A 57,671-nucleotide genomic window follows, 5' to 3' on the forward strand; every position below is an offset into this window, starting at 1 on the left:
TCATCGAAACAAGGGCAAGGCCACCACTGAAGCGCTGGTGATTTTGTCACGTAAACTCGCGCGTATTGCATACGCGCTGCTGAAGAGCGAGAAAGCATACGTCAGCAAAACTGCCTAAAAAACGTTGTTCGCAACCATAGAATCTCCCACACTATGATCTCCACCCGACACAAATCCTGCATCCAACACACCTCCCCTGTGGGAGCGGGCTTGCTCGCGAAAGCGGTATGTCAGCCAACAAAGATGTTGAATGAACTGACGCCTTCGCGAGCAAGCCCGCTCCCACACTTTGATCTCCACCCGACACAAATCCTGCATCCGGAACACCTCCCCCTGTGGGAGCGGGCTTGCTCGCGAAGGCGGTATGTCAGCCAACAAAGATGTTGAATGGACTGACGCCTTCGCGAGCAAGCCCGCTTCCACACTTTGATCTCCACCCGAAACAAATCCTGCACCCAACACACCTCTCCTGTGGGAGCGGGCTTGCTCGCGAAAGCGGTATGTCAGCCAACAAAGATGTTGAATGAACTGACGCCTTCGCGAGCAAGCCCGCTCCCACATTTTGATCTCCACCCGACACAAATCCTGCATCCGGAACACCTCCCCCTGTGGGAGCGGGCTTGCTCGCGAAAGCGGTATGTCAGCCAACAAAGATGTTGAATGAACTGACGCCTTCGCGAGCAAGCCCGCTCCCACATTTTGATCTCCACCCGACACAAATCCTGCATCCAACACACCTCCCTGTGGGAGCGGGCTTGCTCGCGAAGTCGCTGGGTCAGGCAAAGCAGATATTGATGGGTGTTCAAAGGAACTGCCGCCCCCACGCATCAGTCGCATGAATAGGCAGTCAGGATTCAGAGGAGTGAACGTGTCCAGCGATCTCAAGCGTCATGTGGTCGACGCGCCAGTCATTCATCGCTTGCGCGTGCTGACGGTGAATACGCACAAGGGTTTTACCGCGCTGAATCGGCGCTTCATTCTGCCGGAACTGCGTGAAGCGGTGCGCAGCACCTCGGCGGATCTGGTGTTTTTGCAGGAAGTGGTCGGCGAACACGAGCGGCATTCCAGTCGCTACAACGAATGGCCGCAGACCTCGCAGTATGAATTTCTCGCCGACAGCATGTGGAGTGACTTTGCCTACGGGCGCAACGCGGTTTATCCCGATGGCCACCACGGCAATGCGTTGCTGTCGAAATATCCGATCCGCGAATACCGCAATCTCGACGTCTCGATTACCGGCCCCGAACGCCGAGGCCTTTTGCACTGTGTGCTCGATGTCCCGGGCCATGCGGAAGTACACGCGATCTGCGTGCATTTGAGCCTGCTCGAAAGCCATCGCCAATTACAGCTGCAACTCCTCTGTCAGTTGCTTGAATCGTTGCCCGAAGATGCACCGGTGATTATCGCCGGCGATTTCAATGACTGGCAGCTCCAGGGCAACGCCGCCCTCGCCCGCCGCGATTACCTGCACGAGGCCTTCGAACGTCATCACGGGCGCCCGGCCAAGACGTATCCGGCGCGATTCCCGTTGCTGCGCCTCGACCGGATCTACCTGCGTAATGCCAGCAGCCATGACCCGCGAATCCTCGGCAACAAGCCGTGGACACATCTGTCCGATCACTTGCCGCTGGCCGTTGAAGTGCATTTGTAATCCTATGCCTGCGGGCTAAAACGTCTACGCCGCAGGTTTTGCGGCGTTCTTCCCAATAAACAACACCTTAGATATGTTCAGAAAAACAGACAGTTGCGTCATCTGATATCTCTCATACCACTCATCGCGCAGTTTCTTGACGCAAGCCCCTCAGTCTTCTTAGCTCAACCTTACTACCCCCGGAAACACTGTCCGGGGCGAGCCTTCGGACACTCGCGAAATCGAGCGGCCACGGTTCGCCCCGCTCCATTCGGTCGCCCCTCGTTCGGGGTAGGAGAGACGCCACGTAGAGACAGCGCATGCGATAGCAAGGTAGACCTCCATGAAAACTTCATTCACCTCAGCAGAGATCAAAGTTACTTTTTGCACAGTGTCGAGTTCTATCTTGCTGTGTTCATCCATGGAGGCGCAGGCCGGCCCTGCGGCGGATGAGACGGCGGCGTGGTATCGCCAGGATGTTCCGGTGATGACCTTGCCCGCAACGGTGATCACCCCGGATCGACAACGTTTCAGTCCACGCCCGGATGTGCAGGGCGCCAAGCTGATCACCGAAGACATTTCCCCTTCTGCCTGGGATCAGCTCTACGGCAAAAGCGCCCGTCAGGCGCAAATCGATGTGCAATCGGCAGGTTTCGCGATGCCCGGCAGCGGCGATCTGAAAGGCCCTGCGGTGCTGACCCTGCAAAGCGGCAGCGGCCATACGCAAACCATCGGACTGATCGGCGGGGTCAACCAGATTCAAGGCAACGGCACTGGTTTAATCACCAGCCGCGCCCTCGCCGACCCGGCTACTGACACCCTCAACCTGCAAGGCCAGAGCCTCGGCGCCTATTACAGCCTGACCGGGCCGCAAGGCTGGCACGTTGATCTGACGGCCAGCGGTGGCCGGGTCAACGGCTTTAGCCGTAACGAACAAGGCGCGCGGCAGTTGACCGAGGGCAGCGCGATGACCTTTTCCGTTGAGGGTGGCTACCCGATCGGTCTGAGCGAAAACTGGGTGGTCGAACCGCAGGCACAACTGATCAATCAGCGCATCACCCTCGACACGCCGTATGCCGGCAATGGCAACGCTTCGTCCAGCGACATCACTTCGTGGAGCGGCCGGGTCGGCGCACGGTTGAAAGGCAGCTACGATTTGAGCGGTCTGCCAGTCGAGCCTTATGTGCGCACCAACCTCTGGCACACGGTGTACACCGGCAACACGGTGACGCTGGATCAGGTCGACAAGATCAGCAGCAGCCGCAACTCGTCGTTTGTCGAGTTGGGCTTGGGACTGGTGGCGCGAGTGACGCCGTCGGTGAGTTTGTACGTGAGCGCGGATTACAGCAGTGATGTGGATGACAATGATCTGAACGGGATTATTGGTAGCCTCGGGGTGCGGATGCGGTGGTAGTCAGCGGGTATTGATGTTGTTTGCGCCGACGCCTTCGCGAGCAGGCTCGCTCCCACAGGAGGTATGCATTCCAAATGTGGGAGCGAGCCTGCTCGCGAAGGCCGCGACGCGGCTCCGGATCAACCCTCCGGTTTAAGGATCAACACCGCCAACGGCGGCAGGATCAGACGCGTGGGTGAGTGTTCGGGTTGAGAGTGATGGTGTTTGCGCCGACGTCTTCGCGAGCAGGCTCGCTCCCACAGGAGGTATGCATTCCAAATGTGGGAGTGAGCCTGCTCGCGAAGGCCGCGACGCGGCTCCGGATCAACCCTCCGGTTTAAGGATCAACACCGCCAACGGCGGCAGGATCAGACGCGTGGGTGAGTGTTCGGGTTGAGAGTGATGGTGTTTGCGCCGACGTCTTCGCGAGCAGGCTCGCTCCCACAGGAGGTATGCATTCCAAATGTGGGAGTGAGCCTGCTCGCGAAGGCCGCGACGCGGCTCCGGATCAACCCTCCGGTTTAAGGATCAACACCGCCAACGGCGGCAGGATCAGACGCGTGGGTGAGTGTTCGGGTTGAGAGTGATGGTGTTTGCGCCGACGTCTTCGCGAGCAGGCTCGCTCCTACAGGGGAACGCGTTCCAAATGTAGGAGTGAGCCTGCTCGCGAAGGCCGCGACGCGGTTCCGGATCAACCCTCCGGTTTAAGGATCAACACCGCCAACGGCGGCAGGTTCAATTCCAGTGACATCGACTGCCCATGGCTCGGCACTTCTTCAGTAAACGCCCCGCCACCATTGCCATAGTTGGAACCCGCATACGTGTCAGCATCACTGTTGAGCAACTCCGTCCAGCGCCCGGCGAACGGCACGCCGACCCGATACGCCTGACGCGGCACCGGGGTGAAGTTCGCCACCACCAGCACCGGTTTACCGTCCTTGCTCCAGCGCAACCAGGCATAAACGCTGTTGATCGCATCATCACCAATCAACCACTGGAAACCCTGCGGCGCATCGTCCTGATCGTGCAGCGCCGGCTCTTCGCGGTACAGCCGATTAAGGTCACCAACCAGTTTCTGCACACCTTTGTGCTCGGAATACTGCAGCAGATACCAATCCAGCTGCTGATCGTGATTCCACTCGCGCCACTGACCAAACTCGCAGCCCATGAACAGCAGCTTCTTGCCCGGGTGCGTCCACATGAAACTCAGATAAGCACGCAGATTCGCAAATTTCTGCCAGCGATCGCCGGGCATCTTGTCGATCAGAGAATGTTTGCCGTGCACCACTTCATCGTGGGAAATCGGCAGGATAAAACGTTCGGACCACGCGTAAACCAGACCGAAACTCAGCTCATTGTGATGATGGGCGCGGTACACCGGATCCTGCTGAATGTAATGCAGCGAATCGTGCATCCAGCCCATGTTCCATTTGTAGGCAAAGCCCAAACCGCCCTGCTGCGTGCTCTGGCTGACGCCCGGCCACGCGGTCGATTCTTCGGCGATCACCAGCGCGCCCGGTGCTTCCAGCTCAACCACGTCGTTCAAATGCCGGAGGAAGTCGATGGCTTCCAGATTCTCCCTACCGCCATGGCGGTTCGGCACCCATTCGCCAGCCTTGCGCGAATAGTCGCGATACAGCATCGAAGCCACGGCATCGACGCGCAGACCGTCAATGTGGAAATGCTTCAGCCAATGCAACGCCGAAGCGAGCATGTAGCCATGCACTTCAGTGCGCCCGAGGTTGTAAATCAGCGTGTCCCAATCCTGATGGAAACCTTCCAGCGGATTGCCGTATTCGTACAGTGCCGTACCGTCGAACTGCGCCAGACCGTGGGTATCGGTAGGGAAATGCGCCGGCACCCAGTCGAGGATCACGCCGATATCCGCCTGGTGGCAGGCGTTGACGAAGTCGCCGAACTGTTCCGGCGTGCCGTAGCGCGCACTCGGGGCGAATTGCGAGAGCAACTGGTAGCCCCAGGAACCGCCGAACGGGTGTTCCATGATCGGCATCAATTCGATGTGGGTGAAGCCAAGTTCTTTCACGTACGGAATCAGCCGTTCAGCCAGTTCCGGCCAGGTGTACTGGCGCGCGACCTCGCCAAGATCATCCAGCTCACATTGCCACGAACCGGCGTGCAGCTCGTAAATCGACAGTGGCGCTGAATGTTTTTGCCGATCATGACGGCTGTTCATCCAGTCCTGATCCTGCCAATTGACTTGCAGCGGCGCGGCGACTTTCGACGCGGTGTCCGGCGGCAGGCTGGTGGCCAACGCCATCGGGTCAGCCTTGAGCGGCAGAATCCCGTGAGCGCCGAGAATCTCGTATTTGTACAACTCGCCCGCTTGCAGGCGCGGAATGAACAACTCCCAGACCCCGGACGGATGGCGCAAACGCATCGGATGACGACGGCCATCCCAGACGTTGAAGTCACCGACCACCGAAACGCGTCGTGCATTCGGCGCCCACACGGCAAAGCGCACGCCGTCGACACCATCAACGCTTGTCAGTTGCGCACCGAGGCAGCTACTGAGGTCGCGGTGATTGCCCTCGGCAAACAGATACAAATCCATTTCACCGAGTAACTGGCCGAAGCTGTACGGATCCTCCGCCACTTGCTCGCCACCGGCCCAACGCGTGCGCAACTGATACGGTCGCGCCTGATCAAAATGGCCGACAAACAGCCCCGGTGTTTCGGTCTGCTCCAGCGGCCCGCGTTCTTCGCCGGAGTCCTTGTCCAGCACGACAACGCTCAACGCACCGGGTAAATACGCACGGATAAACTGCCCGCCGGCGCCATCGCCGTGGGGCCCCAGAATCGAAAACGGATCGTGATGTTCAGCACGTACCAGCGCGTCGATGTCCTTCGCCGCCGGCAACAATGCTTCTTTCTGACCCTGTTCCTTGTTCGAGAAACTCATGACTACTCTCCACCAAGATCGGAAAAGGGTTTAAGCCCTGTCAATAACCCATACAAACCGTGCAACGGCACGGGCAGCCACGTCGGGCGATTTTCGGCTTCATAGGCCACTTCATAGGCCGCCTTCTCCAGACCGAACAATGCCAGCGCAGCGTCGGCCCCTTCAGGATCTTGCCAAGCATGATCAAGACTAGCTGCCGCTCGGCGATATGCCTGAACAAATGCCGCTCGCGCTTCATTCAAATAACGTTGCGCGACACGACGACGTGCGTCTTCAGACTGCGCGCTGTGATCAACGTTCTGCACATTGATGGTCATCGCCGCGGCGTAATCAAACGAACGCAGCACGCCGCTGACATCTTTGTACGGACTGTGTTTGCCACGGCGTTCGCTCAATGGCCGCGCCGGTTCGCCTTCGAAGTCGATCAGATAGGCATCGCCCTTGATCACCAGCACTTGGCCCAAATGCAGGTCGCCGTGCACACGAATCTGCAAACCGCCCACCGCTTTTTTCGCCAGATCCTGGACGTGGGCCAGAATGGTTTTCTTCTCGTCGAGCAAGCGTTTGACCAGTTGCTGATCCGCCGCGCTGAGTTCGCCCTGATGCTGCTTGAGCAGTTTCAGCGCGTGCTCGACCTGCGCGGCGATATCTTTGCCAGTGGCCTGCGCATCCTTGGCCGTCGACACCTGCGGTGCAAAATCGGCGTTGTCAGTCGGCGCGGCGAGCACTTTGTGCATCTCGCCCAAACGCTGCCCGAGCATGCCGGCGAAGTCCTTCAACTCGCCGAGCGCGTTGTAATGCTGTTCCTGCTCGGACATGGCATCGGCGAGTTCGTCGCGCAGCGCCCGTTCGAGGTTGTTCTGCGTCCATTCCCAGGCATCGCCCTGATTGCTCAGATAGCCTTGGGCGATCATCAACAGATTGTCTTGACCCTTGGCGTCGCGGCGAATCACCGAACCAAGCAGCGGCGAGATATTTTCGAAACCGGCCTCGGTCAGGTACGCGCTCATCTCCAGTTCCGGGTGCACGCCCGAAGCGACTTTGCGGATCAGTTTCAGCACCAGGCTGTTGCCGATCACCACTGAACTGTTCGATTGCTCCGCCGACAGGTAACGCACTTCCGACTCGGCACCGAGGCCGAGTTTTTCCAGTTGCGCCGTTGGTGCGAAGCGAATTTCGCCCTCGCTCGATTCGAGCACGGTGTTGTTCTGCATGCCTTGCAGCACGGCGCGAATAAACGCTTCGAGGCTGAACGCATCGGTGATCAAGCCGACCTGACGCACGCGTCGAACGCGCGCCAACGCCAGTTGCTGCGGCAGTGCCGGGCCGACCTGATCTTCAGCTATGAAACCGAATGGCAGCTGATAACGACTGGTCTGGCCAGCGCTGGTGACCTCGATTTCGCTGAGCAACACCGGATGCTGGGCATCGCCGAAGCGCACGCCGTAAGCCATTTGCACGTTGTCGATGGCCGCGCCTTTACCGGCGAACCAGCGACGGTTTTGCAGCCAGTTCGGCAGGATGTTTTGCTCCAGCGTCGCGCGGGACGGCGCCTCGAGCAGCTCTTCCATGCGTTTTTTCAGCACCAGCGTGGTGAAGTCCGGCAGGCTCTGCGCGGGCTCGACGTGCCAGCTCGGCATCTGGTTTTCCGAGGCCAAGGCAAACCAGTAGAAGCCGTACGGCGCCAACGTCAGGAGGAAATTCAGTTGGCCAATCGGTGGGAAGGCATTACCGCCCAACATTTCTACCGGCACCATGCCGACGTAGGCCGACAAATCCAGCTCCGCCGCTTGCGCACTGCGCGAGACGTTAGCCACGCAGAGAATGATTTCGTGCTTGCCGTCGACGTCGGTGAATTCGCGGGTGTAAGCGAGAATGCGGCGGTTGCTCGGCGAGAGCATTTTCAACGTGCCGCGACCAAAGGCTTTCGACTGTTTGCGCACGGCAAGCATGCGCCGCGTCCAGTTGAGCAACGAATGCGGATCGCCCGCCTGGGTTTCGACGTTGACCGACAGATAGCCGTACTGCGGATCCATGATTGGCGGCAGCACCAGACTGGCCGGGTCGGCGCGGGAGAAACCGCCGTTACGGTCGATCGACCATTGCATCGGCGTACGCACACCGTCGCGGTCGCCCAGATAGATGTTGTCGCCCATGCCGATTTCATCGCCGTAATACAGAGTCGGCGTGCCCGGCATCGACAGCAGCAGGCTGTTGAGCAGTTCGACGCGACGACGATCGCGTTCCATCAACGGCGCCAGACGTCGACGAATACCAAGGTTGATCCGCGCGCGACGGTCAGCGGCGTAGTAATTCCACAGGTAGTCACGTTCTTTGTCGGTGACCATTTCCAGCGTCAGTTCATCGTGGTTGCGCAGGAAAATCGCCCATTGGCAGTTCGCCGGAATTTCCGGGGTCTGACGCAAAATATCGGTGATCGGGAAACGGTCTTCCTGAGCCAGCGCCATGTACATGCGCGGCATCAGCGGGAAATGGAAGGCCATGTGGCATTCGTCGCCATTCAGGCCTTTGGCGTCGGTATCGCCGAAATACAGCTGGGTGTCTTCCGGCCACTGATTGGCTTCGGCGAGCAGCATGCGGTCGGGATAGTTTGCGTCGATTTCCGCGCGAATCTGCTTGAGAACGTCGTGGGTCTCAGGGAGGTTTTCGTTGTTGGTGCCGTCGCGCTCGATCAGGTACGGAATGGCGTCGAGGCGCAGACCGTCGATACCCATGTCCAGCCAGTAACGCATCACCGAGAGCACGGCTTTCATCACTTGCGGGTTATCAAAATTCAGGTCGGGCTGGTGCGAATAGAAGCGGTGCCAGAAGTACTGGCCGGCGACCGGATCCCACGTCCAGTTGGACTTTTCGGTGTCGAGGAAAATGATCCGCGTGCCGTCGTATTTCTGATCGTCATCCGACCACACGTAAAAGTCGCGCGCCGCCGAGCCGGGTTTGGCTTTGCGGGCACGCTGGAACCACGGGTGCTGGTCGGAGGTGTGGTTGATGACCAGCTCAGTGATCACCCGCAAGCCGCGTTTGTGCGCCTCGGCGATAAAGCGCTTGGCGTCGGCCATGGTGCCGTAATCGCTGTGCACGCCACGGTATTCGGCGATGTCGTAGCCATCATCGCGACGTGGCGACGGGTAGAACGGCAGCAGCCAGATGGTGTTGACACCGAGTTCGGCAATGTAATCGAGCTTGGCGATCAGGCCGGGAAAGTCGCCGATCCCGTCGTTGTTGGAGTCGAAAAACGATTTGACGTGAACCTGGTAAATCACCGCATCCTTGTACCAGAGCGGGTCTTTGATGAAGGTGGCTGCATTGGGTTTCTTCGCCATGTGAAACTCCTGCTGAATTCTTTAGCAATGCCCCACGATGATCGTTCCCACGCTCTGCGTGGGAATGCCGCCATGGACGCTCTGCGTCCGATTTTGGGACGCGGAGCGTCCCGGGATACATTCCCACGCAGAGCGTGGGAACGATCATTACGTATCAAATAGCGGTAATCCGCCAAATCCCGAACGGCTGATATGCCGGGTCAATCCGCATGAACTGGTATTTGCCATGCCAGTCCCAGCGATGCCCGTTCATCAAATCCTCACCGTGGGTCGTCGCGTCGTCCGGCAGGCCCATTTCCCACAGCGGCAGTTCGAAATTCGCTTCCTGCACGTTATGCGGATCGAGGCTGACCGCGACCAGAATGAAATTGCTGCCATCGGCGCTGCGCTTGCCGAAATAGAGAATATTGTCGTTCCAAGCGTTGTAGACCTTCAGCCCCAAATGCGTGTGCAGCGCCGGGTTCTGCCGGCGGATGCGGTTGAGCTGGGCGATCTCGGCAATGATGTTGCCGGGCGCGGTGAAGTCGCGGACGCGGATCTCGTACTTCTCCGAATCGAGGTACTCCTCTTTACCCGGCACCGGCGCCGCTTCGCACAGTTCATAGCCCGAATACATGCCCCATAGGCCCGAGCCCATGGTCGCCAGCGCGGCGCGGATCAAGAACCCCGGACGCCCGGACTCATGCAGGAACGCCGGGTTGATGTCGGGTGTATTGACGAAGAAATTCGGCCGGTAGCACTCGCGCCACGGCGATTCATTCAGCTCGGTGAGGTACGTGGCCAATTCAGCCTTGGTATTGCGCCAGGTGAAATAGGTGTAACTCTGCGTGTACCCGACCTTGCCCAACCGCGCCATCATCGCCGGCGTGGTGAACGCCTCGGCGAGGAAGATCACTTCCGGATGCAGCGCGCGCACATCGGCAATCAGCCACTGCCAGAACGGCAACGGTTTGGTGTGCGGGTTGTCGACGCGGAAGATCTTCACGCCTTCATTGACCCAACCGACGACGATGTCACGCAACTCGACCCACAGACTCGGAATCGCATCCGGCGCGTAAAAGTCGACGTTGACGATGTCCTGATATTTCTTCGGCGGGTTTTCCGCGTATTTGATCGTGCCGTCCGGGCGCCAGTTGAACCAGCCCGGATGCTGCTTGAGCCACGGGTGATCCTGAGAACACTGAATGGCGAAATCGAGAGCGATTTCCAGACCATGGTCGGCAGCCGCCGCCACCAGTCGACGGAAGTCTTCACGAGTGCCGAGTTGCGAGTGAATCGCCTCGTGACCGCCCTCCTCGCTGCCAATCGCGTACGGACTGCCCGGATCATCCGGCCCCGCCGTCAGCGAGTTATTGCGGCCCTTGCGATGCGCGCGGCCAATCGGATGGATCGGCGTGAAGTACAACACGTCGAAACCCATGTCCTGAATCATCGGCAAGCGCGAGTGCACGTCATTAAAGGTGCCGTGACGTTTGGGGTCGTCGGTGATCGAGCGCGGAAACAACTCGTACCAACTGGCGAACTCGGCCAGTTCGCGTTCGACGTCCATCGGGAATTCAGCACTGACGCTCAGGTAGGCGCGGTGATCGGCCTCGGCCATCAGTTGCGCACTGCGCGAGTGCAGAAACAGCGCGACCTGCTCGGTTTCGAGCAGCCCGGACAATTCATGGTGCAGCGCAGCGAGCTGTTCGCTGAGCTGACCTTCGCTGCGTTCGGCAGCTTGTTGCACCATCGTCCGGCCTTCCTGCAACTCCAGCGAGACCGGTACAGCGGCGGTGTGTTTCTTTTCCAGTTCGTACTGGAAACTGGCGAAATGATCGATCCACGCTTCGATGCAATAGAGGAAACGGCCCTGATGCTCGGGGCGGAACTGACCCTTCCAGCCATTGTTGCCCTGGTCGGACATGACCTCGCTTTGCCAGGTCTCCTCGCCTTCCTCGCGCCAGCGAATGCGCACCGCCAACTTGTCGTGACCGTCGGCGAAAACTTTGCTGGTGACCACCACTTCACGGCCGGCAATCGACTTCACGGCGAACTGCCCGCCATCGAGGGTCGGCATGGTGTCTTCAATGGCGATGCGTGGCAGCAACAAAGCCTGCGACAGCGGAATGTGCGGGTTGTAGCTTAGTTCTGAGGGGTTTTCAGCAGTCATTGAGCATCTCTCCTTAACGCCCAAAGGACGCTCTTGTGCCGGTTCAGCGTTCGCAATCGAGCGCCCGTCCGGAATGAACTCACTTAGGTTCCGAGCGACCGGTGCCGGGAAAAGTTCAGATGAAATTGCCGTTACAGAAAAGCGGATCGAATTCGCCACGAGGTGGTCAATCCACTTAAGCACTTCTCACGCCATGTGCCACACGGAGGTCTACAGATGAACATCCCGATCCCGGCCGAAACACCTGATCCGAACATCGACAAACCCACTCTTCCGGAAACCGAACCGCAACCGATTCCAGAGCAAGAGCCGCCAGGTACCACGCCTCCGCCGAAAGAAGAGCCACCAACGACGATGCCGCCCGTGATCGTCTGACCCGGCCACCGATCGTTCCCACGCTCTGCGTGGGAATGCCGCCGGGGACGCTCCGCGTCCCATTGCACGCGGGAAGCGATGAATTAGAGAAGATCGTTTTTCTGCTCATCCTTTTCAAACAAACGCACGATCCGTGGCATCACGCTGAAAATCCCCAGCGCCAGCAAAGTACTCAGCAGCGCCGTCGCCTCCTTGCCCAACCCCGCCGCCACCCCAATAGCCGCCGTCATCCACAGCCCCGCTGCCGTGGTCAGGCCTTTGACGTGACCTTCATCACCTTCCTTGTTCTTCAAAATCGTGCCCGCACCAAGGAAGCCGATCCCGGCGATAACCCCCTGCAGCACCCGGCTCATCGCATCGGACTCCGCCCCTGACGTCTGTGGCACCAGCACAAACAGCGCCGCCCCCAACGCTACCAACATGTGCGTGCGCACCCCGGCCGCCTTGCCTTTATGCTCGCGTTCGAAACCGAGAATCCCGCCCAATACCGCCGCCATCACCAGCCGCACGGTGATTCGCGTCAGCTGCGACGCATCGCCGATATCGGCAAATTCCGCTTGCAGCGTCACCCACACTTCATGCCACCAGGCGTTCATCGTGCCGTCCTTTTTATGAGTCGATAGATGATGGACAGCGGCGACCATTAATCGGTTGCGCCGAACGATCGGCAAAGCATGCGCCCTAACGTTTCAGACACCCCCGGAAAAAGGACAGCCCCATGCCCCTGCGCGTCGATGAATCCAATCCCGAGCAAAAAGTGTGTTTCTTTACCGTCGAACATGGCGAAGAAATTCGCATCTGCGACACCCTGGAAGTCAAAACGGACAGTGAAAAAGCCATGTCTTTCGTTGAGATAGAAGGCAAGCGCGTGTACATCACCGAAGCAGAAGCCGACGCCTTGACCGTAGCAGGTGCCAAGGACGGTCGTAAGCACCTCAAGGCTGACGAGAGTGATTCGGTGATTTGACTGACCTTGGTCAACACCCGGCGCAGACGCCTGCGATAGGCGTTTGCGCCTTTGCCTGCGGGCTGCTTCAAGTTGTCGCAGGACATGTCCAAAAGAACATCTGATACGCTTTTTATTGAAATACCTGAGTCTGTTATGCAAACAGATCGACGCCCATAGTTCGCTGGCCTGATGGAGGCTGATGAGCGAACGACCATGAGCGAACAAATCCCCGTCCGAACCGTAGAAGCATCTCCAACCATAAAAAACATTCCCGCACGCCCAATGAAAGCGACGGCAAAATCCAGCGACAATCAAATCCACACCCGCAGCTTCACCGGCCTGTTCCGCACCTTGCGTATGAGCGGCGCGGGGTTTCTGTTTTTGCTGTTTTTCGGCACGGTGTGGCTGAACTGGGGCGGGCGTCAGGCCGTGCTCTGGGACCTGTCGGAAAGCAAATTCCACATCTTCGGCGCGACCTTCTGGCCACAGGATTTCATCTTGCTGTCGGCACTGCTGATCATCGCCGCGTTCGGCCTGTTCGCCATCACCGTGTTTGCCGGGCGGGTCTGGTGCGGTTACACCTGCCCGCAAAGCTCGTGGACGTGGATTTTCATGTGGTGCGAGAAGCTCACTGAAGGCGAACGCAACCAGCGGATCAAACTGCAAGCGGCGCCGTGGAGCCTGAACAAACTGGCGCGCCGTGCCGCCAAACACACTTTGTGGCTGGCGATCAGCGTGCTGACCGGGCTGACTTTTGTCGGCTACTTCACGCCGATTCGTCCGCTCGCTGAAGAGTTGCTGACGTTGCAAATCGGCGGGGTCAGTCTGTTCTGGGTGCTGTTCTTTACCGCCGCCACCTACATCAACGCCGGCTGGCTGCGCGAAGCGGTGTGCATGCACATGTGCCCGTATGCGCGATTCCAGAGCGTGATGTTCGACAAAGACACCCTGACGATTGCCTACGACGTGGCGCGCGGCGAAAACCGTGGCCCGCGCAAACGCGATGTGAAACCCGCCGAGGCCGGTTTGGGCGACTGCATCGACTGCCAACTGTGTGTGCAGGTATGTCCGACCGGCATCGACATCCGCGACGGCTTGCAGATGGAATGCATCGGTTGCGCGGCGTGTATCGACGCCTGTGATTCGATCATGGACAAAATGAATTACCCGCGCGGGCTGATCCGCTATAGCTCTGAACGCGAACTGCAGGGCGGTAAAACCCACCTGCTGCGACCTCGGCTGATCGGTTACACGGTGGTGTTGCTGCTGATGATCGGCGCACTCGCCCTCGCGTTGGTTGAACGGCCGATGGTCTCGCTGGACGTCACAAAGGATCGCGGGCTGTTCCGGGAGAACGCTCAAGGCCAGATCGAAAACATCTACAGTCTCAAAGTCATCAACAAAACCCAGCAACGTCAGGTTTACAATCTGAGCCTTTTGGACGGGGACGGCTTTCAGTTGCAGGGTAAGACTGAGTTGAGTCTTGCACCGGGCGAGATTGTCGATGTGCCGGTGTCGGTGGCGATGACCACGGAACGGCCCGCGAGTAGTTCGCAGACGTTGAATTTCAAAGTGAGCGATTGCGATGAGCCGGAGGTTTACAGCGTGGCGAAGAGCCGGTTTGTGGCGCCGATGAATCGCTGATCCGTCAGCCGCTCCCCCCTCACCCCAGCCCTCTCCCCCGAGGGGGCGAGGGGGAAAGGGAGCAGATCTCCATGTAATTCAAATCCTGAGTTCGACTGTAATTTCTCAGGTCGATGCAAATTGAACAATCAACTCGATCAGTCCCCTCTCCCTCCGGGAGAGGGCTAGGGTGAGGGGCTTTTCCCCTGACACCCATCAATCACCAAGCACCAAGGCTCCTCGATGAAACGCTACGAAAAATTCGCCGACGACATCGCTGAACTGATCCGCTCCGGCGTCCTCGGCCCCGGCCAGCGCGTGCCTTCGGTGCGCTACGCCAGCCAGACCTACGGCGTCAGCCCCTCCACCGTGTTCCAGGCCTACTACCTGCTCGAACGCCGAGGCCTGATCCGCGCCCGCCCCCGTTCCGGCTACTTCGTCAACGCCCACGCGCCGAGCCCGTTCTCGGAGCCGGTGATCAGCCATCAGGTCAACGAATCCACCGAAGTCGACGTCAGCGAATTGGTGTTCTCAGTACTCGATTCGATCAAAGATCCAAACACCGTGCCCTTCGGCTCAGCCTTCCCCAGCCCGACCCTGTTCCCCCTGCAACGCCTATCCCGGTCGCTGGCCAGCGCCGCGCGAGAGATGGATCCGCGCATGGTCGTCACCGACATGTCGCCAGGCAACCCGCAACTGCGCCGCCAGATCGCCCTGCGTTACATGGTCGGCGGCCTGATGCTGCCAATGGAAGAGTTGCTGATCACCAACGGCGCCCTCGAAGCGCTGAACCTGTGCCTGCAAGCGGTGACCGAACCCGGCGATCTGGTGGCCATCGAAGCGCCAGCGTTCTATGCGAGCCTGCAAGTACTTGAACGCCTGAAACTCAAAGCCGTGGAAATCCCCGTGCACCCGCGCGACGGCATCGACCTCAACGTGCTCGCGCAGACGCTCGAACGTCACCCGATCAAAGCCTGCTGGTGCATGACCAGTTTCCAGAACCCGATGGGCGCAACCATGCCCGAGGCGAAGAAACAGGAACTGGTCGAACTGCTGCGCCGTCACCAAGTGCCGCTGATCGAAGATGACGTCTACGCCGAACTCTATTACGGCCAGCAAGCACCGAAACCGGCGAAAGCCTTCGACACCGAAGGTCTGGTCATGCACTGCGGTTCGTTCGCCAAAAGCCTGGCGCCCGGCTACCGCATCGGCTGGGTCGCTGCCGGGCGCTACGCGCAGAAAATCGAGCGGCTCAAGCTGATGACCTCGCTGTGCGCCTCGATGCCCGCGCAAGCAGCGATTGCCGACTACCTGCAACACGGCGGCTACGACCGCCACCTGCGCAAGTTGCGCTATGCCCTGGAAGAGCAGCAAAGCGCCATGCTCGCCGCCATCGCCCGTTACTTCCCGGCCCAGACACGCGTCAGCCAACCCGCCGGCGGCTACTTTTTGTGGCTGGAACTGCCAGAGCAGATGGATTCGTTGAAGTTGTTTCAGATGGCGCTGGCACAAGGCATCAGCATCGCCCCAGGGCCGATTTTTTCGCCGACGCAGCGCTTCAGGAATTGCATTCGCCTGAACTATGGCAGCCCGTGGACGGAGGATTCGGAGAAAGCGATGGAGACGCTGGGGCGGATTGTGCGGTCGTTCTGACAGCTTGATGTTGCCGCCGCTACCGCCTTCGCGAGCAAGCCCGCTCCCACACTGGTTATGTGTCGTTCACACATCCAATGTGGGAGCGGTCTTGCTCCCGAAGGGGCCAGAACTGCCAACACATACTTAGTCTGTTTGAACCTATACCCCAATGCACCTCACTATTCCGGACGAATGGCTCTTAACTTCGCAAATACCTGTCAACTCTGACAGGTGACAGTAATGACTTCTGTTGGCTAACTAGTGTGAGCTGAAATTTCAGCATCTTCACTTATTTTCAATTGGTTAGGGAGAACTACGATGTCAAACAAAACCATTCTGCACCAAGTGAATTTTGATGATGGCCAAAGATATGATTGGGGCATGATTGAAACTTTTGAACGATGTGAGTTGGTTGAAGATACTGAGCGTCCTGGAAAATGCCTTGTCACTAAAATCCTCGAATATTCAGCTCTCGACTGCCCTCAAAGAACGCTCGGGCATCTCTCCGGCCAAAAACTCACGGTTTCATTTGATTTACGCGTAGAAAATGCACCCGAGGGCTTCGTGTTCGTTGGCGTAGCGAGCAATGGAGAACATTTTAATGTAAGAAGCCCAGTGCCCACTAACAAATGGCAACGCTATACGATTCCTGTAGATCTGACAGGACTGACGAAAAAATCCTTGGATTTGATAGTTTTCTATTCTGACAAAAACCCAACTACACGGGCTTTTTTCGACAACATAATTATCGAGAATTGACTCAACCCTCTGCTAAATGTCTTCGCAACCAAGTTCCCTTGCTTGCGAAGACCCCTTTCACAAAAAATTCAAATTAACGCCCACCACCCAAATCAACAAACGTCCCCGTCGCATACGAAGCCTTGTCCGACAACAACCAGACAATCGCCTCCGCCACCTCATCCGGCCGCCCCCCACGGGCCATCGGAATCGCTGACTCAAGCTTGCTGACTCGATCCGGATCGCCGCTCAGTGCGTGGAAATCGGTGTAGATGTAGCCCGGGCGCACCGCGTTAACGCGAATGCCCTCGCCCGCGACTTCCTTGGACAGGCCGATGGTGAACGTATCGAGCGCGCCTTTGGAGGCGGCGTAATCGACGTACTCATTTGGGGAGCCCAATCGCGAGGCCACCGATGAGACGTTGACGATGCTGCCGCCCTGCCCGCCGTGCTTGGGCGACATGCGCAGGATCGCGTGCTTGGCACAGAGGATCGGTGCCAAAACATTGGTTTTCATGATTTTGAGGATGCGGAATTCGGACATTTCGTCAACCCGCGATTTGTGTCCGACGGTGCCGGCGTTGTTCACCAGGGCGGTGACCCGGCCCAATTCGGTGTCGACGCGCTGAAACAACGCAACCACTTCGTCTTCAATGCTGACGTCAGCGCGAACCGCAATGGCTTGTGCGCCCAGTGCACGAACTTGCTCCAGCACGCTATGCGCGGCCTGTTCATCCGACTGGTAGTTGATGCAGATCCGATACCCTTGTTCGGCCGCCAACAACGCCGTAGCAGCGCCAATCCCGCGCCCGCCACCGGTGATCACAATGACTTTATCCATGCTGGCCCTTCCCCCGAATGCACCCATAACAGTCGGGGGAAAGAATAACCGCCATTGCCGGGTTTTGCATGGGTTGTGTTGGGGGCAGACCCTTCACCCCTGTGAACACAATTAACAGTGAACACAGTCATCCTGAAAACACACATCCCCTCACCACAAGGAATCTCAGACTTCAGCGAGTTGTTCGCCGCGCACGATGTCCTGCATAAACCGCTCCGCCGGCATCGGGTGCCCCAGCAAATACCCCTGTAACGAATCACAACCCAACTGCGTCAGAAAATCCTGCTGCACGCCGGTCTCCACGCCTTCAGCAACAATGCGCAAACCCAGCGCCTGGCCCAGCGCGACAATCGCCGAAACGATTGCCGCATCATCGCTGTCATGCTCCAGATCACGCACAAACCCACGATCAATCTTCAATTCGTTGGCCGGCAGACGCTTGAGGTACATCAGGCTCGAATAACCGGTACCAAAGTCGTCGATCGACAAATCAACACCCATGTCCGACAACTCCTGCAACACCGTCATGCTCGCATCGGCGTCGCTCATGGCGGTGGTTTCGGTGATTTCCAGGGTCAGGCTGTTGGCCGGCAGACGATGAGTCGCCAAAGCCTTGGCCACGCTCTGCACCAAACCGGCATGACAGAATTGCAACGCCGACAGGTTCACGGCGATGCGCCAGTCGGTGTAACCGAGCACGTACCACTCGCGCATCTGGCGGCAGGCTTCATTGAGCACCCACTCGCCGATCGGAATGATCAAACCGGTTTTCTCCGCCAGATCAATGAACTTGTCCGGCATAAGCATGCCGTGCAGCGGATGCTCCCAGCGCAGCAGCGCCTCGGCACCGACCGGGCGACCGTTGGCTGCGTCGAATTTAGGTTGGTAATGCAGGCTGAACTGGCTGTGTTCCAGCGCCGCACGCAAATCCTGCAGCAGTTGCAGTTGCTTGCGCGCATTGCTGTTCATCGACGCGTCGAAGAAGCTGTAACCGTTTTTACCGCCACCCTTGGCGTGGTACATCGCCGCGTCGGCGTTCATCAGCAGTTCCTGCGTGGTCTGGCCATTGCCCGGATACAGGGCGATGCCGACGCTGGCGGAGATCTGCAAATCGTGTTCAGCCACGCGGAACGAACGGGCGATCAGTCCGACCTGACGCGCCGCCAGGCTCAATGCATCGTTCGTTTCGGCGAGGCGCACCAGCAAAACGAATTCGTCGCCGCCGATGCGCGCGAGCGTGTCCTGACTGCGCAGATCTTCGCGCAGGCGTTGCGCCACTTCGCGCAGCAACTGGTCGCCCATGTGATGGCCGAACGCATCGTTGACTGGTTTGAAGCCATCCAGATCGATGAACATCAAGGCGAAACAGCCGCCCTGTTCATGCACCTTTTTCATCGCCTGATTGATGCGGTCATCGAGCAACATGCGGTTCGGCAAACCGGTCAGCGTGTCGTGCAGGGCCAGTTGCGTCAGTTCGCGGTTGGCTGCGGTCAGCGAGTGCGCCAGATCTGCGGTGCGAGCTTCGAGGCGGGCATCAAGAATCGAGGTGAGCAAGGCGATCGACAGCACCGCCAACGTGGTAATCAGCACCAGACTGTCGAGGCCATTGCCCTTCAGGCCATCGATGGTCGCGCCACAGAAGCTGCCGTCGGGAAACTTCGCAGCGGCCATGCCGGTGTAGTGCATGCCGACAATGGCGATGCCCATGATCACCGCCGCACCGCCACGGATCAGCCGTACATACGGCGAATGCTGGCGCAGGCGAAAGGCAATCCACAGCGCGGCGGCCGAGGCGCCGACCGCGATCAGCAACGATGCGCTGAACAGTGTCGGGTCGTAATCGATGCCTGGGGTCATACGCATCGCGGCCATGCCGGTGTAATGCATGGTGCTGATACCGGCGCCCATGATCAGCGCACCGAAGGCCAGTTGCCAGATTGGTAGCTTCGGCTGACTGACCAGCCATAGCGCAAAGCCGCACGACAGCACGGCGATCAGCAGCGACAGCGCGGTGATGCCAATGTCGTAACCCAGATCAATCGGCAGTTTGAAGGCGAGCATGCCAATGAAGTGCATCGACCAGACGCCGACCCCCATGGCCAATGCGCCACCCGCCGTCCAGAAATGCACGGCGCGGCCCCTGGCGGTGGCGATGCGGCCGCTGAGATCGAGCGCGGTGTAAGAGGCGAGAATCGCCACGCACAACGAGATGAGTACGAGGGTGGAGGAATAGCTACCAGTGAGCATGAAAGTTCTCGTGACCACCCAAACCGTACTGCGTCCATTCTCGGCTGGGCAAATGCGGCGATTGTACTGATTGCGCGGAAGAACGCACTGACAAAGTAAGCAAATTGCCATCAACCCGATGAAACGCTTGTTTGATCGTCCTACAAGGCTCTGGGAAGCACCTTTCCCCCTGTAGGAGCTGCCGAAGGCTGCGATCTTTTGATTTGGTTTTCAAGATCAAAAGATCGCAGCCTGCGGCAGCTCCTACAGGGGGGAGCGGGCTTATTTGCTGTCGGTTACATCCAGTTGGCCATCCCAGCCACCACCCAGCGCGGCGATCAGTTGCACGCTGGCGATCAGGCGGCTCTGCAGAATGTTCAGCACGCTGCGTTCGTTGCTCAGCGCCGTGGCTTGCACCACCACCACATCGATATAGGCAATCAGCCCGGCCTTGTACTGGTTTTCCGTCAGGCGCAGAGAGTCACGCGCTGCATCCAGCGCTTCCTGGCGTACGGCGGCTTCGTCCTGATACACCTTGAGCTGCACTAGATAGTTTTCCACTTCGCGGAAACCGTCGAGCACGGTCTGGCGGTATTTGGCGACGGTCTGATCGTAAACTGCTTCAGTGCGATCGACTTCGGCGGAACGGATGCCGCCGTCAAAAAGTGGCAGATCAAGTTTCGGCCCGACCGACCAGAAGCGGTTCGGCAAGCTGACCAGATCTTGCGAGGTACTGCTGCTGTAACCTCCGCTCAGACTCAGCGACAGATCCGGGTAATACGCCGCTTTCGCCACGCCAATATTCGCGTTGGCCGCAATCACCGAACGTTCAGCCGAGGCGATGTCCGGGCGGCGTTCCAGCAGTTGCGACGGCAAGCTCAACGGCACTTGCGGCAGGTTCGGGATGTTCTGGGTTTCGGCAATATTGAATTCGGCTGGCGCCTGCCCGGTCAGCACGGCAATGGCGTTTTCGAATTGCGCGCGTTGCCAGATCAGATCGACCAGATCGGCCTGAGTGCTTTTCAGCTGGGTTTGCGCCTGCGCTACCGCGTCACGTCCGGACACACCGGCGCGATATTGGTTCTGAGTCATTTTCAGCGAGCGCTCGTACGCCGCCACCGTGGCTTCGAGTAAACGTTTCTGCTGATCAATTACCCGTAATTGCAGGTAGTTCTGCACCAGTTCCGACTGCTGGCTCAGGCGCATCGCCGCCAGATCGGCATAACTCGCTTGAGCACTGGCCTGATCGGCCTCAAGACCACGGCGCAGTTTGCCCCAGATATCGGCTTCCCAACTGACGCCCAACTGCGCGTTATAGGTGTCGCGAATACCGCTGGAAGAACTGCTCAAACTCGAACTGCTGCTGCCGGTGCCCTGACTGGAGCGGGTTTTGCCCACGCTCAGATCAACACTCGGATAGAACGCGCCGCGCGCACTGCGTACCAAGGCCTGCGCCTGACGGAACTGCGCTTCCGATTGCGCAACCGTCTGGTTGGAGCTGTTGAGTTTTTCGATCAGGCCATTGAGCTGCTGATCGCCGTACAGCTCCCACCAGGCGCCACGGGCCAGCGAGTCACTCGGATTGGCCTGACGCCAGCCTTCGGCTTCTTTGTACTGAGCGATTTCGGCGGTCTGCGGGCGCTGGTAGTCCGGGCCGACAGCGCAGGCACTGAGCATCGCCACGCACAGCGACAGGCTTAACAGACGCGAGCCGCGCACAGTGGCCATATGGATAAGCGAACGATCAGTCATAGCGGAGTTTCCAGAGCGGCGTCGGTACGCACGCCACGCCATTTGTTGAAACGATGGCGCAGCTTGTCGAGATAGAGGTAAACCACAGGTGTGGTGTAAAGCGTCAGCACCTGGCTGAAAACCAGCCCGCCGATGATGGTCAGGCCCAGTGGCTGGCGCATTTCCGCACCTTCCGCGCGGCTGAGCAGCAACGGCAAGGCGCCGAGAATCGCTGCCAGCGTGGTCATCAGAATCGGCCGCAGACGTTGCAGGCAAGCACTGCGGATCGACTCCAGCGGAGTCATGCCTTGGTGGCGTTCAAGTTGCAGCGCCAGGTCGATCATCAGAATCGCGTTTTTCTTTACCACGCCAATCAACAGGAACAGGCCGAGCAGCGAGATCAGGCTGAACTCGCCACCCAGCGCATAGATCGACAGCAACGCGCCGACCCCGGCCGACGGCAACGTCGACAGAATCGTCAGCGGGTGAATGTAGCTTTCATACAGCACACCCAACACCAGATACACCGCGAGCAACGCGCCAAGAATCATGAACGGCTGGCTCTTCTGCGTGGCGGCGAAAGCATCGGCGGTACCGGCCATTTTTGCGATCACGTCTTCTGGCAAGCCAAGTTTGGCAATCGCCCGTTCGATGGCGGCACTGCCCTGCTCCACCGTCACGCCTTCGGCCATATCGAAGGAAATGTCCTCGGAGGCGAACTGCCCTTCGTGGCTGACGCGGTCGTCTTCCAGACTGCTTTCATAGTGAGCAAAGGTCGACAACGGCACGCGCGCACCGTCGGCGGTAATCACCTGTACTTGCTTGAGCGTCACCGGATCCTGCGCATATTTCGGATTGACCTCCATCACCACCTGATACTGGTTGAGGCTGTCGTAGATCGTCGAAATCTGCCGCTGGCTGTAGGCGTTATTCAGCACCGAAGTGACCATGTCCATGTCGATGCCCAGACGCTTGGCCTGATCACGGTCGACAATCAGTGTCACCTGCTGCGCGCCCCGGCCTTCGCGGGCATCAATGGCGGTCAACTCTGGCAGCGCACGCAACGCGGTCACCACTTTCGGGTACCACTCGCGCAGTGAACCGAGATCCGCGCTTTGCAGGATATAGCTGTACTGCGAGGTGGTCTGTTCGCGGCCACCGCCGAACTGCAGATCCTGATCCGCCATCAGCATCAATTGCGCACCCGCCACCTTGGGCATTTCCTTGCGTAGCCGCTCGATGACTTTCTGCGCCGATATTTGACGATCCTTGATCGGTTTCAAACGCACGAGCATGAAGGCGTTGTTGGTGCCGTTGGTGCCGCCGATAAACCCGGCAACGCTTTCCACCGCTTCGTCCTTGAGCACAGCACGACGGAAAATTTCCATTTTCGGCTGCATCACACTGAACGACAGACCATCGTCGCCGCGCACGAAACCGATCAACTGGCCGGTGTCCTGCTGCGGCATGAAGGTTTTCGGCACGACCACATACAAGGCAACGTTGACGCCGACCGTGATCAACAGACTGAGCAAGGTCAGGCGGCGATGACGCAGCACCCAATCGAGGCTGGTAGCGTATTTGCCAACCATCCAGTCGTTGGTGCGGCGGCTGAAACGTTGCAGACGGTTTTCCTGCCCCGGCGTGTGCGGCTTGAGCCAGCGCGCGCAGAGCATCGGCGTCAGCGTCAGGGACACCACCAGCGATACCACAATCGACGCCGCCAGGGTGATGGAGAATTCGCGGAACAGGCTCTCGATGATCCCGCCCATAAACAGGATCGACAGGAACACCGCCACCAGCGAGACGTTCATCGACAGCAAGGTAAAACCGACTTCCTTGGCCCCGAGGTAAGCAGCCTCCATCGGTTTGACGCCTTCGTCGATGTGCCGGGAAATGTTCTCCAGCACCACGATGGCGTCGTCCACCACCAGACCGGTGGCCAGAATCAGTGCCATCAGTGACAGGTTATTCAGCGAGAATCCATAGAGGTACATCACCGCAAAGGTGCCGACCAGCGACACCGGTACCGCCAACGTCGGGATCAGCGAGGCGCGGAAGTTACCGAGGAACAGGAACACCACCAGAATCACCAGCGCCACGGCGATCAGCAGGGTCATTTCCGCTTCGTGCAACGTCGCCTTGATCACCGGCGAGCGATCCATCGCCAGATTAAGCTTCACGCTGGCTGGCAATACCGCTTGCAGTGCCGGCAGTTGCGCCTTGATTTCGTTGACCGTCTCGATGATGTTGGCGCCGGCCTGACGGTTGATCACCAGCAACACCGCGGCGTCATCGTTGAAGAAACCGCTGTTGTAGCGGTCTTCGACACCGTCGCTGACTTTGGCCACGTCTTTGAGGCGCAACGCGGCGCCATCGGCGTAGTGGATGATCAGCGACTCGTAATCCTTGGCTTTCTCCAGTTGATCGTTGGCCTGGATCTGCCACAACCGCTGGCCGTCCTCGACCGAACCTTTGGGCCGGCGCACGTTGGCGTCAGCAATGGTTTTGCGTACGTCATCCAGCGCCACGCCGTACTGGTTCAGCGCCTGCGGTTCAAGTTCGATGCGCACTGCCGGCAGCGAACTGCCGCCGATCTGCACTTCGCCGACGCCCTGCACCTGCGACAGGCTCTGCGACAAAATCGTCGAGGCCAAATCGTAAAGCTGACCTTTTTCCAGCACATCCGAGGTCAGCGACAGCACCATGATCGGCGCCTGTGACGGGTTGACCTTTTTATAGGTCGGCATGCTGCGCATCCCGCTCGGCAACAGATTGCGCGAGGCGTTGATCGCCGCCTGCACTTCCCGCGCCGCACCGTTGATGTCGCGGTCGAGGTCAAATTGCAGAATGACCCGCGTCGAACCCTGGCTGGAGCGGCTGCTCATAGTGTTGACGCCGGCGATGGCGCCGAACGAGCGCTCCAGCGGCGTGGCCACGGTGGACGCCATGACCTCCGGACTGGCACCGGGCAGGCTGGCCTGCACGACAATCACCGGGAAATCCATTTGCGGCAGCGGCGCCACCGGCAGCAGGCCGAAGCTGACACCGCCCAGCAGCATGATCGCCAGGCTCAGCAGCATGGTCGCTACCGGGCGCTTGATGAAAGGACCGGACAGATTCATTGACCGCAATCCCCAGCATCACACCATTCCCCTGTGGGAGCGGGCTTGCTCGCGAATGCGATTTGACATTCAACATTGATGTCGGCTGGCAGGCCGCTTTCGCGAGCAAGCCCGCTCCCACAAGGGGAATGCGTGCAGACAGTCATACCGGCACCTCTTCAGTGTCGGCATTGGTTTTGCCAAACCGGCGACCGAGGCGGTCGAAGTACAGGTAGATCACTGGCGTGGTGAACAACGTCAGTACCTGGCTCACCAGCAACCCGCCAACCATCACCAGACCCAGCGGCTGACGCAATTCCGCGCCAGAGCCGGTGGCGAGCATCAGCGGCACCGCGCCGAACAGCGCCGCCAGCGTGGTCATCAGAATCGGCCGGAAACGCAACAGCGCGGCTTGATAGATCGCCTGCTCGGGCGCCATGCCCTGATTGCGTTCGGCATCAAGGGCGAAGTCGATCATCATGATCGCGTTTTTCTTCACGATACCGATCAGCAAGATGATACCGATGATCGCGATCATCCCCAGATCATTGCCGCTGAGCAGCAGTGCCAGCAAGGCACCGACCGCCGCCGACGGCAAGGTCGAGAGAATGGTGATCGGGTGGATGTAGCTCTCGTAGAGCACGCCGAGCACGATGTACATGGTCACCACCGCCGCCAGAATCAGCAGCAAGGTACTCGACAGCGACGCCTGGAATGCTTCGGCCGCGCCCTGGAACTGCGTCTGCACGCCGACCGGCATGCCGATGTCTTTCTGCACTTGATCAATGATGTCCACCGCATGCCCCAGCGCCACGCCCGGGGCGAGGTTGAACGACATCATCACTGCCGGGAACTGGCCGATGTGGGTGATCGCCAGTTGTGCCTGACGCTCCTCGACGTGGGCCAGACTCGACAGGCGCACCTGCGCGCCATCCGTGGTTTTCACGTGGATCTGATCCAGTGCCTGCGGTCCGATTTTCTCGCCGGACTGCGCTTGCAGCACCACGCGGTATTGGCTGGCCTGGGTGTAGATGGTCGAAATCTGCCGCTGACCGAACGCGTCGTACAGTGCATCGGTGATGTTCGCCACCGACACACCCAGGCGCGAGGCCGCATCGCGGTCAATCACTAGATACACCTGCAAGCCTTTGTCCTGCAAATCACTGGCAACGTCGGTCAGTTCCGGACGTTGCGCCAGTGCCTCGACCAGACGCCCGCTCCATTCACTGAGCAACTCCGAGTCTGGCGACGACATGCTGAACTGGTATTGCGTGCGGCTGACGCGGTCTTCGATAGTCAGATCCTGCACCGGCTGCATAAACAGACGGATGCCGACCAGTTTGTCCAGGTTCGGCTGCAGGCGGGCAATCACTTCCGTGGCGGTGAGATCCCGTTGATTGTGCGGTTTGAGGTTGATCAGCAAGCGGCCACTATTGAGTGTCGAGTTATCGCCGTCGACACCAATGTACGACGACAGGCTTTGTACCGCCGGGTCTTCAAGAATGATCTTCGCCAGTTCTTGCTGGCGCTCGCCCATGGCGGCGAAGGAAATCGACTGCGGCGCCTCGGAAATGCCCTGAATCACCCCGGTATCCTGCACCGGAAAGAAGCCCTTCGGCACGATCATGTAAAGGAACACGGTCAACGCCAACGTGCCAATGGCTACCAGCAAGGTCAGCGGCTGGTGCTTGAGCACCCAACGCAGCATCCGCCCGTACTCGGCGATCATCCAGTCGATCACTGCGCCACTGGCGCGATAGAAACGGCCCTGCTCATGTTCTTCTGGTTCACGCTTGAGCAACCGCGCGCACATCATCGGCGTCAGGGTCAGCGAGACCACCAGCGAAATCAGGATCGCCACTGCCAGGGTGATGGCGAATTCGCGGAACAAGCGTCCAACCACGTCTGCCATGAACAGCAGCGGAATCAATACGGCGATCAACGACAGGGTCAGGGAAATCAAGGTGAAGCCAATCTGCTTGGCGCCCTTGAGCGCTGCCTGCATGGGGCTGTCGCCCTCCTCGATAAATCGGGAGATGTTTTCCAGCATGACGATGGCGTCATCGACCACAAAACCGGTGGCGATGGTCAACGCCATCAGCGTCAGGTTGTTGACCGAGAACCCGGCGAGGTACATCACACCGAAGGTGCCGATCAGCGACAACGGCACCGCCACCGATGGAATGATCGTGGCGCTGGCACGACGCAAGAACAGGAACGTGACCATGACCACCAGCGCGATGGCGATCAGCAGTTCGTGCTGAACATCGGTTACCGAGGCGCGAATGGTTTGCGTACGGTCGGTCAATACCGTGACATCGAGGCCGGCCGGCAGGTTGTCGGTGATGCTTGGCAGCAGCGCCTTGATCCGGTCGACCACTTCAATGACGTTGGCGCCCGGCTGACGCTGAATGTTCAGCAACACTGCCTGATTCTGGTTGGCCCACGCGGCGAGGCGTTCGTTCTCGGCGCCATCGACGATTTCCGCAACATCCTTGAGTCGCAACGGCGCGCCGTTTTTGTAGGCGAGGATCAGATTGGCGTAATCCTTGGGCGACGTCAGTTGATCGTTGGCGTCGAGCATCGACACCCGGGTCGGGCCGTCGAAGTTACCTTTCGGCTGGTTGACGTTGGAGGCACCGATCAAGGTGCGCACGTCAGACAGATTGAGGCTGTTGGCCGCCAAGGCTTCGGGGTTGACCTTGATCCGCACCGCCTGACGCTGACCGCCGGCGATGCTGACCATGCCGACGCCGCTGATCTGGGCGATTTTCTGCGCCATGCGCGTATCGACCAGATCATTGAGTTTGGGCAGCAACATGGTTTTCGAGGTAATGGCCAGGGTCAGCACCGGGGTGTCTGCCGGGTTGACCTTGTTGTACACCGGCGGTGCCGGCAAGTCGGTCGGCAGCAGATTGGTCGCAGCGTTGATCGCGGCCTGCACCTGTTGTTCGGCAACATCCATGTTGATGTCGAGGCTGAAACGCAGGGTCAGCACCGACGCGCCGCCGGAGCTGGTCGAGGCCATTTGCGTCAGACCCGGCATCTGCCCGAACTGACGTTCAAGTGGCGCGGTCACGGCGCTGGTCATTACGTCCGGGCTGGCGCCGGGATACAGGGTCATGACACGGATGGTCGGGTAATCGACCTGCGGCAACGCCGAGACCGGCAGCAGGCGATAAGCGATCAGGCCGGCCAGAACAATGGCCAGCATGCTCAGGGTAGTGGCTACCGGACGGAGGATGAACAGCCGCGAAATGTTCATGCGCCCTTCTTGGCCTTGTCAGTCACGGCAGCGTCTGGCGTGGCGGCAGCCGATTTGCCCTGCAAGTGCTCGGTTGGGGTGGTCGGCACGGCATTGCTGTCGTTGACCACTTCCACTTCACTGCCCTCTTTCAAGCGGTCGGTGCCTTCCAGCACCACACGGTCGCCGGCGGCCAGGCCTTCGGTGATCACGGTGTTATTGCCATCGCTGGCACCGATTTTCAGTTGGCGGATGGTGACTTTCTTGTCACCGTCGAGCGCATAAACAAAGGTGCCGTTGGTGCCGAACTGGATAGCGGCAGACGGGGCCAGTACCACGCCTTTGAGGGTGTCGGCCAGCAGGTGCACATTGACGAATTGATTCGGAAACAGCGCTTGATCGCGGTTGTCGTAACGGGCCTTGAATTTCAGGGTGCCGGTGGCAACGTCGATCTGGTTGTCGAGGCTTTGCAATACGCCAGTGGCTTGCAGTTTGGTGTCGCCACGATCCCACGCTTCGGCCGGCAATTTGGCGCCGCTGCGGTAGCGGGCGAGGACGGTTTCGAGGCTGTTTTCCGGCAGCGTGAAGGCGACGCTGATCGGTTGGGTCTGGGTGATCACCGCGAGGAACGTGGTGTCGTTGGCCGCCACGAGGTTGCCGACGTCGACCTGACGCAGACCGACGCGACCGGCAATCGGTGCACGGATCTTGGTGAATTCAAGATTGAGCTTGGCGTCGTTGACCGCCGCCTGATTGGTTTTTACCGTGCCCAGATACTGGCCGACCAGCGCTTCGGCGGTGTCCAGTGTCTGCTTGGCGATACTGTCTTCCTTGAACAGACCGCGATAACGCTCGACGTCGACCTGAGCGTTCTTCAATTGCGCCTGATTCTGCAGCAAAGTGCCTTCGGCCTGCAGCAAGGCATTTTGGTAAGGACGCGGATCGATCTCTGCCAGCAGGTCGCCGGCCTTGACCATCTGCCCTTCTTCGAAATTGATCTTCACCAATTCGCCGCCCACCCGGCTGCGCACATTGATGGTGTTGAGCGCCGTTACCGTGCCCAGCGCTTTGTAATACAGCGGAAAGTCACCGGTGACCGCCGGCGCCACGCGCACCGGAATCGGCCCGGTACCGCCGCCGAAGCCTGGCCTCATCATCCCCGAACGCCCGGCATGACCGGCCGCCGCCTTATCACCGCCCTCCTTGTGGGCTGAACCGGCCGGCCAGAATTTCCAGCACAGAACAGCGATAACCAACAAGACAAGCAGGCTGATCAGCCAGCGACGGGTGTTGCGGGGGGACGATTGCATGGAGTGATTAACCATTGGGCGCGTGGGCTTCTTTTACGGGAGGCTGAACGATAAGCACTGGTGACGATTAAGCAAAGCAGCTTTACCGGCAATTTACCTTCATCTTACGTTTCAAGGTGTGAGGCAAAACACTGATACACAAATGAAAACGGCCTGGACAGAGCCAGGCCGTTAACAATTGTAAAAGCGCTGTGGCAGAGCTTACTTCAGGACGGCCAGAGCGGCATCGTAGTTCGGCTCTTCAGCGATTTCCTTGACCAGTTCGCTGTGCAGCACGTTGTCGTTCTCGTCCAGCACCACGACGGCACGGGCGGTCAGGCCTTTCAACGGGCCGTCAGCAATGGCCACGCCGTAGTTTTCGATGAACTCGGCACCGCGCAGGGTCGACAGGTTCTGAACGTTTTCCAGACCTTCGGCGCCGCAGAAGCGTGCTTGAGCGAACGGCAGGTCAGCGGAGATGCACAGCACGACAGTGTTGGCGACTTCGTTGGCCTGAGCGTTGAACTTGCGCACGGAAGTGGCGCAGGTCGGGGTGTCAACGCTTGGGAAGATGTTGAGGACTTTGCGCTTGCCGGCGAAGTCTTTCAGGGTGACGTCGGACAGATTGCCGGCAACCAGGGAAAAGGCTGGCGCCTTGGAACCGGCTTGTGGCAACTGGCCGTTGACTTGAACCGGATTGCCTTTAAGGGTGACTTGAGCCATGACTTGAGTCCTTCTAACGTTGTGGTTGGAGAGCATGCAAGAAGCGGAAGTTAACCACGAAATTGTCCGACGACCTATGCCCAAAATGAAATTGTCAGGTGCCGACGCGCGAAATTGTATACAACCCGAGATCCCGGTAGGAGCTGCCGAAGGCTGCGATCTTTTGATCCTCGAAACAAAATCAAAAGATCGCAGCGTGCCGCAGCTCCTACACGGGGATGCGGGCGATCCTGATTTTTTTCAACCATGCTGTCGATTCATGTCTGGCCCGTTCGATTAAGCAGTGAACCCCACACTTTTCGGAGTAACCGCCATGCGATTCATGATCCTCGTAAAAGCCAGCGCCGATTCGGAAGCCGGCGTCATGCCCAGTGAAGAACTGCTCACCGCGATGGGCAATTTCAACGAGGAGCTGGCCAAGGCCGGCATCCTCGTCGAGGCGGACGGTTTACACCCGAGTAGCAAAGGCGCCCGTGTGCGCTTCTCCGGCGACAGACGTACGGTGACTGATGGCCCTTTCATCGAAACCAAGGAATTGGTCGCCGGGTATTGGATCTGGGACGTTAAATCCAAGGAAGAAGCCATTGAGTGGGTCAAGCGCTGCCCGAACCCTATGCCGGGCACCGATTCCGACATCGAGATTCGCCAGATATTTTCCGCTGAAGACTTTGGCGCAGAATTCACTCCTGAGGCTCGCGCCCAAGAAGAGCGCATCCGCGACCAAGCAAAGAAAAACAACTAAACCCCTCACGCCCCCTGTAGGAGCTGCCGAAGGCTGCGATCTTTTGATCTTGTCCGTAAAAACAAAATCAAAAGATCGCAGCCTTCGGCAGCTCCTACAGGTGAGATAATTTTTTAGTACACAACCGAATGGTGAACAAGTACACAAAACCAAAGAATTAATACATTCGACTGGCAGACTTTGGATAAGCTGCTAGCGTAAACAAGACGTGTCCTAGAGGCTTGAAAAGAAAGGGATTACGCCGTACGGCCGACAAGTGCCGAGTTGTCCAGTGAGACACCAGGGAATCGGGGATGAAGTGCAATCGAGTGGGGAAGACTCTTTTTCTGGCAAGTTCGCTGGCGGCTATGCCGTTCGCGCAAGCAGACAACGCCGAAGACTCCAATAAAAGTAACAACCCGCTGAACGTGGCGCCGGGCGCCAACCTGCAGGACTACTACACCCCCAAACTCTACGACAGCAACGCTCATACCAATGACGTCCTGCTGCGCGGCACGTTGCCGATCGCCCCGAACGACTTCATCGGTGTGCCACAACTGGTACGCGCGACGCTGCCCATCAGCACCCGCCCCGATCCGCATAACGGTTACAGCACCGGCATGGGCGATCTGAACCTGTTCGACATTTTTATTCTGAAAACCGAAGGCGTGCAGTTGGGCATTGGCCCGCTGATCACCGCGCCGACCGCCGAACAGGACGAGCTCGGCACCGGCAAATGGCAAGGGGGCCTCGCGGCTGTCGCGATCGACGCCTCCCCGCGCGGATTGCTCGGCGCACTGGTGCAGTATCAAAGTTCTTTCGCTGGCGACAGCGACCGCGCCCACGTTGAAAGCGCGACCATGCAGCCGTTCATCATCCATAACCTGGAAAAAGGCTGGTACCTGCGCTCCACCGGCACCTGGACGTTCGACCTGAAAAACGACACCCACTACATCCCGCTCGGCCTGGGTGTGGGCAAAGCCTGGAAATCGGGCGGCAACATCGTCAACGCCTTTATCGAACCGCAGTGGACCGTCGACCGCAAAGGCGACGGCCTGCCGCAATTCGTTGTTTATACCGGCATTAACTTGACCTTCGGCAAGTAAGGAAGACGCTATGCAGGTTACCCTCAAGGCCGCCGGCTACAGCTTGATGACGATGTTTGTCAGCTGTGGCGTCGGCGCCCAGGAATCCATCGCCAGCCCGCAAACAGATCGGAGCGCTATCTATGCAGCGACCGAGCGCCCGGCGGCGCCTCTATTCGAATATTTATACAGCCAGAACTTTAAGCGGAGTCGTTGATGGTCAAGCCTTACGTTGTGCGCCCGTTACTGGCGCTGTGCATGATCGGCAGTCCGCTGCTGTACGCCGCCGAGGGCGGTGTTGGCCGGCCAATTACCGGTCAACAGGTGTTTTCCAACGCCGGTATCGTGCCGCCTGAGCCGGGCTGGGTCATGTCGTTGACCAACATTTGGTACGACGGCTCGCTAAAAGGCAGCAACGGTGCGCCGATTTCCGGCGCGGTCAGTGGCGGGATCGACATGAAAGTGTCGTACACCATGGCCAACTTCACCCACGTCTGGGACACCGGCAAAGGTAGCTGGAACTACGCCTCGGCCGTTGGCATTCCGGTGCAGTACACCGACATCAAAGCCAGCATCACCGGCCCGCGCGGGCGCACGCTGGGTGACAGCGACTCCGGCACCCAATTCGCCGACGCCCTGATCACGCCGATCGCCGCCGGTTACCACTTCGACGAGTTGAACCACATCTCGCTGTCCCTGCCGATCTACGTGCCGACCGGTGCTTATAACGACGATCGACTGGCCAACCCGGGGCAGAACAATTACACGTTCATGCCGACCGTGGCGTTCACCCACCTCGACGGCAAGGGTGGCGAGCTGACGCTGTCCAGCGGTCTGGAGTTCTACACCGAGAACGACGCCACCGATTATCGCAACGGCAACATCTTCACCCTCGACGCCCTGTGGACCCACGGTTTCGGCAATGGCTGGAGCGCCGGGGTTGCGGCGGGTTATATCCAGCAACTGACCGACGACAAAGGCCAGACTGCCGATACGTTCAACGGTTATCGCGGTCGTTCCGTTGGCGCCGGCCCGGTGGTGGGCTGGTCGGGTAAATTCGCCGACGCCCAAGCCAATATCAGCGCCCGCTGGGTACCGGAGTTCGACACCAAAAATCGTCCTGAAGGCAACGGCTTCAGCGTCAACATGACTCTGGCATTTTTCTAGACCCGGACACAAAGGACTGCCCCATGACTGCACTTACCGACCTCAATGCCCTGCAAGCCAGCATCGCCGAATCGGTGCTCGGTCAGGATCAAGTGATTCGGCAGATCCTGCTGGGCCTGTTGGCCAACGGCCATTTACTGTTGGAAAGTCTGCCGGGGCTGGCCAAGACGCGTACGGTCAAGGCGCTGGCCAAACACCTCGACGCGAAAATGAGCCGCATCCAGTTCACCCCGGATTTGCTGCCGTCGGACATCACCGGTGCCGAAGTGCTGCATCAGGTTGAAGGCAAAAACGAGATCCGTTTCCAACCCGGCCCGCTGTTCGGCAACCTGATTCTTGCTGACGAAATCAACCGTGCCCCGGCCAAAGTTCAGGCGGCGCTGCTGGAAGCGATGGAAGAACGCCAGATCACCGTGGCCGGCACCAGCCATCCGTTGCCGGATTTGTTCATCGTGGTCGCCACGCAAAACCCGATCGAACAGGAAGGCACTTATCCGCTGCCGGAAGCGCAGATGGATCGTTTTCTGATGAAAGTGCTGCTCGATTATCCGAGCGCCGACAACGAAAGCCAGGTGCTGCGCCTGCTGCGCGCCGAAGAATTCGCACAAGGCGCCAACACCGCGCCGAGCAAGGGTTTCAGCCTGTCGCAGGAGGTGATTTTCGCGGCACGCAAGGAAGTCAGCGCGGTGCATGTGTCACCGGCCATCGACAGTTATCTGATCGACATCATCAACGCCACCCGCCACCCCGCCGACTACGACGAAGACCTCGCGCGCTGGATTTCGATTGGTGCCAGCCCGCGTGGCGGCATTGGTCTGGATCGTTGCGCCCGTGCCGATGCGTGGCTGCAGGGGCAGGATTTTGTTTCGCCGGACAATGTGCGCGCGGTGGTGCACCCGGTGCTGCGTCATCGTTTGCAATTGAGCTATGACGCGGTGGCTGACGGCGTCAATGCCGATCAAGTGCTCGATCGGATTCTCGATAAAGTAGCGATTCCGGCCTGATGTCAAATACGAAGAGCAGCGACGGCCTGGTCTATGTTTCTCTCGCGCAGTTGATGGCGCTGGAGTTCAAGGCCCGTGACCTGAGTTTTCTCGCTCGTCAGCCGCAAGGCAGCATCCTTGCCGGCAACCATGCCTCGCGCCTGCGTGGTCGTGGCTTGAACTTCGATGAACTACGCCGTTACCAGCCGGGCGACGACCTGCGTCACCTCGACTGGCGTGCTTCGCTGCGCACCGGCAAACCGGTGGTGCGCACTTTTACTGAAGAGCGTGATCGTCCGGCGTTGATCGTGGTTGATCAGCGCATGTCGATGTTTTTCGGTTCGCAACGCAGCTTCAAATCCGCCCTCGCCGCCGAACTCGGCGCATTGGCCGCGTGGATGGTGTTCAACGCCGGCGACCGGGTTGGTGGGCTGGTGTTCAACGATCAACGTATCGACAGCATCGCGCCGTTGCGCAGCCGTAAACGCGTTGAAGCGCTGCTCAGCCGCATCGCCGAACAGAATCAGGCGCTTGACGCGGCTAACCCGGATGCCGAAGGTGAAGACCAGCTCGACAAAGTCTTGCAGCGTTGCCTGGCGCTGGCCGGTCACGACCATTTGATCTGTATCGTCAGCGACTTCGCCGGGGCCGGCGAACGTACGTTGCAACTGATGCGTCAACTGTCGGCGCACAACGACGTGATCGCCCTGCAAGTCTACGATCCGCTGGCATTGAAGCTGCCGAACAATGGCCGCCTGCTGATTACCCAAGGCCAGTTGCAGGTCGAACTGGCCATCGAAAAACGCAATGTGCATCAACCGCTGGGGGATTTTCTCGGTGGTCGCTTGAAGGACGTCGCCACCCTGCTGCGCCGCAGTCAGGTGCCGCTGATGATGTTCAGCACCGCCGAAGAAGCCCACGCGCAACTGCGTGCCGAACTGGGCAAAAGCGCCGGGGCACGGCGATGAATCCGAATATCCCGAGCATCGATCAACTCAAAGAGTTGGCCCCGCCCGCGCCGGTCAGTTATGCGCCGCAAACGTGGGGTTGGTGGGTGTTGCTTGGGCTGCTGATCGTATTGGCAATCGTGATTGGCGTGCGCCGTTACCTGCAATGGCGCCGCGATGAATACCGCCGTGAAGGCTTGGCGCGACTGGCGCAACTGCGTAGCCGCAGTGACGACCTCAATGCGTTGCGCGAATTGCCCGAGCTGCTCAAGCGAGTGGCGCTCTCCATGCCCACTCAATCGCGACATTGGAATACAACCCCTGTGGGAGCGAGCCTGCTCGCGAAGGCGTCCGTTCAGTCGACATCTAAGGTGCATGAGAGGGCCTCTTCGCGAGCAGGCTCACTCCTACAGGGGGTTGCGGCGTTGGGGAGGGAGGATTGGCAGCGCTTCTTGCAAGCGCACAGCAAGAAGCCGCTCCCGGCGGATTTCAGCGCACAACTCGCGCAACTCGCCTACGCCCCCGACGACACCCTGCGCGCCCTCCCCGCGCCGCAGCGTCAGGCGTTGTTCGACACATGTCAGGACTGGCTGGAGCATCATCATGTGGCAGCTTGATTACCCATGGTTTTTGCTTCTGCTGCCGCTGCCCTGGCTGGCTTACCGCTATCTGCCGGCCTACAACGAAGCGCGCAGCGCCGTGCGCGTACCGTTTTTTGCGGCGATGAGCCGCGCTGTCGGCGAAGCGCCCACCCATGCCGGCACCCGCCGCAACGTCTGGCAATTACTCTTGAACCTGTTGGTCTGGGCGCTGATTTTGCTCGCCGTGGCACGTCCGGTGTTCGTTGAAAAACCCATCGAACGCCAGCAACCGGTGCGCGACCTGATGCTCGCCATCGACATCTCGCAGTCGATGGAAACCGAAGACTTCACCAACGCCAACGGCGAAAAAATCAATCGCCTCGCCGCCGTCAAAGAAGTGGTGCAAGGCTTTATCGACAAGCGCAAGGACGACCGCCTCGGCCTGATCGTCTTCGGCAGCGGCGCTTATCCGCAGGCACCGCTGACCCTCGATCATGCGAGTCTGTCGCTGTTACTGGCCGACACCGGCATCGGCATGGCCGGGCCGAACACCGCGATCGGCGATGCCATCGGCCTCAGCCTGAAGCTGTTGGATAAAGCCCATGAGCAGGAAAAAGTGCTGATTCTGCTCACCGATGGCAACGACACCAGCAGCGCGATCACTCCCGATCACGCCGCCGAAATGGCCGCCAACAAAGGCGTGATCATCCACACCATCGGCATCGGCGACCCGAGTGCTTCGGGCGAGGCCAAAGTCAATCTGCCGGGTCTGGAGCAGATCGCGAAAACCACCGGCGGCCAGTTCTTCCGCGCTGAAGACCGCTCCGCGCTCGATCAGGTTTACAACACCCTCGACCGTCTCACGCCGCATCAGGTGAAAACCCTCAGTCATCAGCCGCAACGCGAGTTGTTCTATTGGCCGCTGGGGGCGGCGATGTTGTTGCTCGGCCTGTATCACCTCGGCGCGCTGCTGTGGCCTCGGCTGTCATTCGCCCGTCAGCGGCAGGAGGTCTGAGATGGACATCAACCTCAGCGACTTCCATTTCCTGCGCCCGTTCTGGCTCCTGCTCGCGCTGTTCGGCGCGTTGTTGCCGTTGATCTGGCGCCGCAGCCGTGATCTGCAGCGACGACTGCGCGGCAACATCGCCGAGCATTTGCTGCCGCACCTGTTGATCACGCCACAAGACAACCAACGCCTGCGCCCGGTGCATCTGCTCTGTGCGCTGTTGATTCTCGGCGCCATCGCGGCGGCCGGGCCGACCTGGGAGCAGGATCGCCCGGACTTTCTCGAAAACCGTGCGCCGCTGATCGTCGCTGTCGATCTGTCACCGTCGATGGACGCCAGCGATGTGCAACCGACGCGACTGGAAGCGGCCAAGCACAAACTGCATGACCTGATTCAGCGTCGCGCCGGTGCCCGTACGGCACTGATCGCCTACGCCGGCAGCGCGCACCTGGTGTTGCCGCCGACCGACGATCCCGCCCTGCTCGACTCATTTATTCAGGCGTTGGGCACCGGGTTGATCGACAAACCGGGGAAAAACGTCGCCGCTGTGGTTGAGCAGGCGAAACGCTTGCTCAGCGCAGAAAAGACGCCGGGCAGCCTGCTGCTGATCACCGATGGCGCCGAGACCGCGCAACTTGATGGCCTCGACAAGCAGTTGAGCGGCAGTCAGTTGCAAGTGTTAGTGCTGGCGGTGGGCAGCGAGGACGGCGGCATGATCCACGACGCCAGCGGGCAGCCGCGCACCGATGCCAACGGGCGCCCGGAACTGGGCAGTTTTGATCAAGCGGCAATCAAACAATTGGCTTCTGCTGTCGACGCGCCCCTCGGCAGCCTGACCCTGAATGACGATGATCTGGACTGGATCGAACTGCACGCGCAACAGCACTTCCAAAGCGCCAGCGCCGAACAGCGTGAATTGCACTGGAAAGACGCCGGTTATTGGCTGTGCTGGCCGTTGCTGTTGCTGGCATTTTTCGGCGTGCGCAAAGGCTGGAGCGTGAACTGGATGGCCGCGTTGCTGCTGGCCGTGGGGCTGGGTGGCATGCCCGCTCCGGCGCAAGCGAATGCACTGACCGACGCCTTTTTCACTCGCGATCAGCAAGGTCGCTGGGCCTTTGAGCACGGACACCTGCCTCAGGCAGCGGCGCTGTTTGTCGATCCGTACTGGAAAGGTGTCGCGGCGTATCACGCGTCTGACTATGACTTGGCGCTGGCGACTTTCGCGCGGCTGGACACGCCACAGGCGTACTTCTATCTGGGCAATATTTACGTGCGCCGTTTCAAGTTTGATGAGGCGATCGCCGCGTATACCCAAGCCTTGAAACTGCAGCCGCAATTCCCGGAGGCCACGGCCAATCTGGCGTTGGCGCAGGCGTTGCTCAAAGACACCGAAAGTGCCGAGAAAAATGCTCCGGAGACCAAACCGGATGAAGTGAAATTCGACAAGGCGAAGGGCAAGGGTCAGAGCAAGAAGGTCGAGTCGGAGCAAGCCGCATCGGATGCGCTGTGGTTGCAGAACCTGACGACATCGCCGGCGAAGTTTCTCAAGCAGAAATTCAGCTTGCAGGATCAGGCGGGGGTTAAGCCATGAATCTCCGAAACCGAGTTGCGGCCATCGCGAGCAGGCTCACTCCTACATTGATTTTGTGTACGGCAAAGATCCCCTGTAGGAGTGAGCCTGCTCGCGATGGGGCCAGAGCAATCACTTCAAAACTCCGCATTTTGTTCATGACAGGCCTGCTGAGCCTCAATGCCTTCGCAGCTGCCCCACAACTCAAAGTCCAGGCCCATCTGCAACCCGCCGAAGGCGCCATGGTCGGTGGCCTGATCGAGCTGCAAGTCGACGTCCTCACCGACACCTGGTTCACCAGCGCCGCCACCCTGCCCGATCTCAAACTCGACGGCGCTCTGGTCATGCCCCCGGACGGTCAGGCCCAGCACCTGAACCAGACCATCGACGGCCAATCCTTCAACGGTTTGCGCTACACCTACCTGATCACACCGAACGTCGCGCGATCGTTCGATATCCCGGCCCTCACCGTCAGCGCCACCCCCGGCCAGGCTGAAAGCGAAATCAGCGCACACAGCGAACCGCTGCAGTTCAGCGCCGCCCGGCCGCCCGGTTTCAACCCCGGGGAAACGCCACTGGTTGCCACCGGACTGACCTTCAGCCAGAACGTGATCAACTCGGCCACACCGCTCAAAGTCGGCGACAGCATTACCCGGCAACTCACCTTGAAGGCCGATGGCGCACTGGCCATGTCCCTGCCGATCCCGGCACTGGGCGATATCGACGGCCTCAGCCGCTATGCGAAAACCCCGCAAGTCACCAGCCTCGATGACGGCCGTGGCGACATTCTCGGCGGCCAGCGCATCGACTGCGTCACCTATCGCATCGACCGCGCCGGTTCGCACACACTGCCGGCCATCGAAGTGAAATGGTGGGACGCGAGCAGCAATCAAACGCGCACCGCGCAAGTGCCGGCAGTGACGTTCGCTGCCGCCGCCAACAGCGCCTACAAACCTGTGTTTTCCATCGCCGAAGACCTCAAGCAACTCGGCCAGAATCGCCTGCGGTTCTCCACACAATGGCTGATCTGGCTCGTGGCGCTCATCGCGATTATCGGCCTCGGCTACCTGAGCCGCCCGGCCCTGACTCGCGGCTACCGCACCCTGCAAGCGCGCAAACAAGCGCGGCACGCAGCGTGGTTGCAGTCAGCCGATTACGCGTGGCAACAAATCAATCCGCAACTTGAAGCCAAACCAGCGCAACTCAGTGCGCTGTATCTGTGGCTGCGCCGCAGTCGACTGGGCCTGAAGCTCGTCGATGCCGGCCCGCGTCTGCAAGGCCTGTTGCGTGGGCTTTACGGTCGCGAACCGGCCACCGAGCAGACACTTGTCCAACTGCGCCAATCCTTGACTACGCTTCACAGTCAGGCCGAACAGCAGCACGCGAAACCGGCCTCGGCGCTGCGCCCGCTCAACCCTGTACACGAGAAGGATTTCCCATGACGCACCCGTTGCTGCACCGCCAACGTTTTGGCCTGGCTCTGTTGTTCGGTCTGGCCCTGCCGCTGCTGGCCCAGGCCAACGAGCCGCTGCCTTCGTGGAACGACGGCCCGGCGAAGAAAAGCATCATCGAATTCGTGCAGACCGTGACCGATCAGACGAGCAAGGACTTCGTCAAACCCGCCGACCGCATCGCCGTGTTCGATAACGATGGCACGCTGTGGAGCGAGCAACCGGCGTACTTCGAATTGCTGTTCGCTTTCGACGAGGTCAAGCGCACCGCCGATCAGCACCCGGAATGGAAAACCACGCAGCCATTCAAAGCGGTGATCGAAAACGACCACAAGGCCCTCGCGGCGTCAGGCATGGAAGGCCTGCTGAAAATCGTCGGCGCCACCCACAGCGGCATGACCACCGAAGCGTTTGATGATTACGCGAAAAACTGGCTGAGCCAGGCCCGTCATCCGAAAACCGGCAAGCCGTACAGCGAGATGATCTTCCAGCCGATGCTGGAAATGCTCGACTACCTGCGCAGCCAGGACTTCAAGACCTACATCGTCTCCGGCGGCGACACCGGTTTCATGCGCGCCTTCGCAGAGAAGGTTTACGGCATTCCACCGGAACAGGTGATCGGCACCACATTTGTCACTTCTTTCGAATACAAGGATGGCAAGGCCTCGATCGTGCGCACGCCAAAACTGGCGCACAACGACGACGGCCCGGGCAAACCGGAAAGCATTGATGCGGTGATCGGCAAGCGGCCGATTCTCGCCTTCGGCAACTCCGACGGCGACCTGCAAATGCTGCAGTGGACGGCCGCCGGTACCGGCAAACGTTTCATGGGTTTGGTGCACCACACCGACGCCAAGCGCGAGTGGGCCTACGACCGCAAATCAGACATCGGCAAGCTCGACAAAGCTCTCGATGAAGCAAATTCCCGCGGCTGGACCGTGGTGGACATGGCGACCGAATGGCGCCGGATCTACCCGTTCGATCCGCCGGTAAACGAGCAGGTGCAATATAAAAAGCGTGCTGCAGGACTGCAATAAACGTTATCAGCAATAAATGACCCCCCGCGAAAAGGAGCAAGTCAGATGACTCGCATACGCAAGTGGCTACCGAAATTCGCCTTGGTTGCGACCTCGGTGATGGCGCTGTCGGCAACCGCCACAGCGGCTGAAAAACCCAACATCCTGGTGATCTTCGGCGACGACATCGGCCAGACCAACATCAGTGCCTATTCAATGGGTGTTGTCGGTTACAAAACGCCGAACATCGACCGGATTGCCAAAGAAGGCATGATGTTCACCGATTACTACGCGGAGAACAGCTGCACTGCGGGTCGATCCTCGTTCATCACCGGTCAGACGCCACTGCGTACCGGTCTGTCGAAAGTCGGCATCCCCGGCGCTCCGGTAGGCCTGCAAAAGCGTGACATCACCATTGCTCAGGCACTCAAATCTCAGGGTTATGCGACCGGTCAATTCGGCAAGAACCACTTGGGCGACAAGGATGAATACCTGCCGACCAACCACGGTTTCGACGAGTTCTTCGGCAACCTGTATCACCTCAATGCTGAAGAAGAACCCGAACGTCCGTACTGGCCAAAAGAAGATGCCGATTTCGTCAAGGCTGTTTCCCCTCGTGGTGTGATCCACAGCTTCGCCGACGGCAAGATCGAAGACACCGGCGCGCTGACCACCAAGCGCATGGAAACCATCGACGACGAAACCACCGCGGCGGCGCAAGCGTTCATCGAGAAACAGGCCAAAGCGGACAAACCGTTCTTCGTCTGGATGAACACTACGCGCATGCACTTGTTCACACACGTGCGTGATTCGATGAAGGGCCAGAGCGGCATGCCCGGCAACGAATATGCGGACGGCATGATCGAGCACGACGGTGACGTCGGTAAACTGCTGAAAACCCTCGATGATCTGAAAATCACCGACAACACCATCGTCGTCTACACCACCGACAACGGCCCTAACCAGTTCTCCTGGCCGGACGCGGCGACCACGCCGTTCCGCAACGAGAAAAACTCCAACTGGGAAGGCGCGTACCGCGTGCCTGCGATGATCCGCTGGCCGGGCAAGATCAAACCGGGTGAAGTCTCCAACGAGCTGTTCTCGGGTCTTGACTGGTTCCCGACACTGCTCGCCGCCGCAGGTGATACCGATGTCGCCAACAAGCTGCTCAAAGGCTGGGCGCCGACTTCCGGCGGCACCAGCTTCAAAGTGCACCTGGACGGTTTCAACCAACTGCCGTACCTGACCGGCCAGACCCCGAAGAGCGAGCGTAAGGAGTTCTACTACTTCAACGACGATGGCGTGCTGGTGTCGATGCGTTTCGGCAACTGGAAAGCCGTGTTCTGCGAACAGCGTGCACCGGGTGGTTTCAAAGTCTGGAGCGAACCGTTCGTGTGCCTGCGCGTACCGAAAATCTTCAACCTGCGCATGGATCCGTATGAACGTGCCGATATCGTTTCCGACCAGTACTACGACTGGACGACCAAAAACGTTTATCTGACCGAAATGGCGGTGATGAAGTCCGCTGCGTTCCTGCAGACCTTCATCGAGTATCCACCAAGCCAGAAACCGGCCAGCTTCAGTGTTGACCAGATCCGTGCTGCGGTAGATGCGAAAATCGCTGAAAAAATGAAAGCTGCACAGTAAGACCGCAAGACTGCCGCCCGCCCTTACCGGCGGGCGGACTTGTTTTTAGTCGGATATCCCCCTTGCAGGAGCTGCTGAAGGCTGCGATCTTTTGATTTCCATTGATAAACATAAAGATCAAAAGATCGCAGCCTTTGGCAGCTCCTACAGGGAGCAGGCCCGATCATTTGTATTGATCGTTCCCACGCTCTGCGTGGTAGCGCATCCCGGGATGCTCTGCGTCCCATGCCAAAGCGGACGCCGAGCGTCCAGTGAGGCATTCCCACGCAGAGCGTGGGAACGATCAGCACAGTCGCCGTTTTTATCGAATTGAAATAAGGCAATCCGCATGTCCTCACGTATCGCCAGCAAGCCGTCGGCCATACCCGCCTCGCACACCGCCTCCCCTTCACTGCTGATCCCCGCCCTGCTGCTGTGCATCTCCGGTGCCGCAGCACTGGTCTATCAGGTGCTGTGGATCAAGCAACTGTCGCTGGTGGTCGGCGTCGAGGTGTATGCGATCACCACGGGCATCAGCGCATTCTTCGCCGGTCTGGCCATCGGTGGCTGGCTGTTCGGACGCTGGGCGGATCGCTTGCAGCAACCGGTGCTGCTGTATGCCGGGCTGGAAGTACTGGTGGCGATATTGGGCGTTGGCGCGACCGTGGCCATGAGCATGGCGGCCAGTCCGTTCGCCTGGCTGCAGGATCACGTCGGTGTGTTCGCGTGGTTGCTGCCGTTCGCCCTCGTGGGCATTCCGGCGGTGTTGATGGGCGGCACGCTGCCGGTGCTGGTGCGTTCGCTCGCGGCTGATCCGGGCAAGGCTGGCGGTCAGTTGTACGCAGCGAACACCTTGGGCGCGATTGTCGGCACCCTGCTCGCCGCGTTCTTTTTGATCGCCACCCTCGGTGTACGGGGCAGCTCGCTGGCCGCAGCGATGCTCAATCTGTTGGCGGCGGCTGGCGCCTTGTGGTTCGCCCGTCAGCATCCGGCACCGATTGTCACGCCGATCCATCACCATCCGGAAAAAGCTGCGGATCGCACGGCGCTGTGGCTGTACTCCATCGCCGGCGGTGTGGCGCTGGGTTATGAAGTGGTCTGGTCGCAATCGATCGTGCAGTTTATGAGCACCCGCACCTATGCGTTTGCCGTGGTTTTGGCGACGTACCTGACCGGCCTGTTTATCGGCAGCGCCCTGCTTGCCCGTCGCGTTGATCGCATTCGTGATCCGTGGGGCGTGTTCGGCTTACTGATCGCCGGTGCAGGATTGATCGCACTGCTGGAAATCGCCCTGCTCGGTCGTTGGCTGATTTACGCCCAGACCCAGACCGAGATGTGGTTGCTGAGTCTGGGCGCCAGTGAGTTGGTTGGCATGAGTGCTCGCTTTGCCGTCGCGGCGTTGAGCATTGTGTTTGTGCCGACATTGCTGCTGGGGGCGGCGTTTCCCTTGGCGCTGCGTTTGAGTGTCGGCCATGAGCGCGTCGGTCGCGATGTCGGCGCAGTGGTGGCGTTCAATACCTTGGGCGGGATTGTCGGGGTGATGCTCTGCGGCTTCCTGCTCATTCCGCTGCTGGGGCTGGTGCGCACGCTGGGCCTGCTGGCGATCATCGCGGCGGGCATCGGCTACTTCGCCGTGCGCAAGGGCCATGGTGTGAAGAAAGGCCAGCGTCAGGCAGTGGTCGCACTGAGCCTGGTCTCGGTCGCATTGGCGGTGCTGACGCCGGTCGACAAAATCGCCGGCCTGCTGCCCGGCGCACGCAACGGTACGTTGGCGTTTTACGAAGAAGGTCGTGGCGGCACGGTCGCGGTGGTCGCCCAAGGTCGCGGCGAGAACAATTTCCATCGTCTGTACATTCAGGGCGTCTCGAACACCGGCGATGCCATGCCGTCGCTGCGCTACATGCGCATTCAGGCGCTGCTACCGCTGTTGATCCACAACGGCGAACCGCGCTCGACCCTCGTGATCGGTTTCGGCACCGGCATCACTGCGGGCGCCATGTTGCGCTATCCGGGGCTGGAGCATCGCGTGGTCGCCGAGTTGCTGCCGTCGGTGGTGAAAGCGGCGCCGTTGTTCAAGGGCAACTTCAATGCTGCCAGTGATCCGGGTGTGGAAGTGCGTCTGCGTGATGGTCGTCAGGAATTGCTGCGCAGTGCGCAGACCTACGACCTGGTCACACTGGAGCCGCCACCGCCCTCCGCGGCCGGCGTGGTCAATCTGTACTCGCGCGACTTCTACCAATTGGCCGCGAGTCGTCTGCAGAAAAACGGCATCGTCGCGCAATGGCTGCCGCTGCCGACGCAAAACATCGATGACTCGCGCTCACTGGTGCGCAGTTTCCTCGATGTGTTCCCGTATGCCTCGTTGTGGACCAGCGAATTCCACGAGATGTTATTGGTGGGTTCGATGGAGCCGATGGAACTGGACGCCGCGAAAATCACCGAACGTTTCCAGCAGGACAGTGTGCGCAGCACCTTGCAGGATGTCGGCATTGGTTCAGCGGCGGCGTTGCTGGCGACGTGGGTGACCGATCGCGCCGGCCTTGAGCGCTTTGCCGCCGATGCACCGGCGGTGACCGATGATCAGCCGCGCATTGAGTACGCGCCATGGGTGCGCAGCAAGGAAATCACTCGCGTGTTGCCGGCGCTGCTGGATCTGTATCAGGCGCCGACGCTGGTGAATGCCGATGCCGCTTTCACTGAGCGCATGGAAACCCATCGTCAACGGCTGATGCAGTTCTATCGTGCGAGCCTGCATGCGTATGACGGCGATCGGGATGCGTGGGGGCGGGACATGCGCGAGGTGATGCAGTGGGATGGCGCGAATCCGTATTACCGCTGGTTTACCGGGCAGTAATGCTGCCGACTGTAGGAGCAAAGCTTGCTCGCGAAAGCGGTCTATCAGGTCATTAATTACTGACTGACAGGACGCCTTCGCGAGCAAGCTCTGCTCCTACAAAAAAGGGGCCATCAGCCCCGATGCATTACTTGGATTCGGATTTCAGTTTCAGATAGGTCTGGTGCATATCAGACGCCCAGCCATCGATCACGGCTTTAACGTCCTCGGCTTTCAGCGCCTGGGAATCATTTTCCAGCGGTTTGCCGGTGCCTTTGCGCACAACTTGCGCCACGACCTTATTGCTGGCGCCGTCCATGAACACCGCTTCAGTGGCCAGGGTGGTTTCCTGATCACGGATGCCGGTGGCCGTGCTGACCGCCGCGGCTACCAAAGCAATCGGGATCACTTCATACGCGTGCAGCCCTTCGGTTTTGCTGCTGACGGCGGTGATCGCCGGACGCAGTACGATCACACCCGGCCCAGGCCCGGTGGCCAGTGGTAGCGATTTGCCCAGTTCACGCTTGAGCGCCTGATCGTAATAGCTGGTGATGCCATTGAGGGTTTGCTGAGAGATTTTTGCGGTCGGTTGCGGCTTCGGATAGAGCTGGCTTGGCTCGACGTAAACGCTGGTGAATTTATTGATGTCGAGTTTCGGGTCCATCCAGCGCATCACCTCGGCACCCGACGGTGACTTGGCTTCCTTGAGCTGACTGTAATCCTTGAGAAACCCGGAGTACTCATCTGGAGCGACGGTTTTGCTCGAGCAACCCACCACGCCAAGGGTGGCGATGCACAGCGTGCCCATCATTACTGCTAGCTTCATGCTGTAACTCCTGTCAGAAAGCCGAAAGATTTGCATAAGGGGAGTTACAGGTATAGCTAAAACCTCAACTTTTGCGATGTAAAAGCAGAAAATTCACACAAGGCTGCGCGCCCGATCACAATGGTCATTTGACAGACGCCGGCCATCCGGCAAAGCTGCACCGAGCTTGAATGCACACCAGACGGTAAATGCACCTGGACCACGGAAGTCGTAATGCCCAAGCATAAAAATAAAGCGGTACAACCTGACCCTGATTCGTCTCAATCTTCACTTTCTCGTTACCTGTTCCCTGTCTCCATCGGCGTGCTGCTGGCGGCCGTGGCGGGGATCGGCTGGTTTCTGTTCAGCCCTGCGCCCGTTACCGCGCCGCTCACGGTGCCCCCGATCAGTGCGCCGGCGCCCGCGCCTGCCGCGCCCAAGCCGCAAGCGGTCGCGCTGAAACCGGCGAGCATGGTCGACGAGCAGCAATGCCAAGGCTGCCACACCGAGCAAGTCAAAGACTGGCAAGGCTCGCACCACCAATTGGCGATGCAACCGGCGAACGCCGAGACCATGCTCGGTGACTTCAATAACGTCACGTTCAAGGCTGAAAAAGAGACCACGAAGTTCACCCGCAAGGGCGACGAGTTCTGGGTCAATACGCCGGGCATCGACGGCAAGAACGCCGATTTCAAAGTGGCCTACACCTTCGGCATCGCGCCGCTGCAGCAGTACCTGATCGAGGTTGGCGAAGGCCGTTTGCAGGCGCTTGGCGTGGCTTGGGATACCCAGAAAAACCGCTGGTTTCATCTCTATCCCGGCCAAGGCGTGAACTTCAAGAATCCGCTGCACTGGAGCAAGCCGAGCCAGAACGCCAACTTCATGTGCGTCGAGTGCCACACCACCGGTTTCAAGCGCAACTTCGATGCGGCCAGCAATACCTTCAACAGTCAGTGGAACAGCCTCGGCGTCGGTTGTCAGGCCTGCCATGGCCCGGCCTCCAATCACCTGGAATGGACGCAGAAAAAGGGCGACCTGATCCATCAAGGTTTCGACGTCGACCTCAAGGACAAGAACGCCACGGTCGAGATCGAAACCTGCGCCCGTTGCCATGCGCGTCGTGCGCCGCTGGGCGATGGCTATACCGTCGGCAAACGCCTGATGGACGATTACCTGCCGAGCACCCTCACCCGCGAGCTGTATGCGCTGGACGGCAAGATCAAGGACGAGGTGTTCGAACACGGCTCGTTCCTGCAAAGCAAAATGTTCGACAAAGGTGTGCGTTGCAGCAATTGCCACAACCCGCACAGCAACGAACTGAAAGCGCCGGGCAACGCGGTGTGCCTGCAATGCCACAACACCGCCGGCAAAACCTCCGTTGAAGGGGTCGACGGCAAAGGCCTGCAAGCGAAGAATTACGACTCCATCGAACACACGCGCCACACCATGGGTCAGCCGGGTTCGCAGTGCGTGGATTGCCACATGCCTGGCAAGTTCTACATGGGCAACGACTTCCGTCATGACCACAGCTTCAGCATTCCCAACCCGGAACGCGCGCAGAAGCTCGGCACGCCGGACGCGTGTCTGACCTGCCATCAAGGCAAGGCTGGCGATAAAGTCACCGCGCAGTTCAAGCTGTGGAGCGCTTCCACCGCGCCGCAAGCACCGCGTTATGACGAAAGCCTGTGGCTGATCCGCAATGGCCAGCCCGGCGCCGCGGATGCGCTGTTTACGCAACTGCAACGCAGCAACCTGCCGGCAATCCAGCGCGCCACCCTGCTGGCGGAATTGCCGCTGTATCCAAGCGAACAGGCGTTGAAACTGGCCACGCAGGATCTGAAAAATCCTGAGCCGCAAGTGCGTGAAAGCGCAGCGCGGGCAATCAGTGCGTTTCTGCCTCCGCCTGAACGTGCACCGTTGTTGTCGCCACTGCTGGGCGATCCTGTGAAAGCCGTGCGCATTGTGGTCGCGCGCGATTTGCTCAGCGTCGCTCGCAGCAGCGGTCTAGGTGTGGCGCAAGCCAACTGGGACGCCGCGATTGGCGAGTACGAGGCGGTGCAGAAGAGTCTGCTGGAACGCGCCGAAGCGAACCTCAATCTGGCCATGCTCTATCAGGCCAGTGGGCGCAGTTCGGAAGTTGAAGCGTTGCTGCGAGATGCGCTTAAACGTGATCCGGACTTCTACCCGGCGCTGGTGACACTGGTGCAATGGCTGGAGGCCAGCGGCCGCAGTCAGGAAGCGCAGACACTGCTCGACGACAGCATCAAGGAACACCCGGACGCCGCGCTGTTGCAGCACACTCGGGGCTTGTCATTGATCCGCGCCGGCAAGACGACTGAAGCGATGGTTGCGCTGCACAAAGCTGCGCAACTGGAACCGCAGAACGCCCAGTACGGCTATGTACTGGCGGTGGCGTTGCACGAGGGCGGCAATGTCGATGAAGCGTGCGCGATTCTTGAAGGCCTGCTCAAAGTGCAACCGGCGAACCGTAATGCGCGGCTGTCGTTGATCCAGTACTACCTCGACAGCGGCCAGGAGCCTAAGGCGCAGGTGTTGTTGCAGGGGTGGAAGAAGATGAATATGGGGGATCCGGCGCTTAAATGATTGGCTGGAAAATGTCGTCCCCTCACCCTAGCCCTCTCCCGAAGGAGAGGGGACTGACCGAGTTGTCGGGCGAGGTTCATCGACCTAAAATACCGCGTCGATTATGGATTCAAAGACAATCCTGCAAGTCGGCGCACTTCCTCAATATCCCCCAATCAGTCCCCTCTCCCTCCGGGAGAGGGTTAGGGTGAGGGGCTTTTGATGGTTAAACCACAATCACCAGGAAGACGTCTCCCCACTCCTCAACGCCATCTCCCGCCGGCTACTCGCCCGCATCGCCTTGATCAGCGACACCGTGCCCACTAACAAAATCGCCGCACCAAACACAAAGTCGATGTTGTACAACTGAAAGTCCTGCACCGGCCCGACCAGCACCACCCGCACCACGGCAATCCCTACCAGCGTGGCAAGAAAGTCGATCCCCGGTTCGTCGCGATAAAACACCAGCATCAGCGGCAGGCATAACACCAGCAACATCAACAACACCACGACTTTGAACGAGTCCTTACGCTCAACGCTAAAGGCACATTCGTGCGCCCCGTAAGGCTTGTAATCCTCGTCGCGGATCAGCGAGTTTTTTTCGTTGATGTAGTCGACGCGGTTGTACTTCTGGATTGGCGTGAAAGTGTTGGACATTTCCATCAGCGTGGTGATGTTCCTGAAACGCAGGTCGATGCGCTCGCTGCCCTTGAGGTAATAGAGCACCGGTTTGTAGCCGTAGCGATAGGTGTCGAACGGGAACGCGGCGACCTGGCCCTGAACGCCGATCGGACGAGGTTCCAGTTCGGCGTAAGCGCTTTTGTTGGAGGATGCGAGGTTGCGACTGAGCGGCTGAACCTTGACTTGTTCAAGGAAGATCGGCGTCGCGCCGAAGGTCCACTGCAGCGGTTCCAGGCGCAGGCGCAGTTCATTGCGACCGAGGTCGTAGCGATTGAACGTGCGCTCGGACACCACCAATGAGCCGCCGACCATGAACTCGCCGCGCAGGTTATTAGTGACGCGCAAGGTCAGTTGATCCTTGCCCAGCAACGCCGCTTGCGTAGACGGTGGCGTGCCGCACCACGCGGTGCTTTCGCCGACACCGCCGAGCTGGCCGTTGCGGTTTTCCTTGAACACATAGAAGTAACTGGCCCACAGCGTCAGCATCAACAGCACCGCTGTGAGACCCAAAATCTTTTTGCCCACACTCACAAACCCGACTCCCTTCATCGATTCCATCGTCCAGCCGAATCCCGCTGGCGGGCGGGACTTTAACAAAATGCCATCATCGACCCAAGGGAAAATCCCCGATGGCGGAGGCTTGTAAGGGTTTCCCCCACATCCAATGGCCGCAATCCTTCTGCGGCCACACTGGCCCATTGTGGCGAGGGGATTTATCCCCGATGGGTTGCGAAGCAGCCCCAAAACCTGCCGACCCGGTACATCAGACACACCGCATGCAACGGGCTTGCGACTGCTGCGCAGCCGAGCGGGGATAAATCCCCTCGCCACAACGGAGTTCTCCTGACAGTGTCGGTGCAGCGGGAAACAGGCTCGTCGAAGGTACAAAAAACCATATCAGACCGCGTCAGATAGCCGCAGGCAAAGCCAAAATCTGATCCGCACAAATCAACAATTCCTGAGCCTGTTTTGTTTTCCACGGTGTTCCTACAGTGCAGCCCATGCCAGACCGGGTGGCCTGGCAAGACTTTGCAACCGTGGATGAACTGACCATGAGCACAGCAATAATCGGACAGGCTTATAACTACAAAGTCGTCCGCCAATTCGTCATTGCGACCATTTTCTGGGGTGTCGTGGGGATGGCGATGGGGGTATGGATCGCCTCTCAATTAGTATGGCCGGACATGAATCTGGACTTGCCGTGGACCACCTTCGGCCGCTTGCGACCGTTGCACACCAGCCTGGTGATTTTCGGCTTCGCCGGCAGCGCGCAATTCGCCGCCAGTTACTACGCAGTACAGCGCACCTGCCAGGTGAGGCTGTACTCGGACACCCTCGCAGCGTTCACTTTCTGGGGCTGGCAATCGGTGATCGTGATCATGCTGATCACCCTGCCGCTGGGCTACACCACCACCAAGGAATACGCCGAAATAGAATTTTCCGGCGCGGTGTGGATGGCCGTGGTCTGGGTCGCCTACGCCGTGGTGTTCTTCACCACCGTGGTGCAGCGCAAGACCAAACACATCTACGTCGGCAACTGGTTCTTCGGCGCGTTCATATTGGTGATTGCGATGCTGCACGTGGTCAATCACCTGTCGATTCCGGTCGACTGGTTCAAGTCGTATCCGGTGTATTCCGGGGCCACCGACGCGATGGTGCAGTGGTGGTACGGGCACAACGCGGTGGGTTTTTTCCTCACCACCGGTTTCCTCGGGATGATGTATTACTTCGTGCCGAAACAGGTCAATCGGCCAGTGTATTCGTATCGGTTGTCGATCGTGCACTTCTGGGCGTTGATCACCTTGTACATCTGGGCCGGCCCGCACCACTTGCACTACACCGCGCTGCCGGACTGGGCGCAGTCATTGGGCATGGCCATGTCGCTGATCCTGCTCGCGCCGAGCTGGGGCGGGATGATCAACGGCATGATGACGCTCTCCGGCGCCTGGCATAAATTGCGCACCGACCCGATTCTGCGCTTTCTCGTGCTGTCGCTGGCGTTCTATGGCATGTCGACGTTTGAAGGGCCGATGATGGCGATCAAAACCGTCAACGCCCTCTCCCACTACACCGACTGGACCATCGGCCACGTTCACGCCGGGGCGTTGGGCTGGGTGGCGATGATCACTTTCGGCGCGACCTACCACATGGTGCCGAAAGTCTTCGGCCGCGAACAGATGTACAGCACGCCGTTGATCAACCTGCACTTCTGGCTGGCGACGATTGGCACGGTGTTGTACATCGCCTCGATGTGGGTCAACGGCATTACCCAGGGACTGATGTGGCGGGCGATCAACGAGGACGGCACGCTGACGTACTCGTTTGTCGAAGCGCTGCAGGCCAGTCACCCTGGGTTCATCGTGCGTTTTGCCGGCGGGGTGTTTTTTCTTAGCGGGATGTTGCTGATGGCTTACAACGTCTGGCGTACGGTGCGTGTGGCTGATGTGGCACTGGCTCAGCGTGAAGCGCAGATTGCCTGAGGCTGGGAGGCCGTCATGATCGAGGTGTTTTTTGATGGGCTGGGCGTGGTGTTTTTGTGGCTGGCGGTGGAGTACTGCTTGCGGCGGGAGACGGCGGAGAGTCTGGATGAGGCGAGTATGGTGCCGTTTGCTGATGATCCGGAGGTGGCGCGGCGGGTTGAGTTGGCTACCGGGAAAAGCGTGAAAGTGGTGGCGCCGGAAGCGCTAAAACCGGGTTGGATCAACCTCGATATGTAAATCCCGGCCCCTGTAGGAGCTGCCGAAGGCTGCGATCTTTTGACTTTGGATTTTTAGAAGCAAGATCAACAGATCGCAGCCTTCGGCAGCTCCTACAAAAGCGCGTGCGATCAGCCGCGTTCGCGGGGGATAAGGCTCTGCAATTGCAACGCCAAAAAATTCGCATCGAACACAAACGTGTCCGGATCTTTCAAACCATTGGTCTTGCGCCACTGCCATTCGCCGCCCGGCAGCCCCACCAACGAAATACTGCCGTAACGCGCCGCCGTCAGCCCCATCACTGCCAGCGAAATCTGCCCGGCGCTGCCCATCACATCCGGCACAAACTCCACCGGTTTGCCGGCAATCACGATGCTCAGCTTCTCGGTCTTGAACGTCGAGGTCTCAACCGGGGTACTCGGGCCGAACGCGACGTACGCCTCACGGCTGACTTCCAGCAGATTCGGCGCCTGCACCGGCTCCAGCCATCGCTGAATATCGCCGAACAGCCCTTCGATGCGGCTCGCCCAGACCTGCGACTGCGTTTCGAACAGTTGCTTTTTGTGCGCTTCGCTTTCGGCGTAATGACGAAGCATCTCGCCCAGTTGCTGTACGTCGCTCATTGCTGTGTGCCTCGGAAAGGATCCTGCGATGTTCGATAGTGGCAGATCGAAGCCCCGGTGTACGGTAAATCGCCTGCGGTTTTGCAACACACCGTGACACTTGCGTGAAAGATCAGCGGTACAGTCAATTGCTGCTGGCATCAGGCCTTGAAGAAAAGGACACTCGGGGAAAACACAGATCATTGATCGAGGAATTTCAATGCGCACCATCGGCCTGATCGGCGGTATGAGCTGGGAGTCCAGCGCCGAATATTATCGACTCATCAACCAACAGGTTCGCGACCGGCTCGGGCCACTGCGTTCGGCGCAAATACTGATGTACAGCGTCGACTTCGGCCCGGTCGAACAAGCCCAGCACGCCGGGCGCTGGGACGATGCGGCGGCGATTCTGGTGGACGCTGCACGCAGGCTCGAAGCGGGCGGCGCGCAATGCGTGGTGCTGTGTACCAACACCATGCACAAGGTCGCCGAGCAGATTCAGGCAGCGATCACCATTCCGTTTTTGCACATCGCCGAACCGGCAGCCCAGGCTGCGATCGCAATCGACGCACGCACCGTTGGCCTGCTCGGCACAGCGTTCACCATGGAACAGGATTTCCTCAAGCAGCGCCTGATCGCTCAGGGTTTGAAGGTTCTGGTGCCGGACGAAGCCGAACGCAAGGACGTGCACCGGATCATCTACGACGAACTGTGTGTCGGCGTGATCAGCGAAGCCTCGCGGCAGACCTACCAAAAAGTCATTGAATCCCTGACCGCACGCGGCGCTCAGGCAATCATCCTCGGCTGCACCGAAATCGGCATGTTGATCAAACCCGAACACAGCGCCCTGCCCCTGCTCGACACCACCGAACTGCATGCACAGTCGGCGGTGGCGTTCGCACTGGGCGACTGAGTCAGATTTTAGTGCTGCGTCGCAGACGGGCCATGCTCAGGGTGTCGACCCATTGCCCGTCACGCACCGCGTAATCGCGGAACAGCCCTTCATCCTCGAACCCGAACTTGCGGTAGAGGCTGATCGCCGCTTCGTTATCGGCATACACCGAAAGCTCGACGCGGTGCAGGTTCATCCAGTTGTCGGCGACGTCCAGCGCCGCCGTCAACAGTTTCGACCCAACACCTTTGCCCTGCCACGCTACTGCGACGGCCATGCCAAAACTGCCGGCATGCGCCCGGCGAATCCGCGAAAACGCTTCAAGCCCGAGATTGCCGATCACCACGCCTTCATGCAGCGCCACCAGCTTCACCGCCCGATCGTTTTCCGCCTGCAACCGCTGCCGCCAGACTTCGGTGGATTGAAACGGCATCTGCAACACCTGCCGCGCCACGGCCGGGTCGTTGTAGAGCGCAGTGATGCCCTCAATGTGGGCTTCGCTGAAGCGTTCGATATGGATGTCGTCAGGCATGGCAGATCCGTCCGTGATCTCTATGTGGCCGTCCACTCTAAACCAGCATCTGTCTGTTTAGCGAGATTCAAAATGTGGGAGCGGGCTTGCTCGCGAAGGCGTCGGCACATTCAAAACCTGTAGCGCCTGATCCACCGCTTTCGCGAGCAAGCCCGCTCCCACAGGGGATGTGTGTCAGGTCAGGGCGACTTCTTCTTCGGCGACGGCCGCTGTTGCGGTTGTGGTCGAGGCTTGCGCGGTCTGGCTGAAATCACGCAGATAGACGATGAACTCCTGCAACAGGCGATCCCACAATTCGAGGTTGCCGCGCAGGTGATCGTTGCTGACCCCGGCGCCGACCACCACGTCCATTTCCATCACCAGAAATTCGCCCTGCAACGACAACCGCGCAAAACGCCGAGTGGCGTTCCAGCGTTCCGCGACGCCGGCGGGCAGCTCACCTTGCACGCGCAATGCGCAACTGAAGGTGAAATCGACGTAGCTGCCCTGCTCCGCCGCCGGATTGCCGAAACGCACGGCGTAGCCAATGCCCTGGCTGGCGCTGAGTAGCTGGACGATGCCGTTCTGTTCGGTCTGGTTGACGCGATAACCGGCGGCTTGCAGCACGTCGGTCAAGGATTGCGGGGACACCTGGGTGATCAATTGAGTCATTGGATCTTCCTTGTTCTTCAGATTGAGACGCCATGCTTGGGCTGATTCGGTCATGGCGTTTTCAAGCGTAGACCGTTCTGCCGGGTTGGCATGGAGAATCAAAATCAAAAGATCGCAGCCTTCGGCAGCTCCTACAGGGGAATACCGCCCAATGTAGGAGCTGCCGAAGGCTGCGATCTTTTGCTTCAGGAATAGACCGGCCAGGTGTCGATAATTTTGCCGCCGCGCACCGCCAGCAGGTCGCCAAATTGCAGCAGCACGGCTTCAGTCTGGGTCGGGCGCAGGAAGACTTGATCTTCGATATTCAGGCCGACAGCGCTGGAGCCGTTGACCATTTCCTGATTCGAGCTGCGCCCGTATACCGTGTTGCTCTGCAAACCCTGCGGCGATTCGAATTCGGCCATCCAGTTGCCGCCGTAGATGAAAAAGGTCTCGCGCTGATTCGCGTCCCACCAAGAAAACAGCCGCGACTTGTCGTCCAGCGCCGGGATGTTCACCGCGCCGGTGCTTTTCAACACCGGCGTGGCGATATAGGTCGCAGGTACATGCTCGGTCAGCGACGGCAAATCGTAATGCGTCGGCTTGAGCATCGCCGTGCCCACCGACACTTCCGTGCTCAGCTTCTCATGTTCATGCATGCGATAACTCGGGCTGCCGGCGGTGTTCAGGCACAGTCCGTCGTGCCACAAACCGGGAAACTGCTGTCGAGTGAAATCAACGCAGCGCTGATAAATCACCATGACCTTGGCGAACAATTCCTCGGGCGAACCGAGTATCCCCGGCACGCCCATGCCCACGAACGGGTCGTAGCCCATAAACCCGGCAAACTGCAGATGCTGCGGGTTGGCGCTGATCAGCTTGAGCATCTGCCCCAGCACATTCACATCACTGACCCCGCCACGATGCAGGCCAACATCCAGCTCGATGTTGATGCGCATCCGCGTGCCCAAGCCCTGTGCGAGTTGCAGGTATTGCTGCAATCGTTCAGGGCCGTCGAGCAGCCATTGCAACTGCTTCGACGGATCAAACGGGCCTTTGTGGGTTTGGTAAAACAACTCGGCTGAACGTACCGGCAATGGCTTGCCGAGCAAAATATCCGACTGCGGAAAGGTCACCGCATCGTGATTGAGAAACGGCTGATGAAACGACATCAAACGCTGTGTCCCCGCGCGTTGCGCGATGTAACTCAGCAGCCCCGGCGACGGCAGTGATTTCTCGACCAGGCGCAACTGCTTGCCGCCGCGCTTCACCGACTGCATGACCACGTCGATGTTGTGATCGAGTCGATCCAGATCGATCAGCAGCACCGGCCGCATCGGGCCTTTATCTTTCAACTCGCGATTGAGCGCACGAAAATAATCGCTGTACGGCCCGCCACGATCGCCCGGCCGCAACCACGCGCCAACGCCGACCAACAAGGCGCCGACGCCCAATGTACCGAGCAGGAAGTTACGTCGATTAACCGCCATCAGCTCACCCCCAAAATAGATGACAGATGCGCGTTCAAGAATCGTCCACTCGGATCCAGCGCCTGGCGCACGTCGACAAACTCGCGCCAGCGCGGGTACAGCGGTTGCAGGTTTTTCGCGTTGAGCGTGTGCAATTTGCCCCAGTGCGGGCGGCCGTTGTACTTCCAGAAAATCGGCTCGACCGCCGCAAAAAAGTTGTGATGATCCATCTGGTAATGCTGGTGCACCGAGATCGAACAGCTGTCGCGGCCCTCGAACATGCTCAGCGGAATGTCGTCGGCTTTGATGTAGCGGTACTCGATGGGAAACCAGGTGCGCAGATCCTTGTCCTGAATCAGCTTGAGAATCTCGCGCAGACAGGCCGGGCCGTGTTCGGCGGGCACCGAATATTCCATCTCGTTGAAGCGCACGGTGCGCACGTTGGCGTAGATGTCGAACGAGTCGCCGATGCGATCATCGAAACTCGCCAGATGGCGCAGGCTATTGAGCATGGTGCGGCGCAGGTCGGGGAAGTCGCTGCCATATTTGTCGATCTTTTCGATCAGAGTGACGAACTCGTTGCCGCCCTCTTCTTCCGGCGGGATGGGCGGCGTGGCCGGCTCGTCGGTTTCGTTGAGGGCGATGGACAAGGCGTAGTCAGAGTGGGTGACGACGAGCATTTCCCAGTGCTGGTTTTCGCTGGTGTTCTTGTCGATGTCTTCCAGCAGCTCTTCAGTCTTGGCGATCCATTGGCGTTCGCGCAGACGATAAGCCGGACGGTTTTGCAGACGAATTTTGGTCGCCACGCCGAGGGCGCCGAGGGAGACCCGCGCAGCATTGAATACCTCAGAATTGTGCTGACTGTCGCAGTCGAGCACCTCGCCGCTGGCCGTCACCAACTGCATGCCGCAGACGTGGGCCGAGTAGGACTGGAAGTTTTTGCCGGTGCCGTGGGTCGAGGTGGAGATCGCGCCGGCGAGGGTCTGGTAGTCGATGTCGGCCATGTTTTGCAGGGCCTGGCCGATGTCTTTTAACGGTACGCCCATGCGCGACATCGGCGTACCGGCGGCGAATTCGGCTTGCAGGGTTTTCGCGTCGTGATCAAGCAGGCCATTGAAGTAGCTCAGCGACAACAGCGTACCGTCAGTGGGCACCAGAGCGCTGAAGGAATGCGCCGAACCGACCGGGCGGATCTTGCCTTGGGCCTGTTTGATCACACTTGTCAGTTCGTCGAGATTCTTCGGCGCAAGGCGCGCCGCCGGCAGGCAACTCTGCCCGCCCGACCAGTTGCGCCACGGAATCAGCCGTGGCGCGCGCATCAATTGGCCCAGAGCCGGATTGCTCGCCAACGCGCTGAACGCGCCGATGATGCTTGCCCGTTGCAATAACTGGCGCCGTGTCAGATCCATCGTCATGCCGGGCACCTTATTGTGGGAGCGACTGGTCGGCCATAAAGCCGATCAATTGCAGAAATTGTTCTTCGCTGCACTCGACGCACTGCCCCATCGGCGGCATACCGTTGTAGCCGTTGATGGCGTGGTCGAGCAGCGTGTCTGCGCCTTGCTGGATGCGCGGTTCCCAGGCTTTGCGGTCGCCGGTGAGTGGCGCGTTGGCGGCGGGATTGGCGTGGCAGAGCTGGCAACTGTTGGCGTAGATCTGCGCCAGTGCCGGGTCTTTGGGCATGGCGTTGCTGGCGGTGGTGGCCGGAGGTTTGGGGTCTTCGCCGCAGCCAGACAGCGCCACGGATAAAGTCAGCAGTAATGTGATGGGAATTGCCCGCATGACGATCCTCAAGGGTGGCATCGCTTATTGTTGTGATCACACCTTAAGGCAGGCGCGCCAGCGGGTTGAGGGCATTGCGGGACAGTGAGGGGGGCA

The 57,671-nt window shown here is 59.4% G+C and carries 43 protein-coding genes and 1 pseudogene; 25 read left to right on the top strand and 19 right to left on the bottom strand.

From position 1 onward, the window contains the following. The 3 genes and pseudogenes from GVL50_RS28925 to GVL50_RS05495 form a co-directional block, all read left to right on the top strand. Positions 1 to 118 (top strand): annotated as a pseudogene (locus tag GVL50_RS28925) (IS110 family transposase); the annotation flags it as partial. Between the two features lie 750 nt (positions 119 to 868). Further along, positions 869 to 1,651, top strand: a complete 783-nt coding sequence (locus tag GVL50_RS05490) for an endonuclease/exonuclease/phosphatase family protein (protein ID WP_053120620.1) — start codon at positions 869 to 871, stop codon at positions 1,649 to 1,651. Between the two features lie 322 nt (positions 1,652 to 1,973). Next, positions 1,974 to 3,044 (top strand): autotransporter outer membrane beta-barrel domain-containing protein, encoded by a 1,071-nt coding sequence (locus GVL50_RS05495; protein WP_159812034.1) that lies wholly within the window; start codon positions 1,974 to 1,976, stop codon positions 3,042 to 3,044. A 670-nt stretch (positions 3,045 to 3,714) separates the two neighbouring features. On the opposite strand, the gene glgB is transcribed toward GVL50_RS05495, so the two are convergent. The 3 genes from glgB to GVL50_RS05510 all read right to left on the bottom strand — a co-directional run bounded on the left by glgB (position 3,715) and on the right by GVL50_RS05510 (position 11,439). Next, positions 3,715 to 5,943: a 1,4-alpha-glucan branching protein GlgB gene (gene glgB / locus GVL50_RS05500; protein WP_053120591.1), complete on the bottom strand. Its 2,229-nt coding sequence runs from the start codon at positions 5,941 to 5,943 to the stop codon at positions 3,715 to 3,717. 2 nt (positions 5,944 to 5,945) lie between these two features. Then, entirely contained in the window at positions 5,946 to 9,287 is a 3,342-nt protein-coding gene (gene treS, locus GVL50_RS05505) for a maltose alpha-D-glucosyltransferase (RefSeq protein ID WP_159812035.1), read from the bottom strand. 154 nt (positions 9,288 to 9,441) lie between these two features. Further along, a complete protein-coding gene (locus tag GVL50_RS05510; RefSeq protein ID WP_159812036.1) occupies positions 9,442 to 11,439 on the bottom strand; it encodes an alpha-1,4-glucan--maltose-1-phosphate maltosyltransferase in 1,998 nt (665 codons plus the stop codon). Positions 11,440 to 11,655: 216 nt separating this feature from the next. Between GVL50_RS05510 and GVL50_RS28730 the strand changes: the two genes are divergently transcribed. Next, entirely contained in the window at positions 11,656 to 11,814 is a 159-nt protein-coding gene (locus GVL50_RS28730; protein WP_003224520.1) for a hypothetical protein, read from the top strand. Between the two features lie 83 nt (positions 11,815 to 11,897). On the opposite strand, the gene GVL50_RS05515 is transcribed toward GVL50_RS28730, so the two are convergent. Further along, the gene (locus tag GVL50_RS05515) at positions 11,898 to 12,410 is read right to left on the bottom strand and encodes an MgtC/SapB family protein (RefSeq protein WP_053120597.1); all 513 of its coding nucleotides are present in this window, start codon (positions 12,408 to 12,410) and stop codon (positions 11,898 to 11,900) included. Between the two features lie 122 nt (positions 12,411 to 12,532). Here GVL50_RS05515 and GVL50_RS05520 point away from each other — a divergent pair, with 122 nt between their 5' ends. The 4 genes from GVL50_RS05520 to GVL50_RS05535 all read left to right on the top strand — a co-directional run bounded on the left by GVL50_RS05520 (position 12,533) and on the right by GVL50_RS05535 (position 16,780). After that, the gene (locus GVL50_RS05520; RefSeq protein WP_053120599.1) at positions 12,533 to 12,781 is read left to right on the top strand and encodes a DUF3203 family protein; all 249 of its coding nucleotides are present in this window, start codon (positions 12,533 to 12,535) and stop codon (positions 12,779 to 12,781) included. Between the two features lie 195 nt (positions 12,782 to 12,976). Beyond that, positions 12,977 to 14,407, top strand: a complete 1,431-nt coding sequence (gene ccoG / locus GVL50_RS05525) for a cytochrome c oxidase accessory protein CcoG (RefSeq protein ID WP_159812037.1) — start codon at positions 12,977 to 12,979, stop codon at positions 14,405 to 14,407. A 222-nt stretch (positions 14,408 to 14,629) separates the two neighbouring features. Next, positions 14,630 to 16,039, top strand: a complete 1,410-nt coding sequence (gene mapR, locus GVL50_RS05530; protein ID WP_159812038.1) for a GntR family transcriptional regulator MpaR — start codon at positions 14,630 to 14,632, stop codon at positions 16,037 to 16,039. 300 nt (positions 16,040 to 16,339) lie between these two features. Then, on the top strand, positions 16,340 to 16,780 hold the full coding sequence (locus GVL50_RS05535; RefSeq protein ID WP_159812039.1) for a hypothetical protein: 441 nt from the start codon (positions 16,340 to 16,342) through the stop codon (positions 16,778 to 16,780). A gap of 73 nt (positions 16,781 to 16,853) precedes the next feature. Here GVL50_RS05535 and GVL50_RS05540 read toward each other — a convergent pair whose 3' ends face one another. From GVL50_RS05540 to tpx, 7 genes are all read right to left on the bottom strand, one after another. Beyond that, positions 16,854 to 17,600 carry an SDR family oxidoreductase gene (locus GVL50_RS05540; RefSeq protein WP_159812040.1) on the bottom strand — a complete coding sequence of 249 codons (747 nt, stop codon included), beginning with the start codon at positions 17,598 to 17,600 and terminating at the stop codon, positions 16,854 to 16,856. A gap of 165 nt (positions 17,601 to 17,765) precedes the next feature. Then, on the bottom strand, positions 17,766 to 19,847 hold the full coding sequence (locus tag GVL50_RS05545; protein WP_159812041.1) for a bifunctional diguanylate cyclase/phosphodiesterase: 2,082 nt from the start codon (positions 19,845 to 19,847) through the stop codon (positions 17,766 to 17,768). 261 nt (positions 19,848 to 20,108) lie between these two features. After that, positions 20,109 to 21,578 (bottom strand): efflux transporter outer membrane subunit, encoded by a 1,470-nt coding sequence (locus GVL50_RS05550; protein ID WP_053120609.1) that lies wholly within the window; start codon positions 21,576 to 21,578, stop codon positions 20,109 to 20,111. Continuing rightward, positions 21,575 to 24,682 (bottom strand): efflux RND transporter permease subunit, encoded by a 3,108-nt coding sequence (locus GVL50_RS05555; protein WP_159812042.1) that lies wholly within the window; start codon positions 24,680 to 24,682, stop codon positions 21,575 to 21,577. Before GVL50_RS05555 ends, GVL50_RS05550 begins: the two co-directional genes overlap by 4 nt. A gap of 142 nt (positions 24,683 to 24,824) precedes the next feature. Beyond that, complete coding sequence (locus GVL50_RS05560; RefSeq protein ID WP_159812043.1) at positions 24,825 to 27,926, bottom strand: MdtB/MuxB family multidrug efflux RND transporter permease subunit; 3,102 nt, start codon at positions 27,924 to 27,926, stop codon at positions 24,825 to 24,827. After that, positions 27,923 to 29,230, bottom strand: coding sequence for an MdtA/MuxA family multidrug efflux RND transporter periplasmic adaptor subunit (locus GVL50_RS05565; RefSeq protein WP_159812044.1), 1,308 nt, complete (start codon positions 29,228 to 29,230; stop codon positions 27,923 to 27,925). Before GVL50_RS05565 ends, GVL50_RS05560 begins: the two co-directional genes overlap by 4 nt. 186 nt (positions 29,231 to 29,416) lie before the next feature. Then, on the bottom strand, positions 29,417 to 29,917 hold the full coding sequence (gene tpx / locus GVL50_RS05570; RefSeq protein WP_008086450.1) for a thiol peroxidase: 501 nt from the start codon (positions 29,915 to 29,917) through the stop codon (positions 29,417 to 29,419). Positions 29,918 to 30,230: 313 nt separating this feature from the next. Here tpx and GVL50_RS05575 point away from each other — a divergent pair, with 313 nt between their 5' ends. The 13 genes from GVL50_RS05575 to GVL50_RS05635 all read left to right on the top strand — a co-directional run bounded on the left by GVL50_RS05575 (position 30,231) and on the right by GVL50_RS05635 (position 44,924). Next, entirely contained in the window at positions 30,231 to 30,659 is a 429-nt protein-coding gene (locus GVL50_RS05575) for a YciI family protein (RefSeq protein ID WP_159812045.1), read from the top strand. 293 nt (positions 30,660 to 30,952) lie between these two features. After that, positions 30,953 to 31,744 carry a hypothetical protein gene (locus GVL50_RS05580; RefSeq protein WP_159812046.1) on the top strand — a complete coding sequence of 264 codons (792 nt, stop codon included), beginning with the start codon at positions 30,953 to 30,955 and terminating at the stop codon, positions 31,742 to 31,744. A 10-nt stretch (positions 31,745 to 31,754) separates the two neighbouring features. Next, positions 31,755 to 31,940: a hypothetical protein gene (locus GVL50_RS05585; RefSeq protein ID WP_053120624.1), complete on the top strand. Its 186-nt coding sequence runs from the start codon at positions 31,755 to 31,757 to the stop codon at positions 31,938 to 31,940. Continuing rightward, positions 31,940 to 32,890, top strand: a complete 951-nt coding sequence (locus tag GVL50_RS05590) for a transporter (protein ID WP_159812047.1) — start codon at positions 31,940 to 31,942, stop codon at positions 32,888 to 32,890. The genes GVL50_RS05585 and GVL50_RS05590 overlap by 1 nt, the downstream gene beginning before the upstream one ends. Before the next feature lie 23 nt (positions 32,891 to 32,913). After that, positions 32,914 to 33,894, top strand: coding sequence for a MoxR family ATPase (locus GVL50_RS05595; protein WP_159812048.1), 981 nt, complete (start codon positions 32,914 to 32,916; stop codon positions 33,892 to 33,894). After that, positions 33,894 to 34,841 (top strand): DUF58 domain-containing protein, encoded by a 948-nt coding sequence (locus tag GVL50_RS05600; protein WP_159812049.1) that lies wholly within the window; start codon positions 33,894 to 33,896, stop codon positions 34,839 to 34,841. The genes GVL50_RS05595 and GVL50_RS05600 overlap by 1 nt, the downstream gene beginning before the upstream one ends. Beyond that, entirely contained in the window at positions 34,838 to 35,437 is a 600-nt protein-coding gene (locus tag GVL50_RS05605; protein ID WP_159812050.1) for a DUF4381 domain-containing protein, read from the top strand. Before GVL50_RS05600 ends, GVL50_RS05605 begins: the two co-directional genes overlap by 4 nt. Continuing rightward, positions 35,424 to 36,416, top strand: a complete 993-nt coding sequence (locus GVL50_RS05610; RefSeq protein WP_159812051.1) for a VWA domain-containing protein — start codon at positions 35,424 to 35,426, stop codon at positions 36,414 to 36,416. Before GVL50_RS05605 ends, GVL50_RS05610 begins: the two co-directional genes overlap by 14 nt. A 1-nt stretch (position 36,417) precedes the next feature. Continuing rightward, positions 36,418 to 37,998 carry a VWA domain-containing protein gene (locus GVL50_RS05615; RefSeq protein ID WP_159812052.1) on the top strand — a complete coding sequence of 527 codons (1,581 nt, stop codon included), beginning with the start codon at positions 36,418 to 36,420 and terminating at the stop codon, positions 37,996 to 37,998. Next, the gene (locus GVL50_RS05620) at positions 37,995 to 39,419 is read left to right on the top strand and encodes a BatD family protein (RefSeq protein WP_159812053.1); all 1,425 of its coding nucleotides are present in this window, start codon (positions 37,995 to 37,997) and stop codon (positions 39,417 to 39,419) included. The genes GVL50_RS05615 and GVL50_RS05620 overlap by 4 nt, the downstream gene beginning before the upstream one ends. Then, positions 39,416 to 40,465, top strand: coding sequence for an HAD family phosphatase (locus GVL50_RS05625; protein ID WP_159812054.1), 1,050 nt, complete (start codon positions 39,416 to 39,418; stop codon positions 40,463 to 40,465). Before GVL50_RS05620 ends, GVL50_RS05625 begins: the two co-directional genes overlap by 4 nt. Positions 40,466 to 40,510: 45 nt before the next feature. Continuing rightward, complete coding sequence (locus GVL50_RS05630; RefSeq protein WP_053120641.1) at positions 40,511 to 42,091, top strand: arylsulfatase; 1,581 nt, start codon at positions 40,511 to 40,513, stop codon at positions 42,089 to 42,091. Positions 42,092 to 42,419: 328 nt separating this feature from the next. Continuing rightward, the gene (locus GVL50_RS05635; protein ID WP_159812055.1) at positions 42,420 to 44,924 is read left to right on the top strand and encodes a fused MFS/spermidine synthase; all 2,505 of its coding nucleotides are present in this window, start codon (positions 42,420 to 42,422) and stop codon (positions 44,922 to 44,924) included. Positions 44,925 to 45,051: 127 nt separating this feature from the next. Here GVL50_RS05635 and GVL50_RS05640 read toward each other — a convergent pair whose 3' ends face one another. Beyond that, on the bottom strand, positions 45,052 to 45,729 hold the full coding sequence (locus tag GVL50_RS05640) for a DUF3313 domain-containing protein (protein WP_053120645.1): 678 nt from the start codon (positions 45,727 to 45,729) through the stop codon (positions 45,052 to 45,054). A gap of 213 nt (positions 45,730 to 45,942) precedes the next feature. On the opposite strand from GVL50_RS05640, the gene GVL50_RS05645 reads away from it, so the two are divergent. Continuing rightward, complete coding sequence (locus GVL50_RS05645; RefSeq protein WP_159812056.1) at positions 45,943 to 48,312, top strand: tetratricopeptide repeat protein; 2,370 nt, start codon at positions 45,943 to 45,945, stop codon at positions 48,310 to 48,312. A gap of 216 nt (positions 48,313 to 48,528) precedes the next feature. On the opposite strand, the gene GVL50_RS05650 is transcribed toward GVL50_RS05645, so the two are convergent. Next, entirely contained in the window at positions 48,529 to 49,503 is a 975-nt protein-coding gene (locus tag GVL50_RS05650; protein WP_159812057.1) for a hypothetical protein, read from the bottom strand. A gap of 521 nt (positions 49,504 to 50,024) precedes the next feature. Between GVL50_RS05650 and ccoN the strand changes: the two genes are divergently transcribed. Beyond that, positions 50,025 to 51,452 carry a cytochrome-c oxidase, cbb3-type subunit I gene (gene ccoN / locus GVL50_RS05655; protein ID WP_053120937.1) on the top strand — a complete coding sequence of 476 codons (1,428 nt, stop codon included), beginning with the start codon at positions 50,025 to 50,027 and terminating at the stop codon, positions 51,450 to 51,452. A gap of 15 nt (positions 51,453 to 51,467) precedes the next feature. Continuing rightward, entirely contained in the window at positions 51,468 to 51,689 is a 222-nt protein-coding gene (locus GVL50_RS05660; protein WP_159812058.1) for a cbb3-type cytochrome c oxidase subunit 3, read from the top strand. A 110-nt stretch (positions 51,690 to 51,799) separates the two neighbouring features. Here the strand turns inward: GVL50_RS05660 and GVL50_RS05665 are convergent, their stop codons facing one another. Further along, positions 51,800 to 52,291, bottom strand: a complete 492-nt coding sequence (locus GVL50_RS05665; protein ID WP_053120651.1) for a hypothetical protein — start codon at positions 52,289 to 52,291, stop codon at positions 51,800 to 51,802. 199 nt (positions 52,292 to 52,490) lie between these two features. Between GVL50_RS05665 and GVL50_RS05670 the strand changes: the two genes are divergently transcribed. Next, positions 52,491 to 53,183 (top strand): aspartate/glutamate racemase family protein, encoded by a 693-nt coding sequence (locus tag GVL50_RS05670; protein ID WP_159812059.1) that lies wholly within the window; start codon positions 52,491 to 52,493, stop codon positions 53,181 to 53,183. Between the two features lies 1 nt (position 53,184). On the opposite strand, the gene GVL50_RS05675 is transcribed toward GVL50_RS05670, so the two are convergent. The 5 genes from GVL50_RS05675 to GVL50_RS05695 all read right to left on the bottom strand — a co-directional run bounded on the left by GVL50_RS05675 (position 53,185) and on the right by GVL50_RS05695 (position 57,575). Continuing rightward, positions 53,185 to 53,694 carry a GNAT family N-acetyltransferase gene (locus GVL50_RS05675; RefSeq protein WP_159812060.1) on the bottom strand — a complete coding sequence of 170 codons (510 nt, stop codon included), beginning with the start codon at positions 53,692 to 53,694 and terminating at the stop codon, positions 53,185 to 53,187. A 174-nt stretch (positions 53,695 to 53,868) separates the two neighbouring features. Further along, positions 53,869 to 54,345 carry a YbjN domain-containing protein gene (locus GVL50_RS05680; RefSeq protein ID WP_053120939.1) on the bottom strand — a complete coding sequence of 159 codons (477 nt, stop codon included), beginning with the start codon at positions 54,343 to 54,345 and terminating at the stop codon, positions 53,869 to 53,871. 185 nt (positions 54,346 to 54,530) lie between these two features. Then, on the bottom strand, positions 54,531 to 55,739 hold the full coding sequence (locus GVL50_RS05685; RefSeq protein ID WP_178124158.1) for a DSD1 family PLP-dependent enzyme: 1,209 nt from the start codon (positions 55,737 to 55,739) through the stop codon (positions 54,531 to 54,533). A gap of 74 nt (positions 55,740 to 55,813) precedes the next feature. Further along, a complete protein-coding gene (locus GVL50_RS05690) occupies positions 55,814 to 57,142 on the bottom strand; it encodes a D-arabinono-1,4-lactone oxidase (protein ID WP_178124159.1) in 1,329 nt (442 codons plus the stop codon). A gap of 76 nt (positions 57,143 to 57,218) precedes the next feature. Beyond that, complete coding sequence (locus GVL50_RS05695; protein WP_159812063.1) at positions 57,219 to 57,575, bottom strand: cytochrome c5 family protein; 357 nt, start codon at positions 57,573 to 57,575, stop codon at positions 57,219 to 57,221. Positions 57,576 to 57,671: the final 96 nt, after the last annotated feature.

It is taken from the genome of Pseudomonas sp. 18058 (assembly GCF_902706155.1).
Classification (GTDB): Bacteria; Pseudomonadota; Gammaproteobacteria; order Pseudomonadales; family Pseudomonadaceae; genus Aquipseudomonas; species Aquipseudomonas rustica.

Bases quoted from the DNA above. Each gene is read 5' to 3' on its own strand.
- GVL50_RS05675 (WP_159812060.1), bottom strand. From the start codon at position 53,694: ATGCCTGACGACATCCATATCGAACGCTTCAGCGAAGCCCACATTGAG.
- GVL50_RS05695 (WP_159812063.1), bottom strand. From the start codon at position 57,575: ATGCGGGCAATTCCCATCACATTACTGCTGACTTTATCCGTGGCGCTG.
- GVL50_RS05510 (WP_159812036.1), bottom strand. From the start codon at position 11,439: ATGACTGCTGAAAACCCCTCAGAACTAAGCTACAACCCGCACATTCCG.
- GVL50_RS05625 (WP_159812054.1), top strand. From the start codon at position 39,416: ATGACGCACCCGTTGCTGCACCGCCAACGTTTTGGCCTGGCTCTGTTG.
- GVL50_RS05535 (WP_159812039.1), top strand. From the start codon at position 16,340: ATGTCAAACAAAACCATTCTGCACCAAGTGAATTTTGATGATGGCCAA.
- GVL50_RS05585 (WP_053120624.1), top strand. From the start codon at position 31,755: ATGCAGGTTACCCTCAAGGCCGCCGGCTACAGCTTGATGACGATGTTT.
- GVL50_RS05665 (WP_053120651.1), bottom strand. From the start codon at position 52,291: ATGAGCGACGTACAGCAACTGGGCGAGATGCTTCGTCATTACGCCGAA.
- GVL50_RS05540 (WP_159812040.1), bottom strand. From the start codon at position 17,600: ATGGATAAAGTCATTGTGATCACCGGTGGCGGGCGCGGGATTGGCGCT.
- GVL50_RS05600 (WP_159812049.1), top strand. From the start codon at position 33,894: ATGTCAAATACGAAGAGCAGCGACGGCCTGGTCTATGTTTCTCTCGCG.
- treS (WP_159812035.1), bottom strand. From the start codon at position 9,287: ATGGCGAAGAAACCCAATGCAGCCACCTTCATCAAAGACCCGCTCTGG.
- GVL50_RS05560 (WP_159812043.1), bottom strand. From the start codon at position 27,926: ATGAACATTTCGCGGCTGTTCATCCTCCGTCCGGTAGCCACTACCCTG.
- GVL50_RS05575 (WP_159812045.1), top strand. From the start codon at position 30,231: ATGCGATTCATGATCCTCGTAAAAGCCAGCGCCGATTCGGAAGCCGGC.
- GVL50_RS05620 (WP_159812053.1), top strand. From the start codon at position 37,995: ATGAATCTCCGAAACCGAGTTGCGGCCATCGCGAGCAGGCTCACTCCT.
- GVL50_RS05520 (WP_053120599.1), top strand. From the start codon at position 12,533: ATGCCCCTGCGCGTCGATGAATCCAATCCCGAGCAAAAAGTGTGTTTC.
- GVL50_RS05565 (WP_159812044.1), bottom strand. From the start codon at position 29,230: ATGGTTAATCACTCCATGCAATCGTCCCCCCGCAACACCCGTCGCTGG.
- GVL50_RS05545 (WP_159812041.1), bottom strand. From the start codon at position 19,847: ATGCTCACTGGTAGCTATTCCTCCACCCTCGTACTCATCTCGTTGTGC.
- GVL50_RS05670 (WP_159812059.1), top strand. From the start codon at position 52,491: ATGCGCACCATCGGCCTGATCGGCGGTATGAGCTGGGAGTCCAGCGCC.
- GVL50_RS05615 (WP_159812052.1), top strand. From the start codon at position 36,418: ATGGACATCAACCTCAGCGACTTCCATTTCCTGCGCCCGTTCTGGCTC.
- GVL50_RS05590 (WP_159812047.1), top strand. From the start codon at position 31,940: ATGGTCAAGCCTTACGTTGTGCGCCCGTTACTGGCGCTGTGCATGATC.
- GVL50_RS05605 (WP_159812050.1), top strand. From the start codon at position 34,838: ATGAATCCGAATATCCCGAGCATCGATCAACTCAAAGAGTTGGCCCCG.
- GVL50_RS05680 (WP_053120939.1), bottom strand. From the start codon at position 54,345: ATGACTCAATTGATCACCCAGGTGTCCCCGCAATCCTTGACCGACGTG.
- GVL50_RS05555 (WP_159812042.1), bottom strand. From the start codon at position 24,682: ATGAATCTGTCCGGTCCTTTCATCAAGCGCCCGGTAGCGACCATGCTG.
- glgB (WP_053120591.1), bottom strand. From the start codon at position 5,943: ATGAGTTTCTCGAACAAGGAACAGGGTCAGAAAGAAGCATTGTTGCCG.
- tpx (WP_008086450.1), bottom strand. From the start codon at position 29,917: ATGGCTCAAGTCACCCTTAAAGGCAATCCGGTTCAAGTCAACGGCCAG.
- GVL50_RS05495 (WP_159812034.1), top strand. From the start codon at position 1,974: ATGAAAACTTCATTCACCTCAGCAGAGATCAAAGTTACTTTTTGCACA.
- GVL50_RS05645 (WP_159812056.1), top strand. From the start codon at position 45,943: ATGCCCAAGCATAAAAATAAAGCGGTACAACCTGACCCTGATTCGTCT.
- GVL50_RS05550 (WP_053120609.1), bottom strand. From the start codon at position 21,578: ATGACTGATCGTTCGCTTATCCATATGGCCACTGTGCGCGGCTCGCGT.
- GVL50_RS05580 (WP_159812046.1), top strand. From the start codon at position 30,953: ATGAAGTGCAATCGAGTGGGGAAGACTCTTTTTCTGGCAAGTTCGCTG.
- mapR (WP_159812038.1), top strand. From the start codon at position 14,630: ATGAAACGCTACGAAAAATTCGCCGACGACATCGCTGAACTGATCCGC.
- GVL50_RS05630 (WP_053120641.1), top strand. From the start codon at position 40,511: ATGACTCGCATACGCAAGTGGCTACCGAAATTCGCCTTGGTTGCGACC.
- GVL50_RS05610 (WP_159812051.1), top strand. From the start codon at position 35,424: ATGTGGCAGCTTGATTACCCATGGTTTTTGCTTCTGCTGCCGCTGCCC.
- GVL50_RS05660 (WP_159812058.1), top strand. From the start codon at position 51,468: ATGATCGAGGTGTTTTTTGATGGGCTGGGCGTGGTGTTTTTGTGGCTG.
- GVL50_RS28730 (WP_003224520.1), top strand. From the start codon at position 11,656: ATGAACATCCCGATCCCGGCCGAAACACCTGATCCGAACATCGACAAA.
- GVL50_RS05515 (WP_053120597.1), bottom strand. From the start codon at position 12,410: ATGAACGCCTGGTGGCATGAAGTGTGGGTGACGCTGCAAGCGGAATTT.
- GVL50_RS05635 (WP_159812055.1), top strand. From the start codon at position 42,420: ATGTCCTCACGTATCGCCAGCAAGCCGTCGGCCATACCCGCCTCGCAC.
- ccoN (WP_053120937.1), top strand. From the start codon at position 50,025: ATGAGCACAGCAATAATCGGACAGGCTTATAACTACAAAGTCGTCCGC.
- GVL50_RS05640 (WP_053120645.1), bottom strand. From the start codon at position 45,729: ATGAAGCTAGCAGTAATGATGGGCACGCTGTGCATCGCCACCCTTGGC.
- GVL50_RS05595 (WP_159812048.1), top strand. From the start codon at position 32,914: ATGACTGCACTTACCGACCTCAATGCCCTGCAAGCCAGCATCGCCGAA.
- ccoG (WP_159812037.1), top strand. From the start codon at position 12,977: ATGAGCGAACAAATCCCCGTCCGAACCGTAGAAGCATCTCCAACCATA.